The sequence below is a fragment of the Mycobacterium venezuelense genome (genome assembly GCF_054919535.1).
The window spans coordinates 1-46,342 of sequence record NZ_JBONDW010000034.1 but is presented as its reverse complement, the minus strand read 5'-3'; the positions used below and the strand labels follow the sequence as shown (position 1 = coordinate 46,342).

43 protein-coding genes and 3 pseudogenes are annotated in these 46,342 nt (G+C 66.5%); 5 read left to right on the top strand and 41 right to left on the bottom strand.

Annotation, left to right across the window (positions count from 1 at the left end; all coding sequences use genetic code 11):
• Together ACRCUN_RS33020 and ACRCUN_RS33015 are read right to left on the bottom strand one after the other, a co-directional pair.
• Positions 1-66, bottom strand: a 66-nt coding sequence (locus tag ACRCUN_RS33020; protein WP_462145818.1) for a hypothetical protein, incomplete at its 3' end; no start/stop codon positions are given.
• Between the two features lies 1 nt (position 67).
• Positions 68-379: a PE family protein gene (locus tag ACRCUN_RS33015; protein ID WP_462145814.1), complete on the bottom strand. Its 312-nt coding sequence runs from the start codon at positions 377-379 to the stop codon at positions 68-70.
• Positions 380-873: 494 nt separating this feature from the next.
• On the opposite strand from ACRCUN_RS33015, the gene ACRCUN_RS33010 reads away from it, so the two are divergent.
• Both ACRCUN_RS33010 and ACRCUN_RS33005 read left to right on the top strand, forming a co-directional pair.
• Entirely contained in the window at positions 874-1,371 is a 498-nt protein-coding gene (locus ACRCUN_RS33010) for a M23 family metallopeptidase (protein ID WP_462145813.1), read from the top strand.
• A 55-nt stretch (positions 1,372-1,426) separates the two neighbouring features.
• Positions 1,427-2,356 (top strand): TIGR03621 family F420-dependent LLM class oxidoreductase, encoded by a 930-nt coding sequence (locus ACRCUN_RS33005; protein WP_462145817.1) that lies wholly within the window; start codon positions 1,427-1,429, stop codon positions 2,354-2,356.
• Between the two features lie 5 nt (positions 2,357-2,361).
• On the opposite strand, the gene ACRCUN_RS33000 is transcribed toward ACRCUN_RS33005, so the two are convergent.
• From ACRCUN_RS33000 to ACRCUN_RS32940, 13 genes and pseudogenes are all read right to left on the bottom strand, one after another.
• Positions 2,362-3,249: a tyrosine recombinase XerC gene (locus ACRCUN_RS33000; RefSeq protein WP_462145812.1), complete on the bottom strand. Its 888-nt coding sequence runs from the start codon at positions 3,247-3,249 to the stop codon at positions 2,362-2,364.
• 80 nt (positions 3,250-3,329) lie between these two features.
• Positions 3,330-4,163 (bottom strand): DUF5995 family protein, encoded by an 834-nt coding sequence (locus ACRCUN_RS32995; RefSeq protein WP_462145811.1) that lies wholly within the window; start codon positions 4,161-4,163, stop codon positions 3,330-3,332.
• Positions 4,163-4,312 carry a hypothetical protein gene (locus ACRCUN_RS32990; protein ID WP_462145810.1) on the bottom strand — a complete coding sequence of 50 codons (150 nt, stop codon included), beginning with the start codon at positions 4,310-4,312 and terminating at the stop codon, positions 4,163-4,165. The genes ACRCUN_RS32995 and ACRCUN_RS32990 overlap by 1 nt, the downstream gene beginning before the upstream one ends.
• A gap of 113 nt (positions 4,313-4,425) precedes the next feature.
• Positions 4,426-5,586, bottom strand: a complete 1,161-nt coding sequence (locus tag ACRCUN_RS32985; RefSeq protein WP_462145809.1) for a lactate 2-monooxygenase — start codon at positions 5,584-5,586, stop codon at positions 4,426-4,428.
• 24 nt (positions 5,587-5,610) lie between these two features.
• Entirely contained in the window at positions 5,611-6,483 is an 873-nt protein-coding gene (locus ACRCUN_RS32980) for a siderophore-interacting protein (RefSeq protein WP_462145808.1), read from the bottom strand.
• Positions 6,484-6,561: 78 nt separating this feature from the next.
• Entirely contained in the window at positions 6,562-7,683 is a 1,122-nt protein-coding gene (gene dprA / locus ACRCUN_RS32975; RefSeq protein WP_462145807.1) for a DNA-processing protein DprA, read from the bottom strand.
• Positions 7,683-8,159 (bottom strand): annotated as a pseudogene (locus tag ACRCUN_RS32970) (magnesium chelatase subunit ChlI family protein); the annotation flags it as partial. The pseudogene ACRCUN_RS32970 and the gene dprA, both read right to left, overlap by 1 nt.
• A gap of 293 nt (positions 8,160-8,452) precedes the next feature.
• The gene (locus ACRCUN_RS32965; protein WP_462145806.1) at positions 8,453-8,869 is read right to left on the bottom strand and encodes an arsenate-mycothiol transferase ArsC; all 417 of its coding nucleotides are present in this window, start codon (positions 8,867-8,869) and stop codon (positions 8,453-8,455) included.
• A 28-nt stretch (positions 8,870-8,897) separates the two neighbouring features.
• On the bottom strand, positions 8,898-9,566 hold the full coding sequence (locus ACRCUN_RS32960; protein WP_462145805.1) for an arsenate reductase ArsC: 669 nt from the start codon (positions 9,564-9,566) through the stop codon (positions 8,898-8,900).
• 38 nt (positions 9,567-9,604) lie between these two features.
• Positions 9,605-10,678: pseudogene (gene arsB / locus ACRCUN_RS32955) on the bottom strand (ACR3 family arsenite efflux transporter); the annotation flags it as partial.
• The gene (locus ACRCUN_RS32950) at positions 10,675-11,058 is read right to left on the bottom strand and encodes an ArsR/SmtB family transcription factor (RefSeq protein WP_462145804.1); all 384 of its coding nucleotides are present in this window, start codon (positions 11,056-11,058) and stop codon (positions 10,675-10,677) included. The pseudogene arsB and the gene ACRCUN_RS32950, both read right to left, overlap by 4 nt.
• Positions 11,059-11,133: 75 nt before the next feature.
• The gene (locus tag ACRCUN_RS32945) at positions 11,134-12,393 is read right to left on the bottom strand and encodes an MFS transporter (RefSeq protein ID WP_462145803.1); all 1,260 of its coding nucleotides are present in this window, start codon (positions 12,391-12,393) and stop codon (positions 11,134-11,136) included.
• Between the two features lie 109 nt (positions 12,394-12,502).
• Positions 12,503-12,994, bottom strand: a complete 492-nt coding sequence (locus tag ACRCUN_RS32940; protein ID WP_462145802.1) for an ArsI/CadI family heavy metal resistance metalloenzyme — start codon at positions 12,992-12,994, stop codon at positions 12,503-12,505.
• Between the two features lie 101 nt (positions 12,995-13,095).
• Between ACRCUN_RS32940 and ACRCUN_RS32935 the strand changes: the two genes are divergently transcribed.
• On the top strand, positions 13,096-13,455 hold the full coding sequence (locus tag ACRCUN_RS32935) for an Rv2640c family ArsR-like transcriptional regulator (RefSeq protein WP_462145801.1): 360 nt from the start codon (positions 13,096-13,098) through the stop codon (positions 13,453-13,455).
• Between the two features lie 27 nt (positions 13,456-13,482).
• Here ACRCUN_RS32935 and ACRCUN_RS32930 read toward each other — a convergent pair whose 3' ends face one another.
• The 7 genes and pseudogenes from ACRCUN_RS32930 to ACRCUN_RS32900 all read right to left on the bottom strand — a co-directional run bounded on the left by ACRCUN_RS32930 (position 13,483) and on the right by ACRCUN_RS32900 (position 23,162).
• Positions 13,483-13,893, bottom strand: coding sequence for a hypothetical protein (locus tag ACRCUN_RS32930; RefSeq protein WP_462145800.1), 411 nt, complete (start codon positions 13,891-13,893; stop codon positions 13,483-13,485).
• A complete protein-coding gene (locus tag ACRCUN_RS32925) occupies positions 13,890-15,737 on the bottom strand; it encodes a hypothetical protein (RefSeq protein ID WP_462145799.1) in 1,848 nt (615 codons plus the stop codon). Before ACRCUN_RS32925 ends, ACRCUN_RS32930 begins: the two co-directional genes overlap by 4 nt.
• A gap of 218 nt (positions 15,738-15,955) precedes the next feature.
• Entirely contained in the window at positions 15,956-17,491 is a 1,536-nt protein-coding gene (locus ACRCUN_RS32920) for a hypothetical protein (RefSeq protein ID WP_462145798.1), read from the bottom strand.
• A gap of 269 nt (positions 17,492-17,760) precedes the next feature.
• Positions 17,761-19,233: a tyrosine-type recombinase/integrase gene (locus tag ACRCUN_RS32915; RefSeq protein WP_462145797.1), complete on the bottom strand. Its 1,473-nt coding sequence runs from the start codon at positions 19,231-19,233 to the stop codon at positions 17,761-17,763.
• A gap of 79 nt (positions 19,234-19,312) precedes the next feature.
• Positions 19,313-20,344: pseudogene (locus ACRCUN_RS32910) on the bottom strand (YifB family Mg chelatase-like AAA ATPase); the annotation flags it as partial.
• Position 20,345: 1 nt separating this feature from the next.
• Complete coding sequence (locus tag ACRCUN_RS32905) at positions 20,346-20,714, bottom strand: YraN family protein (RefSeq protein WP_462145796.1); 369 nt, start codon at positions 20,712-20,714, stop codon at positions 20,346-20,348.
• 105 nt (positions 20,715-20,819) lie between these two features.
• Positions 20,820-23,162 (bottom strand): arylsulfatase, encoded by a 2,343-nt coding sequence (locus ACRCUN_RS32900; protein ID WP_462145795.1) that lies wholly within the window; start codon positions 23,160-23,162, stop codon positions 20,820-20,822.
• A gap of 153 nt (positions 23,163-23,315) precedes the next feature.
• Between ACRCUN_RS32900 and ACRCUN_RS32895 the strand changes: the two genes are divergently transcribed.
• Positions 23,316-25,883: an AMP-binding protein gene (locus ACRCUN_RS32895; RefSeq protein WP_462145816.1), complete on the top strand. Its 2,568-nt coding sequence runs from the start codon at positions 23,316-23,318 to the stop codon at positions 25,881-25,883.
• Here ACRCUN_RS32895 and ACRCUN_RS32890 read toward each other — a convergent pair.
• The 15 genes from ACRCUN_RS32890 to ACRCUN_RS32820 all read right to left on the bottom strand — a co-directional run bounded on the left by ACRCUN_RS32890 (position 25,767) and on the right by ACRCUN_RS32820 (position 42,036).
• Complete coding sequence (locus tag ACRCUN_RS32890; protein ID WP_462145794.1) at positions 25,767-26,570, bottom strand: acyl-CoA thioesterase; 804 nt, start codon at positions 26,568-26,570, stop codon at positions 25,767-25,769. The two genes, ACRCUN_RS32895 and ACRCUN_RS32890, sit on opposite strands and share 117 nt — an antisense overlap.
• Complete coding sequence (locus ACRCUN_RS32885; protein ID WP_462145793.1) at positions 26,567-27,799, bottom strand: CoA transferase; 1,233 nt, start codon at positions 27,797-27,799, stop codon at positions 26,567-26,569. Before ACRCUN_RS32885 ends, ACRCUN_RS32890 begins: the two co-directional genes overlap by 4 nt.
• 12 nt (positions 27,800-27,811) lie before the next feature.
• Positions 27,812-29,962, bottom strand: coding sequence for a thiamine pyrophosphate-dependent enzyme (locus ACRCUN_RS32880; RefSeq protein WP_462145792.1), 2,151 nt, complete (start codon positions 29,960-29,962; stop codon positions 27,812-27,814).
• Between the two features lie 49 nt (positions 29,963-30,011).
• The gene (locus ACRCUN_RS32875) at positions 30,012-31,202 is read right to left on the bottom strand and encodes an acyl-CoA dehydrogenase family protein (RefSeq protein WP_462145791.1); all 1,191 of its coding nucleotides are present in this window, start codon (positions 31,200-31,202) and stop codon (positions 30,012-30,014) included.
• Between the two features lie 33 nt (positions 31,203-31,235).
• Complete coding sequence (locus ACRCUN_RS32870) at positions 31,236-32,456, bottom strand: amidohydrolase family protein (protein WP_462145790.1); 1,221 nt, start codon at positions 32,454-32,456, stop codon at positions 31,236-31,238.
• Between the two features lie 93 nt (positions 32,457-32,549).
• Positions 32,550-33,560: an FUSC family protein gene (locus ACRCUN_RS32865; RefSeq protein ID WP_462145789.1), complete on the bottom strand. Its 1,011-nt coding sequence runs from the start codon at positions 33,558-33,560 to the stop codon at positions 32,550-32,552.
• Positions 33,560-34,066, bottom strand: coding sequence for a (2Fe-2S)-binding protein (locus ACRCUN_RS32860; protein WP_462145788.1), 507 nt, complete (start codon positions 34,064-34,066; stop codon positions 33,560-33,562). Before ACRCUN_RS32860 ends, ACRCUN_RS32865 begins: the two co-directional genes overlap by 1 nt.
• Complete coding sequence (locus ACRCUN_RS32855) at positions 34,053-34,934, bottom strand: FAD binding domain-containing protein (protein WP_462145787.1); 882 nt, start codon at positions 34,932-34,934, stop codon at positions 34,053-34,055. The genes ACRCUN_RS32860 and ACRCUN_RS32855 overlap by 14 nt, the downstream gene beginning before the upstream one ends.
• Complete coding sequence (locus tag ACRCUN_RS32850) at positions 34,931-37,264, bottom strand: xanthine dehydrogenase family protein molybdopterin-binding subunit (protein ID WP_462145786.1); 2,334 nt, start codon at positions 37,262-37,264, stop codon at positions 34,931-34,933. Before ACRCUN_RS32850 ends, ACRCUN_RS32855 begins: the two co-directional genes overlap by 4 nt.
• Positions 37,243-38,040 (bottom strand): ABC transporter permease, encoded by a 798-nt coding sequence (locus ACRCUN_RS32845; protein WP_462145785.1) that lies wholly within the window; start codon positions 38,038-38,040, stop codon positions 37,243-37,245. The genes ACRCUN_RS32850 and ACRCUN_RS32845 overlap by 22 nt, the downstream gene beginning before the upstream one ends.
• Positions 38,037-38,888, bottom strand: coding sequence for an ABC transporter permease (locus tag ACRCUN_RS32840; protein WP_462145784.1), 852 nt, complete (start codon positions 38,886-38,888; stop codon positions 38,037-38,039). Before ACRCUN_RS32840 ends, ACRCUN_RS32845 begins: the two co-directional genes overlap by 4 nt.
• Complete coding sequence (locus tag ACRCUN_RS32835) at positions 38,885-39,685, bottom strand: ABC transporter ATP-binding protein (protein WP_462145783.1); 801 nt, start codon at positions 39,683-39,685, stop codon at positions 38,885-38,887. Before ACRCUN_RS32835 ends, ACRCUN_RS32840 begins: the two co-directional genes overlap by 4 nt.
• A 34-nt stretch (positions 39,686-39,719) precedes the next feature.
• On the bottom strand, positions 39,720-40,703 hold the full coding sequence (locus ACRCUN_RS32830; RefSeq protein WP_462145782.1) for an ABC transporter substrate-binding protein: 984 nt from the start codon (positions 40,701-40,703) through the stop codon (positions 39,720-39,722).
• Between the two features lie 54 nt (positions 40,704-40,757).
• Positions 40,758-41,048: a hypothetical protein gene (locus ACRCUN_RS32825; protein WP_462145781.1), complete on the bottom strand. Its 291-nt coding sequence runs from the start codon at positions 41,046-41,048 to the stop codon at positions 40,758-40,760.
• Positions 41,041-42,036 carry an LLM class flavin-dependent oxidoreductase gene (locus ACRCUN_RS32820; RefSeq protein WP_462145780.1) on the bottom strand — a complete coding sequence of 332 codons (996 nt, stop codon included), beginning with the start codon at positions 42,034-42,036 and terminating at the stop codon, positions 41,041-41,043. Before ACRCUN_RS32820 ends, ACRCUN_RS32825 begins: the two co-directional genes overlap by 8 nt.
• A gap of 108 nt (positions 42,037-42,144) precedes the next feature.
• Between ACRCUN_RS32820 and ACRCUN_RS32815 the strand changes: the two genes are divergently transcribed.
• The gene (locus ACRCUN_RS32815) at positions 42,145-42,738 is read left to right on the top strand and encodes an SRPBCC family protein (protein ID WP_462145779.1); all 594 of its coding nucleotides are present in this window, start codon (positions 42,145-42,147) and stop codon (positions 42,736-42,738) included.
• 1 nt (position 42,739) lies between these two features.
• Here the strand turns inward: ACRCUN_RS32815 and ACRCUN_RS32810 are convergent, their stop codons facing one another.
• The 4 genes from ACRCUN_RS32810 to ACRCUN_RS32795 all read right to left on the bottom strand — a co-directional run bounded on the left by ACRCUN_RS32810 (position 42,740) and on the right by ACRCUN_RS32795 (position 46,330).
• Positions 42,740-43,201, bottom strand: a complete 462-nt coding sequence (locus ACRCUN_RS32810) for a RidA family protein (protein WP_462145778.1) — start codon at positions 43,199-43,201, stop codon at positions 42,740-42,742.
• Positions 43,198-43,926, bottom strand: a complete 729-nt coding sequence (locus tag ACRCUN_RS32805) for a GntR family transcriptional regulator (protein ID WP_462145777.1) — start codon at positions 43,924-43,926, stop codon at positions 43,198-43,200. The genes ACRCUN_RS32810 and ACRCUN_RS32805 overlap by 4 nt, the downstream gene beginning before the upstream one ends.
• 112 nt (positions 43,927-44,038) lie before the next feature.
• Positions 44,039-44,812 carry an HAD-IIA family hydrolase gene (locus ACRCUN_RS32800; protein ID WP_462145776.1) on the bottom strand — a complete coding sequence of 258 codons (774 nt, stop codon included), beginning with the start codon at positions 44,810-44,812 and terminating at the stop codon, positions 44,039-44,041.
• Positions 44,813-44,944: 132 nt separating this feature from the next.
• Complete coding sequence (locus tag ACRCUN_RS32795) at positions 44,945-46,330, bottom strand: aspartate aminotransferase family protein (protein WP_462145815.1); 1,386 nt, start codon at positions 46,328-46,330, stop codon at positions 44,945-44,947.
• Positions 46,331-46,342 lie beyond the last annotated feature (12 nt).

Genomic DNA, 46,342 nt, shown 5'->3' with positions numbered 1-46,342 from the left:
AGGCCCGCTGGACAGCAGCGCCGAATGCACCTCAGGGGGCAAGGCCATCCAGATTGGCGCTGTCATCTCAGATGCCGCGCGCGATCAGATACGACGACGCCGCCATCGCATCACCGGTCGCATAGCTCGCGCCCGACTCTGCCACGCCGGAACCGGAGCGGCCCAACTCCTCGACCCCATGGGCGACCAGCGCCGAATGCTGGGCACCATGAGCACTGAAACCGGTGGCCGTCTGCAACGAAACCGCGTCAGCGGCAGGCGGAACCACCGTCGACACCACCGGTGCAGCCGCCGCATGCGCGGCCGCCATCCGCGCCGTCAACGCCTCCACCGCCGCACCGGCCGCAGCCAACCCCTCTGGCACAACCCGCAAAGTCACAGTCATCCTCCCCATTCACCGAACAACCCGCCGATCACCGAGCCACCAGACGCGCCCGGTGAGAATTCGCTAACTCACAACAATCCAGAGCCTCCCCCAGCTCCACCCATGTTTGCCATGCCGCTGCGGCCACTGTACGAGCAGCGACGGGTGCTGTCGACCCCTATCTTTACGGCGCAGGGTTTGCGAGGTTAACCGCGACAACCTGATCACACCGGTGCCAGAACGCCGAAACCTATTGCACACCAACGTGTTCGTACACACCGACCGAGGCCACGCACTGGTGTGGATCTGCGTGCTGGACGGGTGTGAGAAAAGCTCGGCTCCGTCGTCGCGCACGCACCGTCATGCATAGCTGCGACCGCCGACACGCAACAGCTCAGCAATGAGCACCCGTTTGCCTGAGACCCGCTTGTGAGTACGTTTGCCAGACTTATCCCCAACCGGCGCGATTCGGACTACAACAAGGCCGCAGGTTTCGGTGGACTGAACGGATGAGGTATCGGCTGTCGATCGCGCTGTGGGCCATCGCTCTGGCCTCGGCAACGCCGGCGTACGCCGACGGTGAGCGCCTGCGGTGGCCGGTTGCGCCCCGACCCGCCGTCACCCGAGGCTTCGACGCCCCCTCTCCCAACTGGCAGCGCGGGCATCGCGGCGTCGATCTGGTTGCTGCACCGGGTCAACCGGTATACGCCGCGGCAGCAGGCACCGTGGTGTTCGCCGGTGTCCTCGCCGGCCGGCCGGTCGTGTCGATAGCTCACGCGGGCGGCCTGCGAACCAGCTACGAACCGGTGCGGGCGTCGGTGAGAACGGGACAGCGCGTCGCATCCGGATCGGTTCTCGGCGACCTCGTACCGGGTCACCCCGGCTGCCCGGTGGCGGCGTGTCTGCACTGGGGCGCGATGTGGGGTCCTGCCTCACGCGCCGACTATGTCGATCCGCTCGGCCTGCTGGTCGAGACGCCGATCCGGCTCAAGCCCGCATCGGGCTAATACCCTCGACGAGGTGACCTCCCCGGCAGCCGCAACAGCCCATCACACCAGACCCATGCGCTTCGGCCTGCACACCGCACTGCCCCGAGCCACGGACTTCGCCGGATTCACGGTCACCGTCGAGAGTGCCGGATTCGACGTCCTGACCATCCCGGACCACCTCGTTGCGTCGCTGTCGCCGTTCGCCGGCGCGGCGACCGCGTGCGCGGCCACCGCTCGGCTGCACACCGGCACGCTCGTGCTCAACAACGATCTGCGGCACCCGGTGGACACGGCGCGCGAGTCGGCCAGTGTGGCGATGCTGTCGGGTGGCCGGTTCGAACTCGGCCTCGGCGCGGGGCACATGAAATCCGAGTACGACGCGGCCGGGCTCAAGTTCGATCGCGGCGGAGTCCGCGTGGACCGGCTGATCGAGGCCGTCGAGGTGATCCGGCCGCTGCTGGCCGGCGAGGCCGTCGACGTGGACGGATCGCACTACTGTGTGCGGGCCGGCGCAGGCGAGCTCGTCGCGTCGCCCGGGGTCGCGGTGCCGCTGCTGATCGGCGGCAATGGCACCCGGGTGCTGCAGTTGGCGGGCCGCGTCGCCGATATCGTCGGGCTGGCGGGTTTCAGCCACAACCGAGACGCGACCGAAGTGCGGTTGACCCACTTCGGACCCACCGGTCTGCTCGACCGGATCGCGGTCGTGCGGGAGGCGGCAGGTGATCGCTTCGAGGCCATCGAACTCAACGGCCTGATCCAGGTCGTGATGCGAACCGATGACCGGGCCGCGGCCGCCGCGGCATTCGCCGCGCCGCTCGGCGCGGATCCCGAACTCGTGCTGGAGTCACCGTTCGTACTGCTGGGGACGTACGAACAGATGGCCGAGGCGCTGTCCGAGCGGCAGCGCCGCTTCGGGATCAGCTATTGGACCGTGTTCGACGCCTGGCCAGGGCGCGAATCGGCGCTGCCCGACATCGCCGAGGTGATCAAGCTGCTGCGGTGACGCCGTCAGGCCCGCGGGTGGGCCTGGTCGTGGACGGCTCGCAGCCGTGCGACCGTGACATGCGTGTAGAGCTGGGTGGTGGCCAACGTGGTGTGGCCGAGAAGTTCCTGCACGATCCGCAGATCGGCACCGCCCTCGAGCAGATGCGTGGCCGCGCTGTGGCGCAATCCATGCGGCCCGATGTCGGGCGCCCCGTCGACCGCGGACACGGTCTGATGCACGACCGTGCGGGCCTGTCGAGGGTCGAGCCTGCGGCCGCGAGCGCCGAGCAGCAGCGCGGCACCGGATTCCGCGGTGGCGAGGGCCGGTCTGCCGTCGGAGAGCCAGGAGGCCAGGGCCCGGTACGCCGGTTCGCCGAACGGCACGGTGCGTTGTTTGTTGCCCTTGCCCAGCACCCGCAAAACGCGCCGCGAGGTGTCGATGTCGTCGACATCCAGTCCACACAGTTCGCTGACGCGAATCCCGGTGGCGTAGAGCATCTCGACGATCAACCGGTCCCGCAGAGCGAGTGGATCCCCCTGCTGCGCAGCGGCGTTGATCGCCTCCATGGCGTCAACGGCTTGATCGCGGCGTAGCACCGAAGGCAGCGTGCGGCGCGCCTTGGGGGTCTGCAGCCGAACCGCCGGGTCGGCGGCAAGCAGCCCCCGCCGCACGGCCCACGCGCAAAACGTCTTCACCGCCGAGGTACGGCGGGCCAGCGTGGTGCGCGCAGCTCCCGCCGCCGCCTGCGCCGCCAGCCAGGACCGCAACCGCGGCAGGGTCAGGGTTTCCAGCCCGCCGTTCGTGTACTCGAACAACGACCGGAGATCGCCGAGGTAGGCGCGACGGGTGTGCTCGGAGCGGCCGCGTTGCAACGCGAGATACTCATCGAACTCATCGAGAAGAGCCTGCACTCCCCCACGGTGTCAGATGTCTCACGGGTGTCCATCCAACGCGCCGGTGCGCAACCGCGGCGTGACCTTGCCGTTGCGCGTCACAACGCGGTGGCAATGGGTGCGGGCGCGTTGGCGATCTCGTCGAGCACTCGAATGTTCTTCACGACGTCGCGGCTCTCCCTGGCCGCGATAGCCGTCACCGCCCACTGGATGAGACCGACGACGCCGGGCGGTTCGTAGATCAGTTCGCCTTGCCTGGCGACCCGCAAGTCCCGGATCCGGATCGTGACCGGACGAGTGAAACGTGGCTGCACTGCCAGCACGCTCGCGAACCTCCACGCGTCGTCGCGAAAGCCGCGCACCGCTTCGTTGATCAGAAAAATCTGGTTGTCCATCAGCACGGCGTAGATATCGGCCAGGGCGGGTGACAGTTCGTTGATGTCGACGACGATGCCGGTCACCTGGCTCGCCAGCACCGCGTTGATGCGGTCGAAATCGGTTTTCAGCTGCCACAGCCGAGCAGCCGGGATCAGTTGCTGAGCGGCGATTCCGAGGTCGAGACCGATGTGAGCGTTGATCCCGGCCAGCATGTGCTGCAGGATGATCGGCTCTGCGCGTGCTGCCGCGTCGAACGTCACCTGCCAGGACCGGGTCGGCTTGACGACCCTGCCGGGATGAAAGTGACCGTTCAACGCGTCGAAGTAGCGGTTGGCGAACGCCACGTCCAGCCGCTGCAACCGCGATCCGTCTTCGAACACGCCATCGGCGACCGCAGTCCGCACCGCGATGGTGATGCGCTTGTACAGTGCGGCGAAATAACCCAGCCGACTTGATGATTCGATCGACCATCGAATCACCGAATCGATCGTGTCGACGACCTCATCCAGCGTCGTCGCGGGCCGCAACGGAGCGAGGGGCGGATGATCGGCCATCAGTTCTCCGGCGCCAGGTCACCCGGATGTGGCGGCTCGGCGTCCCGCTCGGTCCGCCACCATTCCACCGCAAGTCCCACCGCTGTCACCGAAACGGTCAGCAAGGGTCCCACAAGTGCGATCAACACGATCGCGGTTCCGGCATTCATCGCATACCTCACAGCTCAGGCTTCCGCATCGACGGTTTCTGACGTCGTTGTCGGATTCCATGCTCGGCTGCTCAGCGCGCCCTCACACGGGTAGTCGACTACTCCAATTGCGCTCAGTCGACCCGGCGCAGGGTATCGGGGGTCAGGTCGGCCAGCGTCGGATAACCGTCGACGGCCATGATCAGGTCGGTCTCGGCGAGTAGCGATCGCAGCACGTGCACGATGCCGTCCGCGCCGCCCAACGCCAAGCCGAACGTGTACGGGCGGCCCACGCCAACGGCGGTGGCCCCGAGGGCAAGGGCCTTGACGATGTCGGCGCCGCTGCGGATACCGGAGTCGAACAGCACGGGCAGTCCGTCGGCGGCGTCGACCACCCCGGGCAGGCAATCGATCGCGGGCAGACCGCCGTTGGCCTGCCTGCCACCGTGATTGGAACAGTAGATGCCGTCGACGCCGCCGTCCTTGGCCCGCCTGACGTCGTCGGGATGACAGATTCCCTTGAGGATCAGCGGGAGCTTGGTCAGCGATCGCAGCCACGGCAGGTCATCCCAGGTGAGTGGGTTGCCGAACAGGCTCACCCACCGCAGCACGGTCGCCTGCGGGTTCTCCTCGGGTGGCTGCTGCAGCCCGGCTCGAAACACCGGATCACTCGTGTAATTGGCCAGACACTTTCCGCGGAGCTGCGGGAAGTTGGACGTGGACAGGTCGCGGGGCCGCCAACCCGGCACCCACGTATCGAGGGTGACCACGATGCCCTTGAAGCCGGCGGCCTCGGCACGCTGCACGAGGCTGGCCGCCAACTCTCGGTCGGTCGGCGTGTACAGCTGGAAAAACCCTGGCGTGTCGCCGAATTCGGCTGCGACATCCTCGAGCGGATCCTCGGTGAGGGTCGAGAGCACCAGCGGGACGCCGGTGCGCGCGGCCGCCCGTGCGCCGGCCAGGTCGCCGTGGCCGTCTTGACCGCAGATGCCGAGCACGCCGATCGGAGCCATGAACAACGGTGAGGGCAGCTTGAGCCCGAACAGGTCCACGGACAGGTCGCGTTCGCGGTGGGCGTTGAACATCCGCGGCATCAGGCCCCACCGATCGAACGCCGTGCGGTTCACCCGCTGCGTGCGCTCGTCGCCCGCGCCCCCGGCGACGTAGGACCACACCGACGGCGGCATCGCGGACTGAGCTTTGGCCTCGAGTTGCGAGTAATCCATCGGCAGGGTCGGCAGTACACCGGACAGGCCCTGGAGGTAGATCTCAAGCTGGTAATCGCCGTATGCCATGACGGTTACCTTGCCAGCCTTCGGTCAGCTTGCGGTGCCGGCCTCGGCTTTCGCGAGCTCGGCCTTCCATTCGCGGAACGTCTCCTCGGTGCGGCCACGCCGCCAGTAACCCGAGATCGAAGATGCCCATTTCGCTTCGACGCCGCGTTCCTTGCGGATGTAGGGACGCAGGTTGTGCATGACGGCCTGCGCCTCGCCGTGGATGAACACCTGCACCTGGCCCGGCAACCACGGCGATTCCTTGACCGCGGCGATCAGCGGTGCGTTGTCGCCGGCCCGTTCGTCACCAACCAGGTCGGCGCGGCCGCCGCGATAGACCCAGCGCACCTCGACGCCTTCCGGCGCCGTCAGCTCGACTTCGTCGTCAGGGCCTGCGACTTCGATGAAGACCCGGCCAACGGCGTTGGCGGGCAACGCCTCCAGTGCGGTACTGATGGCAGGCAGAGCAGCTTCGTCACCGGCGAGCAGGTGCCAGTCCGCAGCCGGATCCGGCGAGTAAGCCCCGCTCGGTCCCATCAGGTAGGCGGGTTGGCCGGGGGTGGCCGAGGCCGCCCACGGTCCGGCCACGCCGTGATCGCCGTGCACCACGAAGTCGATCGCGATCTCGCCGCGTTCCTCATCGACCCGCCGGACCGTGTAGGTCCGCACAGTCGGACGCTGCTCGGCAGGCAGTTCGGCGAAGCTGTCCAGCGTCAACGGCTGAGGCAACGTGGCGACGTCGACGCCATTGGGCACGATGACGAGTTTGACGTAGGAGTCGGTGTACTCACTTGGCTTGAAGGTGCCGAACGCCTCGCCGCCACCACTCCCGTTTCCCCCGAGGACCACTCGGACCATGTGCGGTGTCACCTGCTCACGCCGCACCACCTCGAACGTGTGTATGGGTCGTCCCGCCATACCGCCTCCAAACTCATCCGCCGGTCGTTCATTAGCCGACCTCATCGACTATACGGAGACCGCCTGCGCGTATGGGCTCTACTGCCGCTTGCTCAGTCGCCAGCAGCCCGATTCGCCGACCACGAGACCCGCGATCTCCAGCATCGTCAACGGGCCCAGCACCTGGTGTGGCGGGACCCCCGCGGCGACGGCGATCTCGTCGACGGTGCACGAACCACGTGCAGGCAAGGCGTCGTAGATCTGCCGCTCGCCTGGGCAGAGCTCATCCAGCGGTCCTACGGGATGTTGTTGTTCGGGCGCCAATTCACCGATACGCCCTACCAGTTCGACCACCTCCGCGGCCCGGCTGACCAAAGCAGCACCACCTCGCAACAATGCGTGGCAGCCGGCCGAGGCGGCCGACGTCACCGGACCCGGCACCGCGCACACCGGCCGGCCGATCACCCTGGCCCACGACGCGGTGTTCGCCGCGCCGCTACGAAGCCCGGCTTCCACGACCACCGTCGCCCCGGACAGCGCCGCGACGAGTCGATTGCGCGTGAGGAACCGCAATCGCCCCGGCGCCACCCCCGGCGGATACTCACTGACGAGCAGGCACTGTTCGCGAATACGACGGAACAAGGCGCTGTGCCCGGCCGGGTAGGGATTGTCGACGCCGCCGGCAACGACCGCGACCGTGATGCCATCGCAAGCCAACGTGGCTCGATGCGCCACACCATCGATCCCGTACGCCCCACCGGATATCACCGTCACATCCCGCTGGGCCAAGCCCGCGGCGAGGTCTGCCGCGACGTGTTCGCCGTACGCCGTTGCAGCGCGGGTGCCGACGATCGCGGCTGCGCGGTAGGAAACCTCATCGAGACGGTGCGGTCCGACGGCCCACAACACCAACGGCGGATGCGCGTTCGGTTTGTTGTCGATGGTGTCGAACGCCTGCAACGCCAGCAGCGGCCATTCGTCGTCGTCCGGGGTGACCAATCGGCCGCCGAGCCGATCGAGAACCTCGAGATCTTCTCTTGCACAATCCAGCTCACGCCGCGCTTCGATTCGCTGAGCGAGCCTCGAATCGACCTGCCCGGCCTTGACTCGTGCGGCGGCCCCGACCGGCCCCTCCTTGACGACCAAGGCCGCCAACTCGGGGCATGGCGGCTCGGCGACCCTCGACAGATAAGCCCAGGCAAGCCGCGTCTCGTCGGCCATCACACGCTCCCGGCCTGCCGGAAACTCAATGCGGCGGCCACATCTTCCACGGCCGGCGTACTTCGGCCCGCCAGATCGGCCAACGTCCACGAGACTCGTAAACAACGGTCGGCACCCCGGATACTGATCACGCCGCGGTCGAGTGCGGTGCTCAACGGCTCCATCGTTGCCTTGGGCAGCCGGAACTTCCGGCGCAGCAGCGGGCCGCTCACTTCGGCATTTGTGCGGATACCGTATGGCCGCCACCGCTCCTCGGCCGCGAGCCGCGCGAACGCGACTCGCTCGCGGACCGTGGCACTGGACTCCCCCGCGTCCGGCGCGAACGCGCCAGCACTCATCGGATGGAGTTCGACGCGCAAATCCACCCGGTCCACCAACGGCCCGGACAGCTTGCCCAGATAGCGTCGCCGGGCCTGTGCCGAACAAATGCAGTCGACGGGGTTCGGCGGTGCACACGGACACGGGTTGGCGGCGAGCTTGTAGGGGTAGTACTCGACTGACCATTGACCGATCGATTCGGTGGGCGTTTACACACAGAATTGTCGGTGGCTGGACCTCTATCCAGATCGGCGCTAGTTGGGCGCTCGCTGCAAGCGGCTGCTGTCTTCGTTCGTTCGGGAGTTTGGAACCGGTTGTCTCAGTTGTGCGTCTAACAGGATATGGATGCTGAGGAACGACGAGCGCTGGCCAGTGAGGGATTGGATCCTGACGATCCGGCGGTCGCAACGGCGATCGATTTGGTGCGGTGGGAGTTGTCGCTGCTGCTCTGTCAGGACGGCTGAGCGGCGAGTTCGGCGGCGAGGTCTTTAACGCGGGTGTTGATGTCGTCGCGGATGATTCGCATGCGGTCGATGCCGTCGATGCCGCGCAGGGAGGGTTCGTCGGTGTCCCAGCGTTGGATGCGGGTGCCGGGGTGATTGTCGAGGTGGGCTTGGCTGCCGACGATGACGACGAGGTCGGCGTCGTCGATCATCTGGTCGGTGAGTTGGGTCGGCTGATGATTACTGATGTCGACGCCGACTTCGGCCAGCACCTCGGCCGAGAGAGCGTTGACCGCGGTTTTCGCACGGGTTCCGGCCGAGGTGACGTGGATGTTGGGGCCGGTCGCCTGGCGCATGAGCCCGGCGGCCATCACGGATTTTCCGGCGTTGCTGACGCAGACGAACAACACAGATGTCTCTGCCATAGTTGGTGTGTCCCTGACGTTTTCGGGGTTATCGGGTGATGCGGACGTTCAGGTCGGCCAGCAGGCGGCGGACGCGTTCGTCGATGTCGTCGCGGATGGGGCGCACGGCGTCGAGGCCTTGGCCGGCCGGGTCGGGGAGTTCCCAGTTTTCGTAGCGTTTGCCGGGGAAGATCGGGCAGGCGTCGCCGCAGCCCATGGTGATGACGACGTCGGCGGCTTGGACGATTTCGTCGGTCCAGGGTTTGGGGTATTCGCCGGTGATGTCGATGCCGACTTCGTGCATGGCTTCGATGGCGGCGGGGTTGATCTCGTTGCCGGGTTCGGAGCCACCTGACCAGGCGATGGCCTGGTCGCCGGCGTAGTGGGTGAAGTAGCCCAGCGCCATTTGGGAGCGGCCGGCGTTGTGGGTGCAGAGGAACAGCACGGTGGGTTTGCCGTCGTTGATGTGGCCTTCGACCCGTGCCAGGGCGTGCAGGCGTTGGCGGGCGAAGCGTTCGGCGAGCAGGGGCAGGAAGTTGGGAATGGTGGCGCGGCCGGCGAATTGGTCATACGAGGTGTGTAGGAACCGTTCGATGGTTTCGGTGCTGAAGGTGTCGGCGAACTCGGTTTCCAGCCGGGTCGCCGCGGTGCGCAGCGCGAGTTGTTGGTCGATGGAGAGGTCGTGGCGCAGCTGGTGGGTGACGGGGCTGTCGGTCATGGCGTGGTGTCCGTTCTCGTCGTCGAGTCGGTGGGTAGGTGTTGGGAGGTGTGGTGGCGGAACCGCTTCCGCAGTGCGAGGGAGACGTAGACCAGGGCGACTAGGACCGGGACTTCGATGAGCGGGCCGACCACCCCGGCGAGGGCTTGGCCGGAGGTGGCGCCGTAGGTGGCGATCGCAACGGCGATGGCGAGTTCGAAGTTGTTGCCTGCGGCGGTGAATGCCAGCGTGGTGGTGCGCTCGTAGCCGAGATCGAGCAGGGTGCCGAGGAGGTAGCCGCCGCCCCACATGATGGCGAAATAGGCCAGCAGGGGTAGCGCGATGCGGGCCACGTCCCACGGTTGGTGGGTGATCTGATCGCCTTGCAGGGCAAAGAGAATCACGATGGTGAAGAGCAGCCCGTAGAGCGCCCACGGGCCGATCCGCGGCAAGAACTTGGCTTCGTACCAGTCGCGGCCCTTGGTGCGTTCTCCGATGCGCCGCGAGAGGTAGCCGGCAGCCAGGGGGATGCCGAGGAAGATGAGTACGGATTTGGCGATCTGCCACGGCGAGGTGTCGATCGTGGTCTGCTCCAGGCCGAGCCAGCCGGGCAGCACGGAGAGGTAGAACCAGCCCAGCACGGCGAACATGATGACCTGGAAGATCGAGTTCAAGGCCACGAGAACCGCGGCAGCTTCACGGTCGCCGCAGGCCAGGTCGTTCCAGATGATGACCATGGCGATGCAGCGGGCCAGCCCGACAATGATCAGGCCGGTGCGGTATTCGGGCAGATCCGGTAGCAGCAGCCAGGCCAGGGCGAACATCAACGCCGGGCCTGCCACCCAGTTCAGGATCAGCGAGGAGAGCAGCAGTTTGCGGTCGCCGGTGACGGTGTCGAGGCGGTCGTAGCGGACTTTGGCCAGCGCCGGATACATCATGATCAACAAGCCCAGCGCGATGGGCAGCGAAATGCCATCAATCTGAACGCTTTCCAGTGCGGTGTTCAGGCCGGGGATCCAGCGGCCCAACAAGAGTCCGGCGACCATCGCGGCACCGATCCAGACCGGCAGGAACCGGTCGAGGGTGGAGAGCTTGCCGACCACCGGCGCCGCGGTGGTGGTGGTGTCGGTCATGCCGGCACCCCCGCCACCGAGACTCCCGCCGTGGTGCCGAGCAGAACGGTCAGGCTGGCCAGGGCGTCGGGCACGACCGCGTAATAGACCCACGAGGCCCGGCGCTGCGAGGTCAGGAGCCCGGCGTCCCGTAGCACCTTGAGGTGATGGCTGATGGTCGGTTGGGAGACCTCGATGTCAGCGGAGATGTCGCAGACGCAGGCCTCGCCGCCGGCGTGGCTGGCGATCGCCGAAAACAGCTGCAGCCGCACCGGATCAGCCAGGGCTTTGAGCTTGACCGCCATATCCGCGGCGGCGGTGGCCGTCAGGGGTTCGCGCAGCAGCGCCCCGGGCGGGCAACACGCGTCCGGGTCGGCCAACAACTCCCGCGATTTCGACATACATCGATATTGATGGATATCGAATCCGTGGTCAAGTGAACCCCTGGTGAACATGGCCGAGGTCACCGGTGGTCGTCAGTCGCCGGCGCGGTGAGCCGATGCCGCGGCGGCGGTGCCGCGCGGGGCGTGGGTGTCGGTGAGGTGGGCAGGTGTGGTGGCCAGGCTGAACACGGTCGCCAGGATCGCCAGGCCGCCGAGGACCAGGAACATGGGGGCGTAGCCGCCGAGCAGGCTGGCCAGCGCGGCGCCGATCCATGGTCCCAGGGCGGTGGTGAAGGTGACCGGGGCTGCCAGCACCGCGCTGAGGTGACCGTAATGGGTGGCGCCCCACCGGTCGGTGACGGCGGTGGCCTGCAGCAGGGTCAGGATGCCGCGGGCGAAACCGGCCACCACGGTGACGATCACCAGCGCCAGCAGTGAGGTGAACACCCCGAGCAGGGCGGTGCTGACTGCGATCGCGGCCAGGATCAACGCGGTACGGGTCCGCACGCTCAGCCGCCGCACCAGCGTCCCGTAGCCCAGCCGGCCCAGAACTTGGCCGGCGCCCCCGAGGCCCAATGCCAGCGCGGCGGCCTGGGTGCTGATGCCGCGTTCGGCCATCAACGGGACCAGGTTGACGATGATCGCGTAGGAGGCGCAGGCGCCCAGCGCGATCGCGGCGGTCAGCGCCACGAATGGCAGGCTGCGGGTGGTGCGGGTCGGCGACTCGGCGTGATGCGGGTGCGGGGCCGGGGGCCAGGGGTGGCGCAGCCCGAAGAAATGGGTAGGGATCGTGACCACGGCCAGGGCGGCGGCCAGCACGAAATAGGTGCCACGCCAATCCAGGTGATCGGCCAGCAGGGCGGTCAGCGGGGCGAACACGGTGCTGGCCAGCCCCGCCACCAACGTGAGCACCGTGAGTGCTCGGACGTGGTGTGGCCCGTACCAGCGGGTCAACGCGGCGAACGCCGGCTGATACAGCACCGCGCCCATCGCCACCCCGGCCGCGATCCAGGAGGCCACGAACCACCCCAGATTGGGTGCGACTGCCACCCCGACGAGTGCGAGCGGGCCCAAGGCTGAGCCGAGGGTCATCACCGCGTGCGGGCCGTGGCGGTCGATCCAGCGGCCCACCCCGATCCCCACCAGTGCCGAGGTGACCAGCGCCGCGGAGAACGCCGCGGTGACCGCCGGTGGCGACCAGCCGGTCTGGTCGGTGATGCGCACTGAGAGCACCGTGAACGCGTAATACAGCACGCCCCAGCTGGTGATCTGGGTCAGACACAACGCCGCCAAGATCGCGCGCCGGGCGGCCGGACTGGGCGTAAGTGCCTGTGGAGTGGGCGAATCCGTCACGCCGCCGGTCCAACTGGGTCAGCCATCATCCCCCTCGTCGATGCCCGAGTGCCGGTGTGGCCGCCGCGGTCACGTGGCGGCCACACCCGGCTCCCGGTCGCCACTGGTGTCAGCAGCAGGACGCGGCCTTGGCCGTGGCCGGCGTGTCGGTGGCCGCGGCGGTGCCGCCGCAACACACGCCACCTTTCTCGTCGCCGGCTGATTCGTCGAGGTGCTGGGGGCTGGTGCCGAAGGTGTCGGAGTCGGCCAACACGGTGTAGACCTCCCACTTCTCCCCGGCCGGGCCGGTCACCCAGACCTTGTCCTGGGTGGCGAAGCAGCACGTCGTGCCGATCTCCTCATCGGTGAACAAGCCCTCGCCGGTCAGCCGGGCGATCTCGGCGTGCACCTTCTCGCTGGACTCCACCTCGACGCCGAGGTGGTTGATGGTGCCGCCTTTACCGGGGTTTTCCAGCAGCACCAGCTTCAACGCCGGCTCGGTGATCGCGAAGTTGGCGTAGCCGGGCTTCACCTTGGCCGGGTCGGTGCCGAACAGCTTGGTGTAGAACGTGATCGCCTCGTCGAGATCATCGACGTTGAGGGCGAGTTGAACTCGGGACATGATCCACCTCCACTAGGTGTGAGACATATATCGAACTGACGCGTCACCGTCAGAATGCCACCTTTTCGATATATGTCAAGAGTTGTGGCAGGATGGATGTCATGCCCAAAGCGCTGCCCGTGATCGACATGTCCGCCCCGGTGTGCTGCGCCCCGGTGGCCGCCGGGCCGCTCAGCGACGCCGACGCCCTGCAGGTGGCGATGCGACTCAAGGCCCTGGCCGATCCGATGCGGGTCAAGATCATGTCGCTGCTGTTCAGCTCGACCCAGGCAGAGGAGACCAGCGGGGATCTCGCCGCGGTACTCGACCTGGCCGAGTCCACGGTCAGTCATCACCTGGGCCAGCTGCGCAAGGCCGGGCTGGTGATCTCCGAGCGGCGCGGCATGAACGTGTTCCACCGCGTCAAACCCGAAGCCCTGCAAGCCTTGTGTGTGGTGCTCGACCCCAACTGCTGCACCTGATTTGGTTGCAAGCGGTTGTTTGATCGATCAGTTCGATGGCGGTCGACTCGGTCGTCGCCGATCTATCGAGGTCGTGTTGGTAAGCGCCTCGATTTCTTTTCGGAGGTCGTGGTTTTCCAGCGTTAGTCGTTGGATGTTGGCGATCGCGAGTTCGCAGTTGCTTTTCCAGTCACGGAGTTCGCTGCGTAATCGGTCGTTCTCCTTTTTCAGTTGGTCGAATCTGGTCGGTTGCGTGTCGGCAGCCGGGCGCGCTTCCCGCTGGGGTTGCTGGAGGTCGGCGACAATGTCGGGGAAATTCCGCCGGAACGTGGTGTTGGCGATCCCGAGCCGACGAGCGACGGCGAAGGCCGTCGCGGGCCGCCCGGTCGCATCGCTAACAGCATTGATCGCTGAGCGGACCTCGTCGATCGTCGGCAGGTGGGTTTGACGAGGGCTCACGATGCTGGGCTGGTCCCTTCGAGGAATGCCTGGATACGGTCCCGTCGTCGGACGAGTCGCGCCCGCAGCAATGGCGGTAAGTGGTCAGCTCGTTCGAGCTGGGTGTTGATCTTGTCGACTTCCTGGCCCAACGCGGCGACGTTGTCTTGAGTGAGGGCCGCGTTGGCGCAGTCCAGGGGTTGGCAATCGGCGAGGTTGGGCGTTGCAGCGCGGGCTCCCTTCTTTAAGCACAACGCCTTGGACGGATCGAAGACGCAGTTCACGTATGTGCCGGGATAGATCTCGGGGTCGTTGCGCTTCATCAGGCGTTTGAGTCGGTGGGAATCGGTGGTGGCGATGCCTTCAAATCGAGCTGTGCGGCCGAGTTCGTCGAGTCGTCGCGTGGCTTCCTCGGCGGCCGGGCCGGCCAAGGGGTGCTGGTGGGCGTCGGTGAGCGGGAGCAATCGCTCACCGCGGGCCAGTGCCTGTTCAGACTCGACTTCGGCGCGGAAACCCGATGCCGACGTTCCTGCGTAGCCCTCGAACATTTGGATGCTCAGGTGCCGGTACTGGATTGCCCCCGCGATCGACCCGCCCGGTTGGCGAGCGATGAACCATGCCAGTGTTCGACGGAATTGCCGAGTCGACAACGTCCAGGGCTTGCCGTTGACCAGTGGGATGTCGTCGGCCCGGCCATGTGTGGTGCAGAAGTCGTTGATCCAGCTCACCAGCTCTTTGAAGCGCTTGTTGGTGCACTTGGTGGTTTGTGCCCTGTTCGGTGAATTCTTGGTCGGGCCAACGGCATTGCTGTGCTCCAGATGCGAAAACAGCAATGGCCGGTCGGCGGCATGCAGACGTCCCAGGACTCGTGCTGCGCGGGCTGCTGGGTGCCCGACGACCCATGTCGCTGCGGTGCCCGAGGGATCCTGCTGAGCCTTGAAGGCTCGGCCTGCGATACGCCATCGATAGGGTTCGCCGTCGGCGGAGCGGAGCTCCGTCACGCATCCACGTTGCAGGTGTTTCATTTCGCTGTCGCGCATGCCGGATAAGAAGGCGATGACGACGTAGCAGCTGGTTTGGAGCAGGCGGGCCAGTTGGCTTAGTGATTGGCTGGGGTGTTCCAAGGCTATGCCGTCGATCCAGGGCCGGTCGTCAATGCGTCCTGTGATCGTGATGGGTAGCCATGTGTGGTCGGATATTCCGAGTTGGTCGGCGGCCTCAGCGAGCTGAGGTGCGTAGCGGTGCAGACTCCGGTAGTGGCAGCCGACCTCGGTGGAGATGAACTGGAGATTGAGCTCCCCGTTTCGCCCCGGCAACGGCTCGCCCCTGTCGATGACGGTGGCGAGGTAGCACTCAAGGTCGGTGCCGATGCCGTCGTTGCGGCCGACGCGACCGTTGGCGACACTCGATCGGTAGCGTCGCCACGATGCGTCTGCCGCGAGGATGTCTGTGGCGAAGTCGTCGACGAATCTCAAGGCCCACGCCAGCAGCGGCCCGAGAACCGGCTCGGGGATGCGGTCTGTGGTGTTCTCCGCCGTCGTGCGTGAGCGCTGCGACCAGCCGTCGATGTTGCGAGGGTTGACCACCAGCGGGTCGCTCATCACGGTGCGATACCGCCATAGCAGCTGCACGCCGCCGCGAGCGCCCGCCTGCCCGGCCGTCATCGTGGCGATGTGCCGGCTGTAGTCCTCGAGATGGCTCTCGTTGAGCTCGGCCAGCTTGCGCGGCTTGGGCCGGCGCGGACTGTCGTCGGGTAGGCCGTCGACCCAATTGAGGAACTGGCACACGTTCTTGAAGGCTGTGCGGATCGTCAAAACGGAGAGGCGACGCTCACCCGGGGGCAGTGACCCCGACAGGATGGCCATGCATAGCTCTTTGGCCTGGTGTCGGAAGCGTGGGCGAACTGTATCGAAGTAGAGAGTCACGGTGGGCCAATGGTGTTGGAGCACTGCGGGAGCGAGATCCCAGCGGTCATCCTCGAACACCGAAGTGTCAGCCAGCTCTACCCCTGGTCTGAGTGGGCGGTTGACCAGCACCCACCGTGGCTTCTCCTCGTGCGCCGATGCATCGGCCAATGGTTGCGTCATGGCCGCTCCCAGGGATCTTCTGCGAGCTCCAGCAGCTGGTGCTGGGCGGCTTCTTCGGCTGCAGCATCGACTTCTTCCGGAGTGAACTTCGGGAGTACGTCGTAACGTATTGCCGCCCAGGCGGACCCGTAGCGTTGCCACCATTCGTTGTCGGCGAGTGTGGTTCGGCGTCGGGTAAGCGTGTCTATCAGCGCCACCAGGGCGGGTAGGTGGGTTCGGGTGATCAGAGCGTTGGCGCAGTGGAAGCAGTCCAGAAACGACACATCACGGCATGGGCGTCCCGTCTCGGGCCGTTGCTCAGGGTCGGTGCAGCCTGTCCAGGCCCCGTGTTGCAGATCCGTGTCCTGCGCGTCGGGCTCGACCACGAGCTCTGCGAGACGGTTCCGGTGTGCGGCCAAAGCGGACTGTTCGGCGTCGCGAACGGCATCGCTGACGACGTCTTCGGCCCAGTCTTTCACCGTCGGATCGCCCTGTAGGTAATTGCTAAATAGCACGTTGGTCGTGTTGGACCGAACCGACGACGGCAGATGTCCACCGAGTCGTCGTGTTCGGCGGACCTCAACGCTGGTCCTGATACGCCCCATGTCGATACTCAATGCCGGTGCTGGACCATCCGTTTCATTAGGGTCGGCCCGCAGGTCATGCGTTGCTGCCCACCGCCGAAACTCCAAGCCGGCGTCTAACCGGCGGGCGAACGGATCGTGGTGTTCGCGCAGAGACCCAATCGGCGGATCAGTCCGGCCGTTGCGCCAGACCGACCACACCGACTGCGAACCCGTCAGCGCTCGCCCCCGAGCCATCAACCGATGCATCAGCAGGTAAAGCCCACCCGGTGTGTGCAGCTCACGATGCGGTGGGCCGATCTCCCAGGTGACGGTGTCATACCAGCGCTGCGGTCCGCGACGCCGCTTCACGACCAACAACTCGACAGCCCGACCATCATCGAGAATCCGGTGCTCAGCAGGCAATTCCTTGACCGTCTCAGCGTTACGACCGCTGAGGGCTGCCATCAAGACGAGCAGGGGCTCACGGTCCGACCGGGTCACGAAGATCTGCTGGGCCAGCTGGGTTCTCCGGATCCGCTCCTGATCGTGCAGTGTTACCGGAATCCGAGGCACCAGACCAGTTTTGGCGATACCGGCCAGCGTCCGCATCGCCTCCGTTTCCTCTGGGTTGAATACCTCGGGTGTGGACCGCCACGTCGCCAACTGCGTCTCCCCGTGGTCGATACGGTCACGCAGGGCCGCGACATCACGACGGGCGGCGGCCGTTAGCGTGGCGAACTCACGGTCGGAATAGCCCGGCCGGGGCGGCAGCGTCAAGTTGATCCTCTGGGCCGCATGACTGTGCACCGCCGACGAGATCATCGAGGCCAGCGGCTCCTGACGAAACAGCAACCGCAAAGCCTCCAACTCCTTCAGACCCCAGCGGTCACGGTCGGTGAGGAACTGCTCGACGTGCTCCTCGACGAGTTCCCCCGGGGACGCCGGCGGACAATCAGCCCTGGCAAGGAAGTGCACGAAGCGCAGCATCGGGTACCACGCGGTCCTCGCCGAGGCTAGCGTCCGACGCCGACCAGCGGGTCCAACAAGTGCGGCGAAAGCCGCCGCCACCGGCCGCCTCCACTGCGGCAGCGGCAACTTGCTGACATCGAAAGTCCCTGTGCGCCCGTCATCCCCGGTGAACAACACCCGCAGTCCCTGGCCATCTTCGATCACCGTCGCGGCGTGCTCGTAACCTGGTGCAGGCAGTTGCGCAGCCCGACCAGCATGGGTTCCCCCACCACGTTTGCGGTCCCCCATCAGCGGGTGACAGCGTGGTCGGAAGCAGGATCGTGATCGATTTCGGCGGTCCGCCCCGGGTGCTCCCATGTCTCGGGCACCAAGGCCATCCGCGTATGCATCTCAAGTTCAGCCAGGGCGTGCAAGTACTTCTGCGTAGTCACCACCGAACGATGGCCTAGACGGCGTCGCACCCAATCAAGAGGGTCGCCGAAGATTCGGGTGTAATGGCCACGCTGGTCGGGATTGAGGTCGCCAAGCGCAGCGATATGGCCGCGTTGCAGCTGCTCCAAGGTGACGACCGCGAAGGTATGCCGAAGCATGTGCGCATGCGCCGCCACCTGCACCCCAGCACGCGTGCACCGGTCATTGGCGTCCGCGAACACCTTCTTCCATGAGTCGACCGATATGGGTGCACCGAATTCGCCGAGCCAAATCGCTGCTGGCTCAAGGCCCGACGGCCTTTCCACGAACAATCGACGGCGCTCAGCTAGCCCAAGCTGAGCAACCTTCACCATGGACTTGGCGCCGCTGCCAAGCCCGACCGCCGCGACAGGCCGCGCTGGATTCTCAACCACGTAGGGGCGCCTCACGCGCCGATACCTGCCATCACTCTGAGCGAACTCGATCACCGACCGCCGGTCATCTCGCGTATACGCGTTCACTTCCCTGACCAGCGACGAAGGCACGTAAACCCAACGTGCAGAGCACCCCTTCGCAATAGCCGCAGGCAGCCAAAATCGTTGATAACCCTCACTCTGAACGATCGACGGAACGTCAAACACAGTCAGTGCGGCCTGCTCGGAGATCCGCAGCCCCGTTCGGACCATGAAATCGCAGAACAATGCGTTGCGGTCAGCCCATCGGCCCCGAAACCCCGGTTTGGGCAGTCCTTTTGCGTCAAACCCGCGCACACCGACATCTCGCCACCGCCGATAGTCCTCCGGAGGTAGCCATTTCATTCGATCGCGAACAACGTCCGACGCATAGGTGGCTGGGCGCAGCTCATCAAGCACGCCGCGGTAACCCCGGCCCGCGCTCACAGGCATAGGTCGTCTCGATGCTTGCGGTATCGGACTTGCATGGACAAGTCCCTGTTTCAATGCCCAGCGATAGAACTCATTGACCGCAGCGACTTCACGGTTCCACGTCGCACCGGACACGTTCGGGCCTGAAGGATCACGCCGACGCCAGAAGTGGTACGCAACATGATCAGCTTCGTCGAGATCCTTCCACGATCGCCCTGACCGCCGCCGCTCAGCGAACGTCAAGAAGGCAGCGAGATCGCGAGCGTAACCCTCCTGGGTCTTGGGGGCACGACCAATCATTGCCCCGGATTGGAAGTACGCATTCAACTCGATGTCGTACTCCAGCCGCGGGGACAAGAGGAACGGCGTCCCCGGCACAATCACAGATCGTCGAAGCCACCCATCCCAGTCACCGGGTAAGTCAGTCACAAACGGCAGTGGGGCGATCACCGCCTCCGGCTCCATAGGAGTGAACCTCACCAACCACCGGTCTGCAGCCACAGCCAGCATGTATACGGTCAATGACCGGTACTACACAAACATCAACCAGTTGAAACCGCGCCGGATAGCACGCGACCCCGTCACGGCGGGCCAGCCGGATCTCGCCGTCCTCCAGAGGCGTGCGCAAGGCTTCCAGGGAACTGACACCGATTTCGGCGAACTCGTCGAGGAACAGCACGCCGCGATGAGCCTGGCTGACCGCACCCGGCCGCGCCATCCCGCTACCCCCACCGACCAGGGCCGCGACACTGCACGTATGGTGCGGCGCGACAAACGGCGGCCGGGTGATCAGCGGAGTGTCCTCCGACAGCAGGCCCGCCACCGAGTGGACTGCCGTCACCTCAAGCGACTCGGCGTACGACAACGGTGGTAGCAGCCCGGGAAGCCGTTGAGCCAGCATGGTTTTGCCGATACCGGGCGGCCCGGTGAGCATGAGGTGATGGGCGCCGGCGGCCGCGACCTCGACGGCGAACCGGGCCTGGCTCTGCCCCACCACGTCGGCAAGGTCGGCGGTCGGCTCAGGGGCGCGGCCCGCAGCCGTGATCCGGCCGCCCAACTCAGCTTTACCCTCGAACCAGGCCTTCAGCTGCCCGAGGGTGTGCACGCCGAGCACTTCGATGCCGTCGACCAGGCAGGCCTCGGCCAGATTGTCGGCGGGCACCACGACTGCGGGCCATCCTTCATGCTTGGCGGCGAGCACCGCCGGAAGCACGCCGTTGACCGGGCGTACCCGCCCGTCGAGAGCCAGCTCGCCGAGCAGGACCGTCTTCTCCAGCCGTGACCAAGCCGTCTTGGTGTGGGCCGACAGCACCGAACTCGCGAGCGCGAGATCGTAGACCGATCCCACTTTGCGCAGCGTCGCCGGCGACAACGCCAACGTCAGCCGTGACATGGGCCAGGTGTTGCCGCAGTTCGTGATCGCCGCGCGCACGCGGTCCCGCGATTCCTGCAGCGCCGCGTCGGGCAATCCGACCAGATGCACACCGGGCAGTCCCGAGGTGATGTCTGCTTCGATTTCGACGATCACACCGTCGAGCCCACGTACCGCAACCGAATACGCTCTGCCCAAACCCATCTCACCCCACCCCTTTCAAGTGAGTGAGCTCGGGTTCTCGGCACCGGCCGATCCGGACACCGATCACGTCGATTCGCACGCAGGCCCATCGGGTGTCCTGCTCGGCCAGCCACAACGCGGCCAACCGCCGGATGGTGCGGACCTTCTTGGCCGTGACCGCCTCGGCGAGGCCCCCGTAGCCGTCGCCGGTGCGGGTCTTCACCTCGACGAAGACCACGGTGCGCGAATCCGGTTCCTCGGCGATCACGTCGAGTTCGCCATACCGGCACCGCCAATTGCGAACCAGTGTGCGCAACCCGGCAGCCGTCAGATGGTCGACGGCGAGCTGTTCCCCCAGTGCGCCTATCTCGGCCCGTGTCAATGAAGTCATGTGGACACCGTGCGGCCGCGGTCCGACAGAACCGGCCCGGCATGCGCTCAACTCACCGGGTTATCCCCAACCTTGACTTCATCCACAGGGCGCGGGTCGGCGCCGTCAGTCGCGTTGAAACGCCACGTCGAGCACGTTCGCCGCGCCCGCAGCATCCCCGGCGAACTCGACGGTGACCTGTTCCAGGACGCCGCCGGTGAACGGATACGGCGAATCGAATGCCGACGACACCGAGTACACGACACTGCGCCCCGCCGAAACGGTCTGCATGATGTCCAGACCGTTGATCGCGACGCCGTTTGCCGCGCCGACGACACGATCATCGATCGACAGCGCGACGTCGCCGATCATGCCGAAGGTTCCGTCGATCGACCCAGTCCGGGTGAACGCTGCGCTAAGCGTGTGTCGCCCCAGCGCGATCGGCTCATCGGAGACGACCGTGTGCTCGGCCCCGCCCAAATTGCAGACGTAGTGCACGCGGCCATCCTGCAGGAACAGCACCTGGCCGCCCGACCGGTTGCCTTGCGAGAACAACACTCCCGCGGCGGCGCCACTTTCGACCGTGACCACCGCGGTCACCACGAATGACCGTCCCCGGACCAGCCCGCGAAACGACGTGTGCCCGGCCGGCGTGCCTGCGTGGTAAACCGCGCGCGGCAACGGCGCAGCGGCGGTGGCCGCGGCCCGGGCGATGAGCTCCCCGGTGCTCAGATCGCTGAGCGGAAACGCCTGGTACTCAACAGCTTTCTCGTGCCACAACGCCTTGAGCTCGACCAGCTTGTCGGGATGTTCGGCCGCGAGGTCGTGGATCTGGCTGCGATCGGCTTCGATCCGGTACAACTCCCAGCGATCCTGATCGAACTGCGACCAGCCCCGCGGACCCGCACACGTGGGCGGGTGCACGGTGTTGGCGAACCACCCGTCGTGCCAGATCCCGCGGGTGCCCATCATCGAATAGAACTGCGTGTCCTTATCAGTGCTCTCGGCCGGATCTCGCAGGGCCGCAGCGAAACTGACGCCCTCCAGCGGCCGCTGCGCGATGCCCCTGACTTCGCCCACGCCGGTGATGCCGAGCAGCTCGTAGACCGTCGGAGTCACGTCACTGACGTGGGCATAGTGTTCGCGCACCGCGCCCCGCGGTGACAGTCCCTTCGGCCAGGAGATCACGCACGGATCGGCGATCCCGCCTTCGTGCGAGGCGTAGCGCTTGAACAGCTTGTACGGCGTGTTGAAAGCCATCGCCCAACCGTTCGAGTAGTTCAACTGCGTTGCCGGTCCGCCGAGTTCGTCGTAGAGCCGCAACCCTTCCCTTGTGGTGTCGGCGCTGCCGAACATGGGAACGGATTCGTCGATGGCTCCCAGCGGGCCGCCCTCCCCGCTGGCTCCGTTGTCGGACATGATGACGACGATCGTGTTGTCCAGCTGCCCGGTCTCCTCCAGGTAGTCGATGACTCGCCCGATCTGCGCGTCGGTGTAGCTGAGGAATCCGGCGAACACCTCGGCCATCCGGCACGACACGCGTTTGTCATCGTCGGACAACGAGTCCCACGGCCGCACGTTGTCGTGCTCGGGCCACGGAATGCCGTCGGGGCTCGTGGCTTCGGCGTACGGATTCATCGGGGACAGTTCGGTTTCGGACGGCACCAGGCCGAGCTCCTTCTGATTGGCCAGCGCGATGTCGCGGTAGCGCTCGTAGCCCATGTCGAACCGGCCGCGGTATTTGTCGGCCCATTCGGGGAAGACCTGGTGCGGTGAATGCCCGGCGCCGGGACACAGGTACATGAACCACGGCTTGTCGGGTGCTGCCGCGTGGTGGTCACGCAGAAAGCCGATTGCGTTGTCGGCGAGATCCTTTGACAGATGATAGCCCTGCTCGGGGGTGGACGGCGGGTCGATCGGCTGATTGTCCCGCACCAGGCTCGGGTACCACTGGTCGGTCATGCCGTCGAGGAATCCGTAGAACCGGTCGAATCCGCGGCTCAGCGGCCAATAGCGGCGTGATCCCGCGGCATGGCAGTCCTCCAGTGGCGCGAGGTGCCACTTTCCGACGGCGTACGTGGACCATCCCCGTTCGGCCAGCACTTCCGACATCAGCGCGGTCTCGGCGGGGATGCGCCCGTTGTGCCCGGGATATCCGTCGGCCAGATTCAGTACGGACGCCACGCCGACCGAGGTCGGGTTACGCCCGGTGAGAAGCGAGGCGCGGGTCGGCGAACACAAGGCGGTGGTGTGGAACTGCGTCAACCGGATTCCACGGTCGGCGATGCGCGACATGTTGGGCATCTCGACCAGCCCGCCGTAGCAATCCCACGTGGCGATGCCCGTATCGTCCCACAGCAGATACAGGACGTTCGGCGCGCCCGCGGGCGCAGTGGCGCCCCGATAGGGCGCCCAGTCGGGCACCGAGTCCCTGATGTCCTCGGAGACCGTGCCGTCGAATTCCACCATGTGCTTTCCTCCAGCGCTGGACGAGTTAGCTAGCCGCGCTTACTACCGTACGGACATCCGGACGCAACGGCTTCCCGCATGCCATCTCCGGGCACCCGCCACGCCGGTAAGGTCGAAAGACACGCGCGACACGGAAGGGGTTTGCCGGACGTGATGCAGTCGGCCTCGAACTCCCTCCCCGACGCGCTGCGTCGGCACGGTGACCGGATTGCGGTGTTCAGCGAGTTCGAGCGCGTGACCTACCGCGATCTCGCCGACCGGGTGTCGACGGCGGCCGACGTCATCGGCCAAGGGCGACGGCTCGTCCTGCTCGAGACCCGCAACGATCTCGCCACCCTGGTCCACTACCTCGGTGCGCTTGCCGGCGGGCACGTGGCATTGCCCGTCGCGGCGGGCGGCGACCACTCGGCGATCACACAGACCTACTCACCCGACACCGTGGTCGACGCGGCCGGGGTGCATCAGCGCCGTCGCACGAGTGCGCACCGGCTACATGACGACCTCGCGCTGCTGATGTCGACGTCGGGCAGCACCGGTTCACCGAAGCTCGTGCGGTTGTCGCACACGAATCTGTCGAGCAATGCCGCCGCGATCGCGGATTACCTCGACATCCGTGAGACCGACCGGGCTGCAACGACTTTGCCCCTCCACTACTGTTACGGCCTCTCGGTCGTCAACAGCCACTTGCTATCCGGGGCGGGTCTCATCCTGACCGATCGATCTGTGGTCGACGACGAATTCTGGCAGCTGTTCGCCGAGCATCGCGGCACCAGCTTCGCCGGTGTACCGCACACCTTCGAACTGCTCGACCGCATCGGATTCGACGCGATGCCACTGCCCCACCTGCGCTATGTCACGCAGGCCGGTGGGCGGATGGCGCCGGAGCGTGTCCGTCACCTCGCGACGCTCGGCAAGCGTCGCGGCTGGCGCCTGTTCGTGATGTACGGCGCCACCGAAGCGACGGCCAGGATGGCATATCTGCCACCCGATTCGGCGCAGTCGCGCCCAGACGCGATCGGTATACCCATACCGGGCGGCGACTTCCGGATCGACCCGCTCGACGGGTGGCCCGACGGCACCGGTGAGCTGGTCTATCGCGGCCCGAACGTGATGCTGGGCTATGCGGAACGACGCGACGACCTCGCCCTTGGATCCACCGTCGAGGAACTCCATACCGGCGACGTCGCACGCCGCGGGCCGGACGGGCTGTATGAGATCGTCGGCAGGCGAAGCCGTTTCGTCAAACTGTACGGATTGCGTATCGACCTGCAGCGGGTGGAAGCGGCGCTGGCCGAACATGGGGTGACCGCGCTGTGCGCGGGCGACGACGACGGAATCGCCGTCGCCGCGACCGGCAACCACAACGCCCGCGACGTGCAGAAGCTCGCCGCGACGGCGGCCACCATCCCCGTCACCGCCGTCCGGGCCGCAGTCATCGACGACCTGCCGACCTTGGCCTCGGGCAAACCGGATTACCCGGCGGTGCGGAGACTCGCCAGTACCGAACCAACCGACGCCGACCGCACCGACCTTCGCACGCTGTTCGCCGAGGTCTTGCAGACCGACCGCACCACGATCGACCCGGACGCCAGTTTCGTCGACCTCGGCGGCAACTCGCTGTCCTATGTGGCGATGTCGGTGCGGCTGGAACGGGCGCTCGGCAGACTTCCCGCCAATTGGCATCGCATGACGCTCACCGAACTCGAACAGACCTGTGCGCCGCGGCGCCGATGGACGTCGACGGTGGAGACCAGCGTGGCCCTCCGCGCGGCAGCGATCATCTTGATCGTCGGTTCACATGCCGACCTGTTCAAGTTGTGGGGCGGCGCCCATCTGCTGCTCGGTGTCGCCGGTTTCAACTTCGGGCGCTTCTGCTTGACTCCGGTGTCGCGCACTCAGCGCCTGCGTCACCTGCGCAGCACGATCGCGTGGGTTGCGGTGCCGTCGATCGTGTGGGTCGCCATCGCCCTGGTGATCACCGACGACTACCACGTGTCGAATCTGCTGCTGGCCAACAAGTTCCTCGGGCCTCCCGACAGCATGACCGCGGGCCGCCTGTGGTTCGTGGAGGTGCTGGTCTGGATTCTGGTGGGACTGGCGGTGGTGTGCTGGCTGCCGGGAGTCGACCGTTCGGAACGGCACCGGCCCTTCGCATTCGCCGCGACGTTCCTGGTGTTCGGCCTCGTGCTGCGTTACGACCTCGCCGGCTTCGACCTGGGTCGTGAGGCGTGGTTCACGGTGCTGGCCTTCTGGTTTTTCGCGACGGGCTGGGCGGCCGCCAAGGCCGTCAGCACCTGGCAGCGCGCGCTGGTCACCGTGGCGGTCGCAGTCGGGTTGCACGGCTACTTCGGCAACAGCCACCGGGAAGCCCTCGTGTTGGCCGGCTTTGCGCTCCTGATCTGGTTGCCCGCGCTGCGCTGCCCGCCACTGGTGACCACCGTGTGCGGTGTGCTCGCGGAGGCTTCGCTCTACATCTACCTCACGCATTACCAGGTCTATCCGCTGTTCGACGGGTATCCGGCGGTCGGGGTGCCGGCCTCCCTCATCGTGGGGATCGCCCTGACCTATCTCGTGACCACGGCACGGAAATGGTGGGCAGGCCGGTCAGTCCGGCGTGCGATCCGCCACGAGCCCCTCCTGCACCAACGTGGCGGCGACGGTGCCGTCGGCGCCGATCAGGCTGGAGGTGATGATCCCGCGGCCACGCGCGGCGGCCGGTGACGTCTGCTCCAACAGGTTCCACGCGTCGGCGCGCACCGGGCGGTGAAACCAGATCGACGAATCCGTGGTTCCGCTGCGGTGACTGCGTGACCGCATGCTGTGGCCGTGCACGGCGAGCGCCGGATCGATCCCGTACAGGTCGGTGACATACACCGCGATCAACGTGTGCAGCGCCGGATCGTCGGGCAGGGCGGTCGTGACGCGCCACCAGAAGCGCCGCACGAACTCACCGCTCGAACTGTCGTCGGCGATACGGATGTCGAGTTCGTCCAGCGGAAGCGACGGCGCGGGACCGGGCGGCCCGGTGCGCGGCAGCGATTCCGGGTCGTGCGGGAGTCCAGAACGCGTGCCGTGCTCGGGACCTTGCAGTGCGGTCGCAAAAGACACCGTGGCCGTCGTGAGCATCCTTCCGTGCTCGAAGGCCTCGACGCGCCGCGCCGACGCGGTGCGGCCGTCATAGCTGCGGTGCACGCGGTATTCGGCGGGCTCTCCCGCGTCGCCGCCGCGCAGGAACTGCATGTGCATGTTGGTCGGCGACCGGTCGCCGTCCACCGTCCGGCACGCCGCCGCCAGGCTCTGCGCAGCGAGCAGCCCGCCGTAGGCTCGCTTGCCTGCCGGTCCGCTGGCGCGTCCGGTCCAGACGTCGCCGTCGCCCACGACGTCGAGCAGCTGCAGCAGTGTGTTCACCTCTCTGCGGAACCTATTGCCACCGTGCCGGATTCGGTCAGCGCGGCAATCTCGGCGGGGTCCAGCCCCAGGTGTTCGGCGAGCACGGCTGCGGTGTCGTCGCCGAGCGCGGGCGCGGCGACGGCGGGCGGGTAGGCACCGCCGATCTGAACCGGCAGGCCCGGCGCGAGGTAGCGCCCGATGCGCGGCTGGTCCAGCTCGCGAAACAACGGGTTGGCCGTGACCCGCTCGTCGCAGGCGACCTCGGCGAAGCTGCGGTAGCGCTCCCACAGCACCGAGGTTCCCGACAGGGCGGCGGTGATCTCGGCGCCGGTGTGCTCACTGAACCACAGCGCGAACAGCCCGGTCAGCGCGTCGCGGTGGAGGTAGCGCTGGCCCTCGTCCCCGAAATCCGCGCCGAGCGCCTCGGCAAGTGCCGCAACCGCTTTGGTGGTTCCGGTGACCTCGGTGAGGTCACGGAAGTGACGGCCGGTGAGTGCGACGAGCATGAAGCCGACACCGTCGCTGCTCGTGAAGTTCTGACCGTATGTGCCGAACAGGGTGTTGCCCAGGCGTTCACGCGAGGTTCCGTTGACCATCACCTCGGTGAGGAAGCTCAGATTGCCCGCGGTCGCGAGCGCGACGTTCTCCAGCGGGATGCTGATCCGTGCGCCCTCACCGCTGGCGTCGCGGTGGCGCAGCGCGGCGCTGACCGCGAGCGCGACGTACAGTCCGCAGCTGACATCCCAGGCCGGCAGCACGTGGTTGACCGGGGTGGACAGCTGTGGAGGCCCGGTGACGAGCGGGAAACCCAGCCCCGCGTTGACCGTGTAATCCACGCCGGTACCGCCGTCAGCCCGGCCGGACACCTCGACGTGGATCAGGTCCGCGCGCAGCGCGCTCAGTGTGTCGTACGAATGCCATTGCCGCCCGGCGACATTGGTGATCAGCACACCGCTCTCGGCGATCAGGCGTGACACCAGCTGCTGCCCCTCGGGTGACCGCATGTCGGCGGCGAGCGACCGCTTGCCCTTGTTCAGTCCGGCCCAGTAGATGCTGTCGCCGTGGTCGGTCACCGGCCAGCGCCGGTAGTCGGCGGCACCACCGATCGGATCGACGCGGATCACCTCGGCCCCGAGCTGGGCCAGCGTCATGCCGGCCAACGGCACCGCGACGAAGCTGGAGATCTCGACGATCCGCACGCCGGCCAGTGGACGGGTCGGATCCGACGGCGTTACAGGTTCGGCCATCCGGTCAAGCTATCAAGCCCGTTCTGTGGCCAGTTTCACCGCGGCGGCTTCGATGGTGTCCTCGGACAGCAGCACCTGTAACGCCGCGTCGCCGAGCGGAATTAAACTGTCGCTGCTGGCCACCCGGTCCACCCGGCCGGTGTATCCGTGTGCCAGCAACTCGGCGAGCACGCCCTCACCGACGCCGCCGGTCTCGCGGGTCTCGTCGACGACGAGCACCCGCCCGGTCGCGTTGGCTTCGCGAACCATGTCGTCGACGGGAAGCGGGGCCAGCCAGCGCAGGTCCACCACCCGCGCGGCGATGTCCAACCGTTCGAGCCGCCGCGCCACGCGCAGGCTCATCCATACCCCGTTGCCGAACGTCAGGATCGTCAGATCGGGACCGTCGCCGTAGGTGCGGGCCCGCCCGATCTGGACCGGCCGCTGCGGATAGGACGCCAGCCACTCCGAGTCACCGTCCTCGTGCAGGTCCTTGGTGTGGTAAAGCGCGATGGGTTCGAGGTAAACACACACGGCTCCAGCGCTTTTCGCGGCCGCGACACACGTGTGCAGCATGGCCGCGGCATCGTCGGGCCGTGCCGGGGACGCGATCACCACGCCCGGGATGTCGCGGATCGCGGCGATCGAGTTGTCGTTGTGGAAGTGACCGCCGAAGCCCTTCTGGTATCCGTACCCGGCGATACGCACCACCATGGGATTGCGGTATTGGCGGTTGGAGAAGAACTGCAGGGTGGCGCCTTCGCCGCGGATCTGATCGGCGGCGTTGTGCAGGTAGGCCAGGTATTGGATCTCGGGGATCGGCAGCAGCCCGGAAACCCCGGCGCCCAGCGCCAGCCCGAGGATCGTCTGTTCGTCCAGCAGGGTGTCGAACACGCGCGCCGGCCCCGCGGTGTTCTGCAGGCCGCGTGTGACCCCGTAGACGCCACCTTTGCGTGCGACGTCCTCGCCGAAGACGATGGCCTCCGGGTGTTCGGCGAGAACGTCCTTGAGTGCCCGGTTGATGGACAGCGCCAGGGTCAGCGCGTCGCCTGCCGGGCCGCCGGGCGCGACCGAGACGGCTTTGGCTTCGTCGAGGGTGTCGCGCAGTGGCTTGGTCACGGCCGGTGCGCTGTCGAGCTGCGGGAGATCGCTCACCTCGCGCGCCACGCCGATCACCTCGGCCCGCTTGGCCTCATAACGTTCGATGGCGTCGGCGGGTGTCAGGATGCCGTGCGCGATGAGCGTTTTGGCGGTGTTCACGACCGGGTCGCGGTCGTAGTCGGCGAGGATCTCGTCGGGCCTGCGGTATGCCGGTTCGTAGTCGGATCCGGCGTGGCCCATCAGTCGCACGGTCCTCAGGTGCAGGAACGCGGGCTTGCGGTGGTTGCGTACCCAGTTCGCGGCGGCGAGCGCGGTGTCGAACGCGTCGGTCACGTCGCAGCCGTCGGCGGCGAAATACTCCAGCCCTTCGCGGTTGGCGTAGGTACGCGCGACCCAACCGCGTGGGGTTTTGGTGCTGATGCCGATGCCGTTGTCCTCGCACACGAACAGCAGCGGCATGGGCAGACCTTGGTAGGCCGCGTGCAGCGCGGCGTTGATCGCGCCGACGGCGGTCGAGTGGTTGGCCGACGCGTCGCCGAAGCTGCACACCGTCACCGCGTCGTCGCGCCACGCACACGTCACGTCGAGCTTGCGGGCCCGCGCGATCGAGAAAGCCACGCCGAGCGCGCGCGGCAAGTGGGAGGCGATCGTCGAGGTCTGCGGGATGATGCTGAGGTCGTGGCGCCCGAACACCTTGTGCCGCCCGCCCGAGATCGGTTCGGTGGTCGCCGCGACGATGCCGAGCAGCACGTCGCGCACCGGGTCGGAGCCTTCGACCTGGGCGGCACGGGCGAGGTAGAAGCCGCCGGACCGGTAGTGCAGCAGTGCCGGATCGGTCGGGCGCAGGGCCGCGGCCACCGCGGCGTTGCCTTCGTGCCCGGATGACCCGATCGTGTAGAAACCCTTGCCCTGTGAACGCAGCCAGCGGGCCGCGAGGTCGAGGTGGCGGCTGGCCAGCTGGGCGTCGAACAGCGCCAACGCCTTCTCGTCGGTCAGGGCCGATCCGGCCGGCCAGGACTCGGCACCGCCCGCGGTCAGCGCTGAGACGGTCGTGGTGAAGTAGGAGTCGATCGATTCGGCCACCTGGCCTCCTGAGCTCGCGGCTGGGTTGAACGATGCGGTCGCTGTGCCGTCAGCGGAACGCGCCGATTCCGGTGAGTGCCTGCCCGATGATCAGACTATGCATCTCGCTGGTGCCTTCGTAGGTCAATACCGATTCGAGGTTGTTGGCGTGGCGCATCACCGGGTACTCGGCGGTGATGCCGCTCGCGCCGAGGATGGTGCGCGCTGTCCGCGCGATCTCCAGGGCCTCGCGCACGTTGTTGAGCTTGCCGAGACTGACCTGGTCGGGAATCAGGTCGCCGGCATCCTTGCGCCGCCCGAGGTGTAATGCGAGCAGGAAGCCTTTGCCGTATTCGAGTGTCATGTCCGCAAGCTTCTGTTGCGTGAGCTGAAAGCCGCCGATCGGCCGGTCGAACTGCTCGCGTGAGCGGGCGTAGTCGAGCGCGGTTTCCAGGCAGTCCCTGGCGGCCCCGAGCGCGCCGAACACGATGCCGAATCGCGCTTCGTTGAGGCAGCGCAGCGGCGCGCCGAGGCTCGTCGCGCCGGGCAACCGCGCGCTGTCGGGCAGCCGCACACCGTCGAGCACGAGCTCACTGGTCACCGAAGCACGCAGGGACATCTTGGATTTGATGGTGTTGGCCGTGAAACCCGGTGTGTCGGTGGGGACGACGAAGCCGCGGACACCGTCGTCGGTGCGCGCCCAGACCACGGCGACATCGGCGACCGAGCCGTTTGTGATCCACATCTTGGTACCGGTGAGGACCCAGTCGTCGCCCGACCGTGTTGCGCGGGTACGCATGCCGGCCGGGTTGGATCCGTGGTCGGGCTCGGTGAGGCCGAAGCAGCCGATCCGGTGACCGGTGGCCATGTCCGGCAGCCACCGATTCTTCTGCTCGTCACTGCCGAACGCGTAGATGGCATACATCGCCAGTGAGCCCTGCACGCTCACGAGCGAGCGGATGCCCGAGTCGCCCGCCTCGAGCTCAAGGCACGCCAGACCGTAAGCCACCGCCGAGGTTCCGGCACACCCGTAGCCCTTGAGGTGCATGCCGAGCAGGCCGAGCTTGCCGAGTTCCACGGCCAGTTCACGAGCGGGCAGCTCGCCGTCCTCGTACCAGGTCGCGATGTCCGGGCGGATCCGCCGGTCGACGACAGATCGCACGGTGTCGCGGATCTCGCGTTCCTCGGCACTGAGCAGCGCGTCGGTCGCGATCAGCGTATCGGCGGTCACGGGCTCGGAAATACGCTGGGACGCAGTCATATCTGTCATCTTTCTCGTGATGATTGTTCGGATTCAGCAGCACCCGGTGCCACGGGGTGCATTGGCGACGGCCGACGGCGCTTCACCGCGCCAGCTCACCGCCCGGCTGGGCGGTGGGGTCTGTTCGCTTCGGGTCTTGACCAACGGCATGCCGTCGACGAGTACCGCCGCGATGCCAGGCAGGTCGCCCACTGCGAAGCACTCGAGCGCATCGCCCGCGGTCGATCCGGTGATCGGGCCGAGGACCAGCAGGTCGGCGGGGGCACCTTCGGCCAGCACCCCGGTGTCGAGGCCATGAGCCTTGGCGGTCTGTCCGGTCGCCGCGGCGACAGCGGCCAGCGGGTCGACACCGCAGATCGAGGACAGGAAGCAGATGTTGCGCAACATCCCGCGCGGGATGACGCCGGTGCCGCCGGGCGTGTCGGTCCCGAGCGTGAGCCGGCCGAGCTCACCTCGTGCCGAGAGCTGCTCGGCCACCAGCTTCGTGGCCCGGTAGTTCATCGAGCTGCACACTTCGATGCTGGCCGACGGCAGATCCGCGATGATGCCGACGATGTCCTCGTCGGGTGACGGGATCGGGCCGCCCGAGATGTGCCCGATGATGTCAGGGCGTACCGCGACGGCGACATCGCGGCCTGCGACCCGACTCGATCCCGACCGCGACACGCCACCGGAGTGCATCTTGACCGTCATGCCACGGTCATGCGCCCAGTCGACATAGCGCTGAGCCTCGCCGTCCCCCAACCGGTTCCAGTCGTAGAAGATGAATTTGAGGTGCTCGATGCCCTCGCGCTGGGCGCGGTCGAAATGCTCCTCGGTCATGCCAGGCACGAGCAGCACCGTTCCGGCATTGACCTTGACACCCGACGGCCGCGAGCGGCCGGTGGTGTGCTTCGAGGTGATCGCGATGCTGAGCACGAGTTCTGGTGTGAGCGAACCGAAGTCAAGGCCAGGGATGTGCAGTTCGCCTGCCGACACCATGGATGTGGTTCCGCCGTGCAGGTAGTTGCCGATCCAGCCGATCGAGTTCTGGGCCGGCGTCCACTCGCCGAAGGTGGGATGCACGTGGCCGTCGACCAGGCCGGGCATCACGGTCAAGCCACCGGCAGACAGCACCCGATCCGGGTTCGGATGCTCCACGCCGATGCCCGCGACACGACCGTCCTCGATCAGGAGCGTGGTGTCGCGTAGCGGTTCGATCGCCGCATCTCCGTGCAGCAGGAGACCGATGTCCTCCACGAGCAGTGTGGTCACATACCCCCCTGGGTCAGTTGGATTTTGTATACACTATCCGATAATTCGACGCCGGCATAGTACGCAGCGCCGGTTCGGTCTCCCGCGACGCAGTCAGCGGCGCGCACGGAGCCGCGCCAGTGTCGGGGTAAGCAGCGGCACGGCGAACACGACCAGCACAACGATGAGCGCACCGCCGAGGTTCATCGCGAGCCGCACCCCGCCCTCGTACCAAGGGAACAGCTCCGGATACTCGCTGATCACCAACAGCACGGGCGGACCGGTGATGGCCCACCACGTGTAGTTGACCGGACGCAGCGCCATCGCGAGCAGAAACAGGGCGACCGTCAGCGCAATCGTCACGGGAGCAGGCGGTTGCGTGCCCAGCAGCACCGCGGCGATCACCGCACCGACCGTGTTGCCCGAAAGCCGTTGGGCCAAGCGCATACCGGTCTGCCCCTGGCTCGGCTGGATCGTCAGCAGCACACTCGTCACCAACCAGTGCCCACCCACCATCTCAGCAGGCAGAAGCGCCGCCACCGCAACCGCGCAGCCCACCGCGACACCCACCCGTACCGCGTGGGCGACGTCAGGTCTACGTGGGGCCGCATCCTCGTCGCAGGCAGAACCCGCCAACCGGGCAGCCCCGAACCACACCAACCACGCGGCGAACACCACCGCGGCACCGATCACATACGGAGTCAGTGCGATCAGCCGTTCGGCGCCGGCCAGATCGGCGACATCGAGATCGACCGCGATGAGCACCACCGCCAGACCCGCTGTCGCCCCGACTCTTCCGACCAGCGCACCGAACACGGCCGCAAGCACCGTGGCAACACCCAGGAGATACCCGTACGGCGCACACAGGACGACGATCCCCGCGCAGACCACCACAGTGAGCATCCGTACGCACATGGCCAGAACTGCCGCCCGCCACGTCGTCGGCAGCTCGGGCACCGCGGTCAGCACGAATCCCAGGCCCACCGCCGATCCCAGCTCCGCGTGGCCGGCCAGCGCGGTGACGACGAGGATCGCGCCGAGCGAGAACGCGAGGGCGGCCGCCACGCCCCAGCGGCTGTCACCTGTCGGCCGCAGTAGTTCGGGCGTGCGCAGCTGGACCGGCATCACTCAGAATAATCGGCGGCGTCCAACACCGCCTGAACGATGCCTTGATAGCCGGTACAGCGGCAAATGTTGCCCGACAACGCTTCCCGCACCGCATCCTCGGTCAACGGCTTGTCGGTGTTGGGATCCCGCAGCAATTCGACGGCCGTCACCAGGAATCCGGGTGTGCAGAAGCCACACTGCAATCCGCCTCGTTCGGAGAACGCCTGCCTCAATCGGCGGGTCTCCTCGAACTCGTCGAGCCCCTCGACGGTCGTCACCCGCAGGCCGTCGACCTGGACCGCCAGCATCAGGCACGTCCGCATGCTGCGCCCGTCGACGAACACTGAACACGCACCGCAGACGCCGTGTTCGCAACCGAGATGAGTTCCGGTCAACCCCAATTCGTCGCGAAGGAAATCCGCCAGCATCAGCCGGGGCGGCACCGTGCGTTGCACGAGCCTGCCGTTGACGATGACCGATATCGCGACCCCGGCCGGATGCTCGGACACCTCAGTTGTCTGCATAGATTCGCTCCTGATCTCCACCGATCCGCTGCTGAGCCTCCGTGAGCGCCTGCACCAGAGCCGTCTCGCACAGTCGGCGCGAATAGTCCGGATCAGCCGAAGACGGTTCGGTCTCGTCAGCCCACCGGGATGCGAGTTCCCGCCACAACCGGGCCGACGGGATCTGCCCGGCTGCGTCGTCACCGACGAACAGCAACGGCCGGTCCGCGGCACTGAGCACTGCACACCGCACCGATTCGATCCGACCGTCGGTGCCGACCTTGAGCAGGCAGCCCGCGCCAGCCAGGCCATAATCGCCGTGCTGGTGGGCATATTCGACGAATCCCCAGCCTTGACCCGGCCGGATGGCGGGGACCGAAATCCAGGTGAGGATCTCGTCAGGCTCAAGGGCATTGGTGTAGAAGGACACGAACATCTCGTCGGCGCCGATCTGGCGTCGCCCCTTGCTCGCCGATTCGACATGGAACGTCGCACCGAGAACCAAAGTGGCCAGCGGCATTTCGGCAGCCGGGTCGGCATGGGCCACGGACCCGCCGATGGTGCCGCGGTTGCGGATGCCGATGTGGCCGATGTATCGCGCGGCATCGGCGAGCAGCGGGGTGCGGGCCGAGATCAACGGATCGACCTCGACGGTGCGGTGCGTGACGAGGGCACCGAGAATCAAATCGTCGGTGTCGTCGAAGATTCGCTTGAGTTCGTCGAGGCGGCCGATGTCGATGATCACGCTCGGCCGCGCCAGCCGCAGGTTCATGAGCGCCAGCAGCGATTGTCCACCCGCCATGAGTTTGGCGTCCGGGTACGCCGCCAGTTGTTCGAGCGCTTCTCCGACCGATTCGGGGCGGAGGTAGTGGAACGGTGCCGGCTTCACGAGGCCACCCGGGCCAGGGCGCGACACAGCTCGCCGGTTGAGATCGGCGTGGTGGCCACGTGAATTCGACCGTCGAGGGCATCGTCGACGGCGCCGGCGAGCGCCGCGTAGACGGCGATCGTGCCGCTCTCCCCCGCACCGCGCACCCCGATCGGATTCGCCGGGGTGTCGACATGAAGATGCTGGACGCGCACCCGCGGTACGTCGGTCGTCAACGGCAGGTGATAGGCGGCGAAGGTCGTCGACTGTGGTTGACCGGAATCGGAGTACTCCCAGTGCTCGAACAGTGCCCCGCCCACCCCCTGGGCTACGCCGCCGACGATCTGTCCCTCAACGATTTTGGGGTTGATCTCGCGGCCGCCCTCATGGGAAACGGCGTAACGCAACACCTTGACGATGCCCGTCCGTCGGTGCACGCCGACGATTGCGGCGTGCACGCCCATCGTCCACGTCACGGTCGGAACCCGGTAGACCGCAGTGACGTCGAGTGCCCCGCCACCCTCCTGGTCACCGCCCACCGCGATGGCTCGCGCGAGATCCTTCCAGCTGACGGCGTGCCCGGCGGCGACGTGAAAGCACCCCTCGGCGTACTGGATGTCGCAGCGCTCGGCACCCGACAGGCGGGCGACACGATCGGATGCCAGCTCGATGAGCTTGCCTGCGGCCATGTGCACGGCTGACCCCGCCAGGATGGCGGATCTGCTCGCGAACGTGCCGACCCCGTCGGGCAATCGTTCGGTGTCGCCGGCGATATAGGCGACATGAGCCATCGGCACGCCCAACGCCTCGGCGGCGACCTGGGCGAACACCGTCTCGTGTCCCTGCCCGGCCGACGCGGCCCCGGCGGTCACCTCGAACCGGCCGCCCGGCAGAAGCCGCATCCGTGCCGTCTCGTGCGGCCCACGGCCGGTGGCCTCCAGGTACGACGACAGGCCGTACCCGATGCGATACTGCGGATACCTTGCCGCACAACGGTTCACCTCGTCGCGCGGCAACGTGTCGAGTACCGACTCCAGACATGCCCGGTAGTCGCGGCCGTCGTAGGAGATCGGGACACCATCGCGGTACGGGATCGGCCGGGCGTACGGCATGTCGGCATCGGTCAGCAGGTTGCGCCGCCGGATCTCCTCGCCAGTCAGGCCGAGCTCGTGAGCTGCCGCATCCAGGCTGCGCTCGAGCGCGAATGTGGCCTCGGGCCGGCCCGCACCGCGGTACTGCGCGACCAGGGTCTTGTTGGTCAGTGCGGCCCGCCCGGCGATGTCGGCGGCCGGGATCCGGTACGGGCCGAGCAGATGGATGGCGGTGTTGGCGATGATGCCTGCCACCCAGAGGCTTCCGGCACCGATGTCGACGACGAAATCGTCGGCCCAGGCCAAGATGTGGCCGTCGCCGTCGAGCGCGAGCCGCGTGCGGTGCAGCTGATCGCGCCCCTGAGCACTGGCCACCAGATGCTCTTGGCGATCCTCCACCCAGATCAACCGGTGCCCGGTCTGCCGGGCGAGAAGTGCGAGCAGGATCTCCTCGGCATACACGTTGGCCTTGGTGCCGAAACCACCGCCCACATCGGGCACCGATACCTTGATCTCCTGTCGTGACCAACCGGTCACCGCACAGATGGCGTTGCGCACCATGTGCGGAACCTGAGTCGAGGTGGTGACTTCCACGCGTGTGCGCCTCGCGTCGAACTGCGCGAGCACGCCACGGCACTCCAGCGGTACCGCGCCGTGCCGGTTCATCCGGTACGTGCCCGTGACCACGGTCGCGGCCGCGGCGAACGCGCTGTCGGGGTCCCCGAACGAGTAACTCAGCCGCGCCGCCTCATTTCCGTCGAGGTGATCGAACAGCACCGGGCACTCCGGCTCGAGCGCCTGGAGCGGATCGGTGACCGCGGGCCGGGCCTCGTAGTCGACTTCGATCACTTCGAGCGCATCCTCGGCGAGGTACCGGTCTTCGGCGATGACGACGGCGATCGGCTGGCCTGCGTAGTGCACCCGGTCCGAGGCCAGGATCGGCAGTCGCTGTTCGGCGAGCACGCATGAGGTCGCCGCGGTGAACTGCGGGTCGGGAGTCGTGAGCGTCGGGATGGGGACGCCGCAGATACCGAGGTCGCCCGCCGTGAAAACCCCGACCACACCGGGCATCTGCTCGGCGGCCGACACGTCGATCCTGCCGATCTCCGCGTGCGGCTCGGTGGACCGAAGGAACACGACATGATGTGCGCCCGCGGCGAAGTCCGCCACGAACTGCCCCTGGCCCTCGAGCAGTCGCCCGTCCTCGCGGCGCTGCACCGAACTGCCGATGTAGCCGGTCAATGAAGTCGTTTTTCCCATTGCCACAGGGCGATCGAGATCGCGAACGAGATGGTGATCAACAGCATGATCGTCGCGACCATCGACGGGTAGTCGCCATGACTGTAGGACTGTAGGACCACCCGGCCCAAACCCCTTCGGGTGGCGAAGAACTCGGAGAGCACGACGCCGACCACCGCAAGGCTCACCGCCAGCCGGATGCCGGTGAGCAGCGGCCGCCGGATCGCGGGAATGATGATGTGGATCAGCATCTGCCATGCGTTGGCGCGAACCGAGCGAGCGAGCTTCCAGTAGACGCGCGGTATCTCCTGTACGCCGGTGGACACGTTGATCAACACCGGAAACAGCGCGAACAACACACCCATCACGACCTTGGAACCGGTCAGGCTGAATATCGGCAACAGCACCGGGTACAGCACGATCTTCGGAATTCCGTTGAGCATGATCAGGATCGGCTCGAAGATCAGCCGTAACCGCTCGGACAGGCCGAGCAGCAGCCCCAACCCGCCGCCGATCGCGGTTCCGATGACGAACGCGAGGAACACCGACTGCGCGGTGACCCGAAGATCGAACAGGTACGCCGGGTCGGACAGGTTCTCGATCAGCACGCCGATGGTCTGGACGGGCGATGGGATCACGAACGTCAGGTCCGAGAAGACCTCCCAGATGATCACCACCAGGAGCGCCAGCAGCGTCGCACCGACCGCCTGGTTGCCGAGCAGCGCGCGCAACCGCTGCGACGTCGACATTGCCGGGACGCGCGGTGCCGCCGCGGTTTTGGTCTCGGTCGAAGTCATCGGTTCCTCCCCCGCAGCAAGACGCGTTCCACGAGTGCGAGGAGCACCGTGAGAATGCACGAGAGCACGAGCACCACCGCGATGTAGGCGAACATCTCGTTGTTGTTGAAGATCTCGTAGAGGTAGCGGATGCGATACCCCAGACCGGCCTGCGCGGTGGTGAATTCCATCGCGATCGTGCCGATCAACGCATAGACCACGGCCAATCGGAGGCCCGCGACGATGAAGGGGCCTGCCGCGGGGATCGCGATCGCGAACAGTGTCTGGCGCGGGGATGCCTTCAGCGAGCGGGCCAGCTTCATGTACACCGGCGGCATCGAGTTGAGCCCGACCGCGGTGTTGAGCGCCATCGGGATCGCGGCCATGATGGTGGCAAGGATGATCACCGACATGGCGTTGATTCCGACGAGCACGATCATCACCGGATAGAACAGCACGAGCGGCACGGCGTAGAACGAGACCAGATACGGCTCGAAGATGCGGCCAACCGCGGGCAACTTCCAGAAGATCAGTCCGGCCGCGAAGCCGAAGAGGCTGCCGAACACGATCGAGAACGCCACCTCGACGCCGGTGCGTGCGGCGTCATCCCAGAACTGCGACTGGCCCAGCAGTCGGCCGAGTTCGGCCAGGATCACCGAGGGCGCCGGCAGGACCCGGTCGCTCCACAAGCCGGCGCGGGCACCGATTTCGGCGAACACCAGGAACGCCGCGATCAGTATTACCGTCGAGATACCACTCAGTGCGAAGTTGCTGACCTTGCGCTTGCGGCGGGCCGGTTGCGAAGGGCCGCTGTTGGGCGACATGGCTTCGGTAGGCAAGTCGTCTTGTGCCACATACGAAGTCGTCACGTGCTGGCGGCCTCCTGCTGCTTGAACCCACGCATGGATTCGGCTTGCAGCGACGTCCAGATGCGGTTCTGCAACTCGTTGAACTGAGGCGTGGAGACCATGCTCGCGTCTCTTTCGTCGGGCAGGTCGATGTCGACGACATCGATGATCGAACCGGGCCGGTACGACATCACCCAGACCTGTTGGGACAGCAGGATCGCCTCGGAGATGTCGTGCGTGACGAACACGATTGTCTGGTGCGTGCGGGCCCAGATCTGCCGGACCTCGGCGCCGAGGAACAGCCGGGTCTGCTGGTCGAGCGCTGCGAAGGGCTCGTCCATGAGCACCACCTCGGGCTGCACCGCGAGCGTGCGGGCCAGCGCGACGCGCTGCCGCATGCCACCGGAAAGCATGGACGGGTAGGACTTCTCGAAGCCGCCGAGCCCGACGAGCTCGATGGCATCCTTGGCACGCTGCCGGCGCGAGGCTTTGTCGACACCGATCATCTCCATGGCGAACGCGACGTTCTCCTCGACCGTGCGCCACGGCAGGGTCGAATCCTCCTGGAACACCACGCCGATCGACGGGTCGGGCCCCGTCACGGGCTTTCCGGCCACCCGAACCTGTCCGGTCGACGCCTTCTGTAATCCCGAGATCACCGCAAGGAGCGTCGATTTCCCGCATCCGCTCGGCCCGACGATGGACACGAAACTGGAGTGCGGCACATGCTGCGTGATTCCGGTTACCGCAGTCACCTTGCCTGCCGGGGCGTCGAAGACGACCGACACGTCGTCGATCTGGATGCCGTCGCGATCCATGGGTATGCCTCTCGGAGTTAGTGGGTGTGCTGGCTCAGAACTCCGCCCGTGCGTCGTCGGGCAGGTACTGCTGGTCGAGCATGGTGGCCCAGTCGATCGGCTCAGAGATCTGGCCCGCACCCACCATCAGCTCCGAGAGATTGGTCAGACCCGCGGTGTCGACCTTCAACGAGTATCCCTTCGCGAGGTCGGGATTGTTGGCGAAGGCCGACTTCATCACCTCGGGGGTAACTCCGACGAGCGGTGCGATCTCGGCGGCGGCTTCGTCCGGATTGGCGACGAGCCACTCGTTGAGCCGGTTGGCGACCACGAAGAAGTTGCGGACGTTGTCCGGATTCTGCTCAGCGTATTCCGTGTTGACCGCGACCAGGTCGGCCGGCAGGTCGCCAACGACCTCACGCGAATCGACGAGCACCTCGGCGCGTTCGGACGCCTGCTTGTCGGCGATGAAAGGTTGCATGGCCCAGCCCGCGGTGATCTGGCCGGCCTTGGCGGCCGTCCAGTTGTCGCCCATCGGCCCGACGGCCTGCGACTTGACGCCGAGCTTGCGCTCAAGGCCCTTGACGATCAGTTCGGTCGACGAGCCGGCGGAGCTGAATCCGAGAGTCGCGTTCTCCAGCTTGCGCCCCGGCGGGGAGATCCACGAGAAGTCGTTGATCTGGAACCACGGCGCAATCACCTTGAGATTCGAATTCGGTTGCTGCGCAGCGAGAATCACGGAGCTGTTCCCGGCGATGGCCATATCGGCGTCACCGCTGGTGACCACCCGCAAGGTGTTTCCACCCCCGCCGCCCGAATAGAGATCGACGTTGAGCCCCTGCTCGGTGAACCAACCCTTGTTGATGCCGACCTGCAGGATGGCCATGAACGGCAAACTGTCGACGCCGGTGGCCGAGATGCTCAACGCATCCGTACCCGCGGTGTCCGGACCCGCGGATTCGTCGGCGCAGGCCGTCGCGCCCGCGATGAGGGCAACTGCGGTACACGCCGCGGCAAAGGCTTTGGGGAACCAGGACATTCGGGGCAACCTCCGGGTCGTGAATATTGGATACACTATACGAATTGCTGTGATCTAGGTCAATGTTTTGGGTGCTCGTGATGTGGTGAACACCCGTGAAATCACCCCGGCGAGTTCTAGCCCGACCGCGACACCGAGGAGGGCGGCAGCCGCGGTGAAACGCCCGCCGCCGACTGCCATCGGTATATCCGGCAGCGAATCCGCGGCTGCTGGTTCATGTGGGACCACCCGCGCCGCGCTGACGCCGTCGGCGGGCGTGAGCGCCCGCTTCAACGGAGGCGGCGCACCCGGCACGGCACTTCCCGGAGCGGGAAACGGCCGTGGCGCGGCCCCGGTCTCAGCCATGTCCACCGACGATATCGGCGAACGTCCGAATCGTCGGCGCACGGCTCTCCCCCGGCCGGACGAACGGAACGATCGACACCTGGTCGACGCCGAGCGCTTCGATCTCTTTGAGCCGTTGCCCGCACTCGCCGGGCGTTCCGGCGAGTGCGAACAGATCGACGAGCTCATCGGGCACCAGATCCGCGTGCGAGGCCTCGGTGTTCATGTGTTGGTAGTAGTCGTAGGAATCGCGGATACGGTCGATCGCCTTCTCCAGCGACGGCTCCACCTTGGCCGGCAACGGCCGGATCGCGACCCGCGACACGTGCGCGCGGACGAGGTCGCGTGCGATGGTGCGATCGTCGTCGATGGCGGTTGGCGTCCACAGCACGATATGAATGTCGTCGAGCGTGCGGCCGCTCTCGGCCGCACCCGCTTCGATGGTCTTGAGCGCCGCTTCGATGAAATGCGGTGCGGTGCCGACCAGCACGATGACACCATCCGCGATGCGTCCCGACATGCGCAGGATCTTCGGCGCGGAGGCGGCGATGTAGATCGGGATGTCCATCGGTTCAGTCAGGTAGTTGAGGTGGTATTCGGCGCCGCTCGTCGGCTCCACCACCTTCTCACCTTTGAACAGGGTGCGGAGCTCTTGGATCGACTGTTCGAGTTCGGCGAGCTTCTGCGGTATGAGACCCATGGTGCGCAGCGACGAATCGCCGGTGCCGATACCCAGGGCCACCCGTCCTCCGGTGAACTCAGCGAGCGTCGCCCAGGTCGACGCGAGAAGCGATTGATGCCGCGTCACGGCGTTGGTCACCCCGGTGCCGAAGATGATGCGTTCGGTGCCGACTGCGGCGGCGCCCATCACGGTCGACGACTCCCGCCAGATGTTCTGCGAATCCCCGAGCCACACGTTGTCGTATCCGAGCGACTCGCTCAGGCGGACGTACTCGCACATCGTGCCCACCGGTTCGGTCGGAAACAGACCGACACCTTTACTCAGCACTATCGACCTCCTGGGCGACGTTGGATATCGTATCCAATCGTAAGCGGGTGGTTCGGGTCGCACAACCGGAACCGAAGATTGACAGACGATGAGAGGCCGGAAAACGCCATGCAACTAGTCAATGAGTTCTCCGTCGCCGCGCCGCTCGACATCGCCTGGTCGACGCTGACCGACATCCCTCGCGTCGTGGCGTGCATCCCCGGTGCCGAACTCGAGGGCCACGACGGTGACGACTACCGGGCGAAGGTCGCGGTCAAGGTCGGGCCCGTCGGACTCACCCTGTCGGGCACCGCGACCGTCGTCAGCCGAGACGACGCCGCGTACCAGATGGTGGTTCGTGGACGGGCCAGGGACGGAAAGGGCAACGGCACGGCCGAGGCGACCGTGACGATGGCGGCTCGCGACACCGATGGCCGCACCGAGGTGACGGTGCGCACCGACCTCGAACTCGGTGGCCGCATCGCACAATTCGGCAGCGGTGTCATCACGCAGGTGAGCAACCGGATCATCGGCCAGTTCGTCCGCAAGCTCAACGGCATCATCGCCTCGCCCGACACTGATCTCGCTCCCGCAACCGTCGCCGCGACAACGACGCTCCGACCGCGCGTCCGCGAAAACGACTGGGTCTCAATCGCGGTGACAGCACTTGCCGGGATCGCGCTCGGCCTGGCGATCGGGCGCACCGCGGAGCGGCTCGCCTGACTCAGCCGCGCACGGTGACGACGAGTTCGAGTTCGACACACGCGCCACCGGGTAACGACGCGACCCCGATCGCTGTGCGAGCGTGCGCTCCGCACTGCGCGCCGAAGGCGTCGAGCAGAAGCGTCGAGGCGCCGTCGATCACCGCGGGATGTGCGTCGAATTCGGACGTGGCCCGCACATAGCCGCGCAGGTGCACGAGCGCCGTCACCGCGTCGAGACCCACGGCCGCGTCTATCGCCGCCACGAGATTCAGCGCGGCATGGCGTGCCTGCGTACGGGCCTGCTCGACAGTGACGTCTTCACCGACCACTCCCACCGCACCCGGATCCGCGGGACGACGCGCGGTGGTACCCGATATCCAGAGCTGGTCGCCGTACCGCCGGCTCGGAGAATAGGCGCCTTTGGGTTCCGCCGGAGTGGGAACGTCAAAACCCAACGCCGCCAAACGATCCCGAGGTGTCACGAGTCGGCTTCAGCGTCCTCGCGGCCGAACACGATGTGCAGATGGTCGATCGCATGCATGCGGTGCTCGTGATTCAGCGCCACCACCCGGTCGACGTCGCGTGCCGCCATCGCCTCGACCAGCAGAACGTGCTCACTGTTGACCTTGTCGAGGTCCATCAGGTGGGCATAGAGCGGGCGATACGCGTCGGCGGTGTTCCACAGCTGGTTGACGATCCGCTTCGTGCGGGCCATCCGGCTCGCCTCGAATGTCAGGAAGTGGAATTCACGGTTGGCCAGACCGACCCCGATGAGATCCCCCGTTGCGGCGGCCCGATCCATCTCCGCCATCTGTTCGCGCATCCGCTCGATCACTTCGTCGGTGACATCGGGCATGGCGTCGCGGATGAGCTCGGCCTCGAGAATGTCGCGCAGGCGGAACACCTCGAGGAGCTCTTCGAGACCCAGCTTGGCGACGCGGTATCCGCTGTGCGGCACGTAGGTGATGTACTCCTCGGCCTCAAGCGTTTTCAGCGCCTCGCGAATCGGTATGCGCGACATGCCGAAATGCTCGGCCAGGCTCTCCTGCACGATCCAGCTGCCCGGCGCGAGCTTGCCACTGGTGATGTCCCGGCGCAGCGCCTCGGCTACTGCCTGCTGCGCGGTTTTGGGCCTGACGAAGTCCGACTTGCCGTTGCCGGAGGCAGACTGGGGGGCGGTGCGTCGATTGGCTGTTCGCGGTGGCATCGGGTCTCGCTTTCGCTAATATTGGATACTCTATGCGATCACCCGGGCACGGTGCCATCTCCTCGGCGCGTTCCGGGCTCGTAAACCTCCACCTCGTTGCCGATCGCGCGGCCTAGATGAGGTCGATCGCCTCGGCGATGGACGGCAGCACGCGGCTCGGCCGGAACGGGTAGCGCTCGATGTCGTCGACGGATGTCGAGCCGGTCAGCACCAAAATGGTGTCGAGTCCCGCCTCGATGCCGGCCACCACGTCGGTGTCCATGCGGTCCCCCACCATGACGGTGTTCTCCGAATGCGCCTCGATCCGGTTCAGCGCACTGCGGAACATCATCGGGTTGGGCTTGCCGACAAAGTACGGATCGCGGCCGGTCGCCCTGGTGATCATCGCGGCCACCGACCCGGTTGCGGGCAGCGGTCCCTCCGCCGAGGGCCCCGTCACGTCGGGATTGGTGGCGATGAACCGGGCACCGCCGAGGATCAGCCGCACGGCCTTGGTGATCGCCTCGAACGAGTAGGTGCGGGTCTCGCCGAGCACGACGAAATCGGGCTCGGTATCGGTGAGGGTGTACCCGACCTCGTGCAGCGCGGTGGTCAGCCCGGCTTCCCCGATCACATATGCCGATCCGCCAGGCAGCTGGTCGTCCAAGAATGTCGCGGTGGCGAGCGCTGAGGTCCAGATCGACGCCTCGGGCACGGTGAGACCCGAACGCATGAGCCGCGCGGCCAGATCACGCGGCGTGAAGATCGAATTGTTGGTCAAGACGAGGAACGGCCGTTCCTTGTCGGTCAACGTCTGCAGGAACTCCGCGGCACCGGGTAACGCGTGTTCTTCGCGAACCAGGACGCCATCCATATCGGTCAGCCAGCACTGGGCATGTGAACGCACGAGTCCCAGTGTCTCAAGCCGGGCGGCAGTTCACGGGTTAACCGGACCCTAACGCCTCACGCCGAAACTGAACTCAGGGACAGATCTCTCGCGAGATCTGTCCCTGAGCGCAGTATTGATGAGTGTCGAACCTCAGCGTGCGTGTTCGTCGGCGACGTCGAGTGCCTTGTCCAGAATCGCCAGCCCCTCGCGCACCTCGTCTGCCGACACGTTGCACGGCGGCACGACGTGGATGCGGTTGAAGTTGGCGAACGGCAGCAGGCCGTTCGACTTGCACGCCGCGATCACGGCATTCATCGCCGGGCTGGATCCACCGTAGGGCGCCAACGGTTCCCGGGTCTGCTGATCGGCGACGAGTTCGACGGCCCAGAACACACCGGCGCCACGAACCTCACCGACGCTGCGGTGCTTGGCGGCGAGCTCGGCCAGCCCGGGCGCGATGACCTCGGCACCGATCTTGGCGGCGTTCTCGACCATGCCTTCGTCGGCCATCGCGTTGATGGTGGCGACGGCGGCCGCGGTCGCGAGCGGATGACCCGAGTACGTCAGGCCACCCGGATATGCGCGATGCGCGAACGTCTCGTAGATGGCCGGGCTGATCGCCACACCGCCGAGCGGCACATAACCGGAGTTGACACCCTTGGCGAACGTCAGCAGATCGGGCACCACGTCGAAGTGGTTGATGGAGAACCACTTTCCGCTGCGACCGAATCCGGCCATGACCTCGTCGGCGATGAACACGATGCCGTAACGGTCGCAGATCTCGCGCACGCCCGCGATGTATCCGGGCGGTGGCACCATGATGCCCGCGGTGCCCGGGATCGACTCAAGGATGATCGCGGCGATGGTCGACGGGCCTTCCAGCCGGATGAGCTGGTCGAGGTAGGCCAGCGCCCGCTCCGTTTCCTCGGTCTCGGTGGTGGCGTGGAACTGCGACCGGTACAGGAACGGGCCGAAGAAGTGCACCACCCCGGCATTGCCGTGGTCGTTGGGCCAGCGCCGCGGGTCACCGGTCAGGTTGATCGCCGTCTCGGTGCCGCCGTGGTAGGCGCGGTACCGCGACAGCACCTTGTAGCGGCCGGTGTGCAACCTCGCCATGCGCACCGCGTGCTCGACCGCGTCGGCTCCGCCGTTGGTGAAGAACACCTTGTTCAGGTCGCCGGGCGTGCGCTCGGCGATCAGCCTTGCCGCCTCCGAACGCGCCGCGTTGGCGTACTGCGGGGCGACGGTGCACAGCTTGGCGGCCTGTTCGGCAATGGCGGCAACAACTTTCGGGTGCTGATGCCCGATGTTGGTGTTGACGAGCTGACACGAGAAATCGAGCAGCCGGTTGCCGTGGCCGTCCCACACATAGGACCCCTGCGCAGCGGTGATCGTCATCGGCGAGAGTTCCTCCTGCGCCGACCAGGAGTGGAACACGTGCGCGCGGTCCAGTTCATAGGCCCGCGCGGCCTCGGCCTTGGCTTCCTCGATGCTCAGACCATTGGGAAGCACGGCGGACTCTTGAGTCACAGTCATGAATTCCAGTCT

What these genes read in the sequence shown, in the direction of transcription:
- ACRCUN_RS33010 (WP_462145813.1), top strand. Translation starts at nt 874, where the DNA reads ATGAGGTATCGGCTGTCGATCGCGCTGTGGGCCATCGCTCTGGCCTCG.
- ACRCUN_RS33005 (WP_462145817.1), top strand. Translation starts at nt 1,427, where the DNA reads ATGCGCTTCGGCCTGCACACCGCACTGCCCCGAGCCACGGACTTCGCC.
- ACRCUN_RS32995 (WP_462145811.1), bottom strand. Translation starts at nt 4,163, where the DNA reads ATGGCCGATCATCCGCCCCTCGCTCCGTTGCGGCCCGCGACGACGCTG.
- ACRCUN_RS32990 (WP_462145810.1), bottom strand. Translation starts at nt 4,312, where the DNA reads ATGAATGCCGGAACCGCGATCGTGTTGATCGCACTTGTGGGACCCTTG.
- ACRCUN_RS32985 (WP_462145809.1), bottom strand. Translation starts at nt 5,586, where the DNA reads ATGGCATACGGCGATTACCAGCTTGAGATCTACCTCCAGGGCCTGTCC.
- ACRCUN_RS32980 (WP_462145808.1), bottom strand. Translation starts at nt 6,483, where the DNA reads ATGGCGGGACGACCCATACACACGTTCGAGGTGGTGCGGCGTGAGCAG.
- dprA (WP_462145807.1), bottom strand. Translation starts at nt 7,683, where the DNA reads ATGGCCGACGAGACGCGGCTTGCCTGGGCTTATCTGTCGAGGGTCGCC.
- ACRCUN_RS32965 (WP_462145806.1), bottom strand. Translation starts at nt 8,869, where the DNA reads ATGGCAGAGACATCTGTGTTGTTCGTCTGCGTCAGCAACGCCGGAAAA.
- ACRCUN_RS32960 (WP_462145805.1), bottom strand. Translation starts at nt 9,566, where the DNA reads ATGACCGACAGCCCCGTCACCCACCAGCTGCGCCACGACCTCTCCATC.
- ACRCUN_RS32950 (WP_462145804.1), bottom strand. Translation starts at nt 11,058, where the DNA reads ATGTCGAAATCGCGGGAGTTGTTGGCCGACCCGGACGCGTGTTGCCCG.
- ACRCUN_RS32940 (WP_462145802.1), bottom strand. Translation starts at nt 12,994, where the DNA reads ATGTCCCGAGTTCAACTCGCCCTCAACGTCGATGATCTCGACGAGGCG.
- ACRCUN_RS32935 (WP_462145801.1), top strand. Translation starts at nt 13,096, where the DNA reads ATGCCCAAAGCGCTGCCCGTGATCGACATGTCCGCCCCGGTGTGCTGC.
- ACRCUN_RS32925 (WP_462145799.1), bottom strand. Translation starts at nt 15,737, where the DNA reads ATGGCCATCCTGTCGGGGTCACTGCCCCCGGGTGAGCGTCGCCTCTCC.
- ACRCUN_RS32920 (WP_462145798.1), bottom strand. Translation starts at nt 17,491, where the DNA reads ATGCTGCGCTTCGTGCACTTCCTTGCCAGGGCTGATTGTCCGCCGGCG.
- ACRCUN_RS32915 (WP_462145797.1), bottom strand. Translation starts at nt 19,233, where the DNA reads ATGGAGCCGGAGGCGGTGATCGCCCCACTGCCGTTTGTGACTGACTTA.
- ACRCUN_RS32905 (WP_462145796.1), bottom strand. Translation starts at nt 20,714, where the DNA reads ATGACTTCATTGACACGGGCCGAGATAGGCGCACTGGGGGAACAGCTC.
- ACRCUN_RS32900 (WP_462145795.1), bottom strand. Translation starts at nt 23,162, where the DNA reads ATGGTGGAATTCGACGGCACGGTCTCCGAGGACATCAGGGACTCGGTG.
- ACRCUN_RS32895 (WP_462145816.1), top strand. Translation starts at nt 23,316, where the DNA reads ATGCAGTCGGCCTCGAACTCCCTCCCCGACGCGCTGCGTCGGCACGGT.
- ACRCUN_RS32885 (WP_462145793.1), bottom strand. Translation starts at nt 27,799, where the DNA reads ATGGCCGAACCTGTAACGCCGTCGGATCCGACCCGTCCACTGGCCGGC.
- ACRCUN_RS32875 (WP_462145791.1), bottom strand. Translation starts at nt 31,202, where the DNA reads ATGACTGCGTCCCAGCGTATTTCCGAGCCCGTGACCGCCGATACGCTG.
- ACRCUN_RS32865 (WP_462145789.1), bottom strand. Translation starts at nt 33,560, where the DNA reads ATGCCGGTCCAGCTGCGCACGCCCGAACTACTGCGGCCGACAGGTGAC.
- ACRCUN_RS32860 (WP_462145788.1), bottom strand. Translation starts at nt 34,066, where the DNA reads ATGCAGACAACTGAGGTGTCCGAGCATCCGGCCGGGGTCGCGATATCG.
- ACRCUN_RS32850 (WP_462145786.1), bottom strand. Translation starts at nt 37,264, where the DNA reads ATGGGAAAAACGACTTCATTGACCGGCTACATCGGCAGTTCGGTGCAG.
- ACRCUN_RS32845 (WP_462145785.1), bottom strand. Translation starts at nt 38,040, where the DNA reads ATGACTTCGACCGAGACCAAAACCGCGGCGGCACCGCGCGTCCCGGCA.
- ACRCUN_RS32835 (WP_462145783.1), bottom strand. Translation starts at nt 39,685, where the DNA reads ATGGATCGCGACGGCATCCAGATCGACGACGTGTCGGTCGTCTTCGAC.
- ACRCUN_RS32830 (WP_462145782.1), bottom strand. Translation starts at nt 40,703, where the DNA reads ATGTCCTGGTTCCCCAAAGCCTTTGCCGCGGCGTGTACCGCAGTTGCC.
- ACRCUN_RS32825 (WP_462145781.1), bottom strand. Translation starts at nt 41,048, where the DNA reads ATGGCTGAGACCGGGGCCGCGCCACGGCCGTTTCCCGCTCCGGGAAGT.
- ACRCUN_RS32815 (WP_462145779.1), top strand. Translation starts at nt 42,145, where the DNA reads ATGCAACTAGTCAATGAGTTCTCCGTCGCCGCGCCGCTCGACATCGCC.
- ACRCUN_RS32805 (WP_462145777.1), bottom strand. Translation starts at nt 43,926, where the DNA reads ATGCCACCGCGAACAGCCAATCGACGCACCGCCCCCCAGTCTGCCTCC.
- ACRCUN_RS32795 (WP_462145815.1), bottom strand. Translation starts at nt 46,330, where the DNA reads ATGACTGTGACTCAAGAGTCCGCCGTGCTTCCCAATGGTCTGAGCATC.